We start from the raw sequence: 57671 nt of genomic DNA on the forward strand, positions 1-57671 counted from the left end.
CCACCTGCATGATGCCGATTTCCTGATGCGCATTGGCATCCACCGCCGCCAGCGTGATGAGAATGTCCACCGGATCGTTATCTTCATGATTGAACACCAGCGGTTTTTTCAGCGTCACCAGCGCAAAACCGGTTTTCAGCACACCTTCTTCCGGACGGCCATGCGGCATGGCAAGCCCGGGCGCGATCACGAAATACGGCCCGAAACGTTCGACGCCGTCCAGAATCGCCTGGTAATAACGCGGCTCTACCACTCCGGCTTCCACCAGCATATCGACGCCAATTTTCACTGCGCCCTGCCAGGTTTCTGCTTCTGCGTTGAGGCGAATCGAGTTGTTTTCAGCCAGCGAATCTCGCAGTTTCATACATCGCTCCTTACTTTTTCAGGTCTGCGGAAAAGTGCGCGTTAATCACTTCCATCACTTTCGGACCGAAGTCCGCCGCCGACAGCATGTTGCGCACGCCGACCACGTATTTGTTGCCGCTGACGGTGATTTCATCCGCCACGTGCGTGGAGGCGACAATAATGTCAGCCCCGCTCAGCTCGGATTTGTATTCCCCCACCGCGCAGCTATTCATGGTGTGATCCACGCCTTCCTGCGTCAGAAACTGGCCGATTTTCATCTTCATGATCATCGAACTGCCTTGCCCGCAACCGCATACCGCCAGAATTCGTACTGTCATGGGAACCTCTTTATTTTGTGAGAAGTTATTTGTGAGAAGTCATTAGTGAACAGTCATTAGTGAGAAACGGACTGATTAAGCGCCTGTTTTTCAGCATCTTCTTCGGCCCGCAATGCGCGACCCGCGAAGAACATGTAGAGCAGCACAATCACCCCAATGACGCCTATAAAGGCCATACCGATGCTGAAGAAGCCCTGCATCATTGGCGGTGCCAGAATCGACCAGTCTGCCATGCCCATCCAGGCGCTCAGGCCGGTGAGTTTGATGGCCCAGACGCAGCCGAAGATTTCGATCATCCCCATCACCAGACAGATTTTCAGCGCCGCGCGCCAGCCGCCGAAGTGATTGGCAAACACGCCGATGGTGGCGTTAGAGAAGAACATCGGGATAAAGCCGGGGATGATCATGATGGAAGAGCCCATGCCAAACAGAATGGCGACAGCAATCAGCTGGCCGATGGTGCCCCACATAAAGCCCCAGACCACGGCGTTCGGCGCAAAGCTGTAAATAGCCGCGCAGTCGATGGCCAGCACGGCACCGGGGATCAGGCGTTGGGAGATGCCGTTAAAGGCTTCGGTCAGTTCAGCAACGAACATACGCACGCCCTGAATAATGATGAAAATCGCCACTGCAAACATCAGACCGGTTTGCAGGATGTAAATCGTCCAGTGGGTTTTTCCGGCCATTTGCTGCAGGGTGTCGAGGCCGAAGGAACACAGAATGATGCCGAAGAACACGGTCATCACGATGGCGGTAGACACGATATTGTCATGGAAAATATTCAGCCAGCCCGGCAGTTTGAGATCTTCAACACTGTCTTCTTTCTTCCCGAGATACGGCGCGATTTTATAAGCGATCCACGAGGCAAATTGCTGCTGGTGACCAATCGAGAAGCCGCTGTTTTCGGTCACGGCCTGCGTCGGTTTGTACATCATGTTCGAGGTAATGCCCCAGTACAGCGACACCAGAATTGCGGTTGACCAGATGGTGGTCCACATCGGATAGCCCATGATGAAGAAGAACACCGCAATCAGCCCCGCCTGCTGGAACATGATGTGGCCGGTGAGCATGATGGTGCGAATGCCGGTAATGCGGCGGAATACCACCATCAGGATATTCAGCGCCAGGGCGATCAGCACCGCGTAACCGACCCAGCTATAGGCCTCGCCCATGCGCTCCACCGTGGCCATCATTGAGGCATAGGTATCTGATATTGCACCGTTAATGCCATACACTTCTGAAAGTTTTGCCACCACCGGTTTGAAGGTACCGGTCAGAATGCCGGACCCCGCCTGCAGTAACATAAAGCCGATAATGGTTTTGATGGTGCCCTTGATAATCACCGTCGCGCTCTTCCTGAGCAGGATGTAACCGAGCATGGTCACAATACCCAGCAGCAACGGCGCGTTAGTCATTACCTGATTAAAAAATACGGTGAAGATGGTGTAGAGGAATTCCATAAGACTCTCCGTCTGACCTTGTTTGATCTCTTCAACGCACTTGAACATAACCGCTGCGCTAAAAAGTGAGGGACAAACGCACTCTAATGCTCACATCGAATCAAATAAAGATTCGCAATGATTATTTGTGAGCAGTCTCGCAAGATATCGTCATCGGCAGAATGAGCTAACAAACTAAATCACTCTGTTTTTATGATAAATATCAGCCATATACTACAAAAAAAGGCATGTGAAAACCGCCTGAAATCCTCCCATCCTCCTTTGTCACCCCCTGCTTAATGCTAAAAATCGCTCGTTTATAATCATTGTCATTATGAATTTTCGATGATAAGTTCTCACAAATAAATCATATATAATCACTAAATGATTTATTGTGACTCTATTTCAAAGCCAACTCAGATGAGGGAATACTATGAGCAAAGTAGAAACGATCAGCCGCGAATCCTGGATCCTCAGCACTTTCCCGGAATGGGGCACCTGGTTAAACGAAGAGATCGAGCAGGAAAAGGTCGCGCCGGGCACTTTTGCCATGTGGTGGCTGGGCTGTACAGGGATCTGGCTGAAGTCTGAGGGCGGCGCGAATATTTGTGTCGATTTCTGGTGTGGCGTCGGCAAGCAAAATCACAGCAGCCCGCTGATGAAAACCGGCCACCAGATGCAGCGCATGGCCGGTGTAAAGAAGCTCCAGCCAAATCTGCGCACCACACCGTTTGTGCTCGATCCCTTTGCGATCAGGGAGATCGACGCGGTGTTATCCACCCACGATCATAACGATCATATCGATGTGAACGTGGCCGCCGCGGTCATGCAAAACTGTGCTGCTGACGTGCCCTTTATCGGCCCGCAAACCTGTGTGGATTTGTGGATGAGCTGGGGCGTGCCCGCCAGTCGTTGCATCGTGATGACGCCGGGCAAAGTGGTGAGGATCAAAGACGTGGAAATTCACGCACTGGATTCTTTCGACCGCACGGTGCTGATCACCCTGCCCGCAGACCAGAAAGCCGCAGGGGTATTGCCGGATATGATGGATCAGCGCGCGGTGAATTATTTGTTCAAAACGCCGGGCGGTAACCTGTATCACAGCGGCGATTCGCACTATTCCAACTACTACGCCAAACACGGTAACGAATATCAGATAGACGTGGCGCTCGGCTCTTATGGCGAAAACCCGCGTGGTGTGACCGACAAAATGACCAGCGTCGATATGCTGCGCATGGCGGAATCCCTCAACACCAAAGTCGTTATTCCGTTCCACCATGATATCTGGTCGAATTTCCAGGCCGATCCGCAGGAAATCCGCGTGCTGTGGGAGATGAAAAAAGATCGCCTGAAATACGGCTTCAAGCCGTTTATCTGGCAGGTCGGCGGTAAATTCACGTATCCGGATGATAAGGATAACTTCGAGTATCACTATCCGCGTGGCTTTGACGACTGCTTTACTACCGAGACTGATCTGCCATTCAAGTCTTTCTTATAAAGTATGTTATGAACAGGCGGAGGCAACAGACTCCGCTTTTTTATAAACCATGTAATTGCCATTACTGCTCGTTTATAATCACGCGGTAATCACCTATTTACCTGCGGAGCCACCATGACTGAGCCACAACGCCACAACGCTATTCTCGATCTGCTGCAACGTCAGGGGCAGATTTCAGTCGCTGATGTGATTGATCAGTTTGATATTTCACCCGCTACGGCGCGTCGTGACATCACCAAGCTCAACGAACTGGGCAAACTGCGGAAAGTGCGCAATGGCGCTGAAGCCGTGAATCAGCCACGCCAGAACTGGACACCGCTGAATATCCATCAGACGCACAATCTCAACGAGAAAATGCGCATCGCCAAAGCGGCATCCGAACTGTGCCAGCCGGGTGAAAGCGTGGTGATAAACTGCGGTTCGACGGCGTTTCTGCTCGGCCGTGAAATGTGCGGAAAAGACATTCAGGTCATTACCAATTATCTGCCGCTGGCCAATTATCTGATTGAACAGGAGCACGACAGCGTGGTGATCATGGGCGGTCAGTACAATAAAAGTCAGTCAATTACGCTGGCACCACAAGACGGCGATGCCAGCCTGTATGCCGGGCACTGGATGTTCACCAGCGGCGCGGGGCTGACCGCCGATGGCCTGTACAAAACCGATATGCTGACCGCGATGGCCGAGCAGAAGATGTTGAATTATGTTGGGAATTTGGCGGTACTGGTCGACAGCAGCAAAATCGGCCAGCGCGCGGGCATGCTGTTCAGCCGCACCGAACAAATCGATGTGCTGATCACCGGCAAAGAAGCGAATGATGAAATCATCGGGCAATTACGTCAGAAAGGCGTGCAGGTGATCCTGGTTTAGCCTTTATCCCTGTATTTCGTCTGGTCTTAGTTGTGCAATTATTGGGTAGAATGGCGGCATAACCTTTTATGAGGCAAGACCAGAATGGAACAATTTGAAGCAATCAGCGTTGAACAAGCACATTCCCGCCTGACCTCAGGCGAAGCCGTGATGGTCGATATTCGTGACCCGCAAAGCTTCGGCGCAGCACATGCACCTGGCGCTTATCACCTGAGCAACGACAGCCTGCCTGCGTTTATCCAGCAGGCCGATGCCAAAACACCGGTACTGGTGATGTGCTATCACGGCATCAGCAGCCGCGGTGCCGCGCAATTTCTGATTTCTCAGGGTTTCGAATCGGTCTACAGCGTTGACGGCGGTTTCGAAGCCTGGTCGCAAACCTTCCCGCAAGATATTGAAGCCTGACCCCTCTTTATTGACGCCGGCGCACGCTATAGTCTTTATAACCAGGCTAATGAGTTTGCGCCGAAAATGTTCTTAAGCTGAAAAAGCTACCTTTCTCCAGTGTTGATATAATTTCCGCCTACTATCGACAGGATTCCAAGATGAAAAAACTGAACACTTCACGTTCTTTAGGGATGCGTACGCTCGCCGTTCATGGCGGACAGCAGCCCGATGCCCTGACCGGCGCGATTGCGACACCTATCACCGCCGCATCGGCATTTTCATACCCGGATTTTGACAGCGGCGCACGCCGTTTCAGTGGTGAAGAACCGGGTTATATTTACAGCCGTTTCGCCAATCCGACGGTGGCCGTTTTTGAACAGAAACTGGCGGCGCTCGAAGGTGCAGAAACCGCCGTTGCCTGCGCGAGTGGCATGGCAGCGATCAGCGCCACGTTGTTTGCCCTGCTGGTTCCCGGCGATGAAATCATTCATATCGGCACGCTGTATGGCGGCACTGAAGGCGTGGTGCGTAACCTGCTGCCACGTTATGGCATCAAACCGGTTCACGTTACCCATGTGAGCGAACTGGAAGCGGCATTCACAAAAAACACCAAAGTGGTGCTGGTGGAAACCCCGGCTAACCCGGGACTGGATATCGCCGATCTGGCTGAAGTCGCCCGTCTGTCGAAAGCCGCCGGTGCAGTCAGTGTGGCGGATAATACTTTTGCCACACCGTACCTGACGCGCCCGCTGGAACTGGGCATTGATATCGTTCTGCATTCCGCGACCAAATACATCAGCGGCCACGGCGATGCGACCGGTGGCGTAGTGGCCGGTTCGGCGGCATTAATCACGCCAATCCGCACCCTGAGTCTGAAGCAGTTCGGTGGCAACCTGAGCCCGTTCGAAGCCAGTTTGCTGATCCGCGGCCTGAAAACTCTGCCGCTGCGCGTCGAAGCCAGTTCGCTGAGCGCACAGGCGGTGGCGGAATTCCTCGACGGCCACAGCGCGGTAGACACCGTGTTCTATCCGGGGCTGAAGCAGCATCCGGGACATGCCACCGCCTCAAAACAAATGAAACTGTTTGGCGGGATTATGGCCATTGAGCTGAAAGGCGGCCTCAACGCCGCACGGACGTTCCTCGATAAGCTGAGCATCATCACGCAGGCGGTATCGCTCGGCGACACCGATTCGCTGGCCTGCCATCCGGCATCGACAACGCACAGCGCCGTCGCGCCGGAAGTTCGCCGCCAGAGCGGTATCACCGACGGACTGGTGCGCATCAGCATCGGTATCGAAGATACCGAAGACCTGATTGCTGATCTGCAACAGGCGCTGGAAGGGCTTTAAAGGCTCGATTTTGCAACACCGTCATCCGGCGGTGTTGCAAAAGACTTCGATCCTCATCACATCACCATAATTTTCTATTCACAGATAACCGCACAGCATTCCTAAATTCCCCTCCTTTACCCGTCTGACGTTATAATCGACATCCCCCACGCTGGCAGATAAGGTATTGCCCTAAAATGACGGCAACAAATCAAACAATTAGGGAAACCGCTAAACGCTATGGTGCGCATTCTTAACCTGAACAACCCCCGCCTGGCTCAGGCTTTTGTCGATTACATGGCAACCCAGGGTTTTACGCTGACGATGAAACACGAAAGTCAGGAAGTGCAGCTCTGGCTGGAAGATGAATCCCGTCTGGAAGAGGCCGAGAAGCAGGTGGCGCTGTTTGTGCGCGATCCCCTGCATCCACGCTATCAGGAAGCAAGCTGGAAAACCGGCAAGGCACAGCCACATTTAAAGATGTCGCACACACCCTTCCTGAAAACCCTGCGCAGCCGCGCCGGGCCGCTGACGATAGGCATGATTGTGCTGAGTCTGGCGGTGTTTATCCTGCAACAGATGGTCGGCGACGAACTGGTGATGAGCTGGCTCGCCTGGCCGGACAGTTCGCGCGTTTTCCAGTTATGGCGATGGTTCACCCCGGCCCTGATGAATTTCTCCTTTATTGCCCTGCTGATTAATCTGGCATGGTGGTGGTATCTCGCCAGCCAGATTGAGATGCATCTGGGCAGCGGCAAACTGTTCACCGTAACCTTAATTTCTGCCCTGATCAGCGGCTGGGGCCAGTCGATGGTCAGCGGTTCGTGGTTCGGCGGATTATCCGGTGTGGTGTACGCGCTGATGGGTTACGCCTGGCTGACCGGCCAGTTGAAACCGGAAAGTCGTCTGTATGTGCCCGGCGGATTACTGGTCATTTCGCTGATTTTTATGTTCATTGGCTATGCAACGGGCGGCGCGGCCGTGTCGAATGCCGCGCATGCGTTTGGTCTGGGCCTCGGCCTGATCATGGCATTTGTTGACACGCGCACTCCGCGCAACAAAAAAAATAAGTAGGGGATTCGGGTGAAACAAACACAACGCCATGATGCGATTATCGATTTAGTCCGCCAGCAGGGGTATGTCAGCACCGAAGAGCTGGTGGAGCATTTTGCAGTCAGCCCGCAAACTATCCGCCGTGATCTGAATGATCTGGCGGAACAGAATAAAATTCACCGTCACCATGGCGGTGCAGCCTTGCCGTCCAGTTCGGTGAATGCGGCATACAACGACCGTAAAGTGATGTGGTCGGAAGCGAAAGCGCGTATCGCCGAACGAGTCGCCAGCCAGATCCCTGACGGTTCAACGCTGTTTATTGATATCGGCACCACGCCGGAAGCCGTGGCGCATGCGCTGCTTAACCATAAAAATCTGCGCATCGTGACCAACAACCTGAACGTCGCGACGCTGCTGACAGCCAAAGAGGATTTTCGTTTGTTCCTCGCAGGCGGTGAAGTGCGCGCCCGCGACGGCGGCATCATGGGCGAGGCAACGCTCGATTTCATCTCTCAGTTCCGCCTTGATTACGGCATTCTCGGCATCAGCGGCATCGATATGGACGGTTCGCTGCTCGAATTCGACTATCACGAAGCCCGTACCAAACGCGCGATTATCGAAAACTCCCGCTGCGTGATGCTGGTGACGGACCATTCCAAATTTGGCCGAAACGCGATGGTCAACCTCGGCAAAATGGATCTGATTCATTATCTGTTCACTGATAAACAGCCGCCGGACAGCGTGAAGCAAATCATCGACAAGTACGACGTGCATCTCGAACTGTGCTGATTTGCCTGCATTTAAGGAGCGCTGCGGCTGGCGCTCCTGCTTTTCCTCCCTCCGCCCTGCCCGGCAAAACGAACAATTTCGAAAAATTCCACGCGTAGCGGCGTTCGGTTTCGTCCCCGCCTTGCTATTTTGCTCGAAACCGACACAAAAATGTTACCTTCATCACGCATAATTGTTTTTATTTGGTTAACGCTTGGCTTGTTTGTCGATTCTCGATTACAATCGTGAGCGAAAACGAACATAAAAGAGCTATTGCGAACATCTGGAGGAAGATGACGTGGAAACCAAAGACTTGATCGTAATTGGTGGCGGTATTAATGGTACCGGCATCGCAGTCGACGCAGCTGGCCGCGGGCTGTCTGTTCTGCTGCTTGAAGCGCAAGACTTGGCCTGCGCGACCTCTTCGGCCAGTTCTAAACTGATCCACGGTGGCCTGCGCTATCTGGAACATTACGAATTCCGTCTGGTCAGCGAAGCGCTGGCTGAACGTGAAGTGCTGTTGAAAATGGCACCGCATATTGCTTTCCCGATGCGTTTCCGTTTACCGCATCAGCCGCATTTGCGCCCGGCCTGGATGATCCGCGCCGGTTTGTTCCTGTACGACCATCTGGGCAAACGCACCAGCCTGCCGGCCAGTAAAGGTCTGAAATTCGGCAGCGAGTCCGTGCTGAAACCAGAACTGACCAAAGGTTTTGAATACTCGGATTGCTGGGTCGACGATGCGCGTTTAGTGGTCGTCAATGCACAGGAAGTGGAAGAACGTGGCGGCGAAGTTCGTACCCGCACCCGCGTGACCCGCGCATGGCGTGAGGACGGCATGTGGATGGTTGAAGCCGAAGATATCGACACCGGCAAAACCTTCACCTGGCGCGCCAAAGGTCTGGTGAACGCTACCGGTCCGTGGGTAAAACATTTCTTCGACGACGGCCTGAAGCTGAAATCGCCATACGGCATCCGTCTGATCAAAGGCAGCCATATTGTGGTGCCCCGTGCACACAATCAGCCGCAGGCCTACATTCTGCAAAACGAAGATCATCGCATTGTTTTCGTGATCCCGTGGATGGATGAATTCTCCATCATCGGCACCACCGACGTGGAATATCACGGCGATCCGAAAGACGTGAAAATCGACGATAAAGAAATCGGTTATCTGCTGAAAGTGTATAACGACCACTTTAAGAAACAGCTGACCACCGAAGACATCGTCTGGACTTATTCCGGCGTGCGCCCGCTGTGCGATGACGAATCAGATTCACCACAGGCGGTGACCCGCGATTACACGCTCGACGTTCACGATCAGGATGGCAAAGCGCCGCTGCTTTCTGTATTCGGCGGCAAGCTGACCACCTACCGTAAACTGGCAGAACACGCGCTGGAAAAACTGGTGAAGTACTATCCGAAAGCCGGCCCGGCGTGGACCAAAACGGCCGTGCTGCCTGGCGGGAAACTGAACGGAGACCGTGATACCTACAGCGCCAATCTGCGTTCCCGCTTCAAATGGTTACCGGAATCACTGGCACGCCGTTATGCGCGTACGTACGGCAGCCAGACAGAGTTATTCCTGAATGACGCGACCAGCCTTGAATCGCTGGGCGAAGATTTCGGTCACGGATTCTACGAAGCTGAACTGCGTTATCTGGTGGAAAAAGAGTGGGTTTCACAGCTTGATGATGCCATCTGGCGTCGTACCAAACTCGGTATGTGGCTGGATAAAACCCAGCAACAACGCGTCGCCGAGTGGCTGGAAACGCACAAACAGCAGAAGAAACATCTGTCGCTGGCGTCTTGATTTAGTTAGCTCCTCCCCCTGCGAAGGGGGAGGCCGGGAGGGGGTTTAACAGACAAAACAAGTGCTTATGCACACTTAACATCTTGTTTTTGACCTTAATACCCCACCCCAACCCTCCCCTTCGCAGGGGAGGGAGCGACTCCTCTACAACTTCACCGGCTTAATGTTCCAGATCTCATCGGCGTATTCCTGAATGGTACGGTCCGAGGAGAAATAGCCCATGTTGGCGATGTTATGCAGCGTGCGGCGCGTCCATTCTTCCGGCAGTTTATACAGCTCATCGACTTTATCCTGCGTATCGACATAACTGCGGTAATCCGCCAGCACCTGATAGTGATCGCCGAGATTGACCAGCGTATCGAACAGGTTGGTGTAGCGCTTCGGCTCGCCTGGGCTGAAGCCCCCGGTGGCGATTTGCGTCAGCACCTGATGCAGCTCAGCGTCCTGCTCGAAGTAAGTATGCGGGTTGTAGCCTTTGCGGCGTAATTCCTCGACCTGCGGCGTGGTATTGCCAAAGATAAAGATATTCTCCTCGCCCACGTGTTCAAGCATTTCAACGTTGGCACCGTCAAGCGTACCGATAGTCAGCGCGCCATTGAGAGCAAATTTCATGTTACTGGTGCCGGAGGCTTCGGTACCGGCCAGAGAGATTTGCTCGGAAAGATCTGCCGCCGGAATGATCAGTTGCGCCAGGCTGACACTGTAGTTCGGAATGAAAACGATCTTCAGCTTGTTGCCAATACGCGGATCGTTGTTGATCACCGCCGCCACATCGTTGATCAGCCGGATGATCTGCTTCGCCGCATAATACGCCGAGGCCGCTTTGCCGGCGAAAATCACTGTGCGTGGCACCCATTCGGCGTCTGGCTCTTCGAGAATGCGGTTATAACGGGTGATGACGTGCAGCACATTCATTAGCTGACGTTTATATTCGTGGATACGCTTAATCTGCACGTCGAACAGGCTTTTCGGATCCACCACAATATTCAGCTTCTGGGCGATATACAGCGCCAGCCGCTTTTTGTTGTCCAGCTTGGCCTTGCGGATTGCCTGCAGGAAGCTCAGGTAATCCAGATTCTGTTTCAGTTCCGCCAGCTGGCTGAGATCAGAACGCCAGGTCTGGCCGATGGCATCGTCAATTACCGCTGACAGCGGTTTGTTGGCCAGTGCCAGCCAGCGGCGCGGCGTCACGCCGTTGGTTTTATTACAGAAACGGTCCGGATAAATACGGGCGAAATCAGCAAACAACGACTGCACCATCAGCTCGGAATGCAGCTCAGACACACCGTTAACTTTGTGGCTGGCGATGACCGCAAGCCATGCCATCCGCACTTTGCGGCCATTGCCTTCATCGATAATCGAAACGCGTGACAGCAGGCCGTTATCGTTGGGTATTTTCTCCGCCACTTCTTTGAGGAAGTGATCGTTAATCTGGAAAATAATCTCCAGATGACGCGGCAGGATTTTGCCGATCATGTCTACCGGCCAGGTTTCCAGCGCTTCGCTCATCAGCGTGTGGTTGGTGTAAGAGAACACGCTGCATACGGTTTGCCACGCGGCTTGCCACTCGAATTTATGCTCGTCGATTAACAGGCGCATCAGCTCAGGGATCGACAATACCGGGTGCGTGTCGTTGAGGTGGATGGCGATTTTATCGGCCAGATTGTCGTAAGTATGGTGCGTGGTGTAATGCCGGTTGAGAATATCCTGCACGGTCGCCGACACCAGAAAATATTCCTGACGCAACCGCAGCTCGCGGCCAGAATAAGTTGAGTCATCGGGATACAACACGCGGGACACGTTCTCAGAATGGTTTTTATCTTCCACCGCCGCGAAGTAATCGCCCTGATTAAATTTCCCCAGATTGATTTCGTTACTGGCCTGCGCGCCCCACAAGCGCAGCGTGTTGGTCGCGTCGGTGTCGTAGCCGGGAATGACCTGATCATAGGCGCAGGCGATGACCTCCTCGGTTTCCAGCCAGCGGGTTTTGATGCCTTCATGCTGCACCCGTCCGCCGAAACGCACTTTATAACGGGTATTGTAACGCTGGAATTCCCACGGGTTACCGTATTCCAGCCAGTAATCCGGCGCTTCTTTTTGCTCACCGTTGATGATGCTTTGCGCAAACATACCGTATTCATACCGGATGCCGTAACCGCGCCCCGGCAGCGCCAGCGTCGCCAGCGAATCAAGGAAACAGGCCGCCAGTCGTCCGAGTCCGCCGTTGCCTAAACCAGGGTCATTTTCTTCACCGATCAGTTCTTCGAGATCAAAGCCCATTTCATCAAGCGCGCTTTTCAGGTCGTCGTAAATACCCATCGCCAGCAACGCATTGGAAAGCGTCCGTCCAATCAGAAACTCCATCGACAGGTAATAAACCTGCCGGACGTCCTGTGAGGTTTGCGCCCGGTTAGAACGCAACCAGCGTTCCACCATGCGATCGCGCACCGCAAACAATGTGGCGTTCAGCCAGTCGTGTTGTGTCGCAATAGACGGATCTTTGCCGATGATAAACATCAGTTTATAGGCAATAGAATGCTTAAGCGCTTCGACACTGACTGTCGGTGAGTTGTAATTAAACGGTGAAGTCATAGCGTTACATTCCCGATCAAGTTAGCTACGTTCAGGGTCAGGACAGCAGGCGGTTATACAGGGTGATATATTCCTGCGCAGCCACCTTCCAGCCAAAATCAATACCCATGGCGTGTTGTTGGACGTGTCGCCAGTGTTTCGGTCGGCTCCACAAAACAAATGCCCGGCGGATCGCATTTCCCAGCGATTTCCCCGTTGCTTCTTCAAAGACAAAACCACTGGCTGTTCCGTCGGCCAGATTTTCCAGTGCACAATCGACCACCGTGTCGGCCAGCCCGCCGGTGCGGCGCACCAGCGGCAACGTACCGTATTTGAGGCCATATAATTGGGTTAATCCGCAAGGCTCAAAACGGCTCGGCACCATAATGACATCCGCCCCGCCGATAATGCGATGGGAAAACGCTTCGTGATAGCCGAGCTGCACGCCGACCTGGCCAGGGTTGTCCGCCGCGGCTGCCAGAAATGCCTGTTGCAGCACCGCGTCACCCGCGCCCAGCAGCGCCAGCTGACCGCCGCGTTCGAGTAAATCCGGCAAGGCTTCCAGCACCAGATCCAGCCCTTTCTGGCTGGTCAGGCGACTGACGACAGCAAATACCAGCCGCGAATCATCCACATCCAGCCCCATCGCCCGTTGCAGATAGGCTTTATTGACCGCTTTCGAGCGTAAATCCTCCGCGTCGTAACGCGCTGACAGCAGCACGTCATCACGCGGCTGCCAGATAGCATCATCGACGCCGTTAAGGATCCCCGTCAGCCGCCCTTGCATTTCACGTTCCAGCAGCAGCGATTCCATGCCATAGCCAAATTCCGGACGGGTGATTTCTTTCGCGTACGTTGGGCTGACGGTGGTCACGTGGTCGGAATAGAACAGACCGGCTTTCAGGAAAGATATCTGGCCGTAGAATTCCAGCCCGTGCATCTGAAAGAACTCGCGCGGGATATACAGCTCATCGAGATGATGCGCGCCAAACAATCCCTGAAACGCCAGATTATGTACGGTGAAAACCGTCCGCACCGGCGCATTACGGGCGCGGATATACGCGGAACATAGACCGGCGTGCCAGTCATGAGAGTGGACGATATCGGGTTGCCAGTGTGGATCGAAATTCAGTGCCAGTTCGCAGGCCATCCAGCTCAGCAACGCAAAGCGCAGATGGTTATCCGGATAGGCAAACGACGATTGATCGTGATACGGGCTGCCGGGACGGTCATACAATCCCGGCACATCAATCAGATAAATACCCACGCCATCAAAGTAACCCAGTGAAAGGGTGACATGCCCGGCAAAAGTTGCCAGCGTGCCAATCACCTGTGTTTCCCCCAGTCCTTTTTTGACGTCAGGGAAAGCCGGAATGAGCACGCGGACATCCGCGCCTTCCGCAATCTGAGCGGCGGGTAATGCACCGGCGACATCCGCAAGGCCGCCCGTTTTTAACAGCGGAAACAGCTCAGAACAAACATGTAAAACCTGCATTCGCGCTCCTGATTATCCCGGTCATCCCGGCGTTCACCGGGATGACGAAAAGTCGTACTTCTATCGTCTGTTTATAGTTTCGCCAGCATTGCGCGGGTCACCAGCACCACGCCACCTTCCGAACGGTAGAAACGGCGGCTGTCTTCATCGGCATTCTCACCAATCACCATGCCTTCAGGGATCTGACAAGCGCGGTCAATGACGCATTTGCGCAGACGGCATGAACGCCCCACATTCACATCCGGCAGGATGATGGCCGAATCGATATTGCAGAAAGAGTTGACGCGTACCCGCGGGAACAGCACGGAATGCACCACCACCGAACCGGAAACAATCACGCCACCGGCCACCAGCGAATTCATGGTCATGCCGTGGCTGCCTGAGCGATCCTGTACAAATTTGGCGGGCGGAAGCGGCTCCATGTGGGTACGGATCGGCCAGTCGCGGTCGTACATATCCAGTTCCGGCGTGACAGAAGCCAGATCCAGATTAGCGCGCCAGTAGGCATCGAGCGTGCCGACATCACGCCAGTACGGCGGCGCTTCATCGTTTTGCGTGACGCAGGAAAGACCAAACGGATGCGCGCGGGCGACGCCCTGACGGGTCAGTTTCGGGATCAGGTCTTTGCCGAAATCGTGGCTCGACTCTTCACTCGCCATGTCTTCTTCGAGCATGCGAAACAGATAGTCTGCATTAAAAATGTAGATGCCCATGCTCGCCAGCGCCATATCGGGATTGCCGGGCATCGGCGGCGGGTCTTTGGGTTTTTCGACGAAACTGGTGATGTGATAATCCTCAGTGACGCCGATAACACCGAATTCACTGGCCTCGGTGCGCGGCACTTCCAGGCAGGCGACGGTACATTCACCGCCCTTCTGCACGTGGTCGATCAGCATCCGCGAGTAGTCCATCTTGTAGATATGATCACCCGCCAGGATCACCACAAACTCGGCGTTATAGCGGCGGATGATATCCAGATTCTGATAAACCGCATCGGCGGTACCTTTGTACCAGTGCTCGGTGCTGTGGCGTTGCTGCGCCGGAAGTAAATCCACGAATTCGTTCATTTCTTCGTTAAGGAAAGACCAGCCGCGCTGGATATGCTGAACCAGCGTGTGTGACTGATATTGTGTAATCACGCCGATGCGACGAATGCCGGAGTTCAGGCAATTTGACAGGGCGAAATCAATGATGCGGAATTTTCCGCCAAAGTGAACGGCGGGTTTTGCCCGGGTTGCGGTTAAATCTTTCAGTCTTGAACCACGGCCCCCGGCAAGGATTAATGCCACGGATTTCAGCGGCAACTGCCTTGCCAGCATGACCGGGTCCCGGTTATCTAATGTCGCCATATCTGACTCCTTTGTTTTTATAATGACCGGCTCTGTGAAGTGAAATCTTGTAGGACACAGAGGGTTTTTGCTGCTGCCCGCCATTGCGAGCCTTCCATGACACGCCGGGGTTCCTCATCAAAAAGCACGCTGTTGAACGGTGCCACTGGCTGCCAGTTTCCCGGCGGCAGGTGCAAATCCACCTCGTGCAGCGAGGCATTAACGATAACCAACCAGCGCTGTGACAGGCAGATTTGCAGCCACTGCTGCGGCCCCTGCTCCCAGTCGCCGGGGCTCATCGGTTGCCCCTGTTGATTCAGCCATTGCACGTCATCGCTGCCTTCCTGCCACCAGCGGTTTTGCGTCAGTGCCGGAATTTTCCGGCGCAACGCAATCAGCGCGCAGGTATAGGCTGTCAGGCTTTCATCGGCGTTCTCCCAGTCAAGCCAGGTCAGCGGATTGTCCTGACAGTAGGCATTGTTGTTGCCCGACTGGCTGTTGCCGAGTTCATCACCGGCCAGCAACATCGGCGTGCCCTGTGACAAACAGAGCGTCGCCAGCAAGGCACGCTGGCTGAGACGGCGCTGCTGTAATACGCCTTCAGACGCCGCAAGCCCTTCTTCACCGTGGTTTTGGCTGAAATTTTCGTTATGGCCGTCGCGATTTTCTTCACCGTTGGCCTGGTTATGTTTCTGGTTAAAACTGACGAGATCGCGCAACGTGAAGCCGTCGTGCGCCGTCAGCATGTTGATGCAGGCGTAAGGCTCACGCTGCGCGGGGTTGAACTTGTCGGCGGAGGCGGCAAAACGCCCGGCAAACTGCCCCAGAGAAAGATCGCCATGCAGCCAGAACTGGCGCATATCGTCGCGCCACACATCACTCCATTCGGCAAAGGGTGCGGGGAAATTTCCGAGCTGATAGCCCCCGGCCCCGATATCCCACGGCTCGGCAATCAGTTTGATTTTCGAGAGGATGTCATCGTGTTTAATGGCCAGGAACAACGGCGATTGTGCGGTGAATTCCGGCGTTCTGCCGAGAACTGTCGCTAAATCAAAACGGAAGCCGTCAACATGACATTCACGTACCCAGTAATGCAGGCAATCGAGGGTCCAGGCGATCATGTCCTCGTCCATCAGCCGTATCGTGTTGCCGCAGCCGGTCATGTTGTTGTCGGAACCGTCGTCGTTAAGCCAGTACCCGCTGGCGTTATCAATGCCACGAAACGAAATAAACGGCCCGTCGATATCCAGCTCAGCGCTGTGGTTGAACACCACATCGAGGATCACTTCAATACCCGCCTGATGCAGTGCTTTAACCGCCGATTTAAATTCATTCAGCGCCGATACACCGCCCAGCCCGCTGGCGTAACGCGGTTCAACCGCGCACGGTGCCAGCACGTTGTAGCCCCAGTAATTACTCAGTCCAAGGTGTTGCAGGCGTGGTTCGTCGGCATGATGCTGCACCGGCAAAAGTTCTATCGCGGTGACGCCCAGATGCTGCAAATATTCAAGCATCACCGGATGCGCCAGCCCGGCATAGGTGCCGCGAAGGGCTGCCGGAATATGGGGATGCTGGCGAGTGAGGCCGCGCACATGCGCCTCGTAAATCACCGTTTCACCCCAGGGTTTCGCGGGCGGTTGATCATCACCCCAGTCGAAATTTCCGGCGACCACCACGGATTTCGGCGCAACCACGGCGCTGTCTTTATCGTCGGGCGCATCGGTGCCGCCGGTGAACCGTGCGTTGTCGAGCAGTACGCCGTCAATCGCACGTGCGCTCGGGTCGATCAGCACTTTCTTCGGGTTAAACCGGTGACCCTTTTTCGGGTCGAACGGTCCGTAAACCCGGTAGCCGTAGCGTTGTCCGGCTTTCAGCCCCGGCACAAATCCATGCCAGAGATGGCCGGTGCGCCCGGTCAAAGGCAAATGTTGCTCGCTGCCGGTCTCATCAAAAAGACAGAGTTCCACTTTTTCCGCATGTGCAGAGTACAGGCAAAAATTGACGCCACTATCTCTGAGATGCGCACCAAAAGGTGCGGGCAGACCGGGACCGAGCTGTTTCATTACGCCTCCCTTCGCAAATAAACCGTCGCCAGCGGCGGAATAGTCACGCTGATCGAATGGTCACGCTGATGATGGCCAATATTTTCACTGTAAATATCGCAGCCGTTGCCGACATTACTGCCACGGTAGAAATGCGAATCGGTATTGAGGATTTCGTGATAACGCCCAGGCTGACTGATGCCTATGCGATAATGCTCACGCGGAACCGGCGTAAAGTTACTGATGACGATCACTTCACCGCCATTTTCGTCACGGCGGGCAAAGGCGAAAATCGAGTTTTCGTGATCGTCGACCACCAGCCATTCGAAACCGCGCGGGTTGTAATCGAGCTCATACAACGGCGCATTGGCCTGATAGGTCTGGTTCAGGTCGCGTACCAGATGTTGTACGCCGCTGTGCCAGCCGCTTGGATCGTCAAGCAGATGCCAGTCGAGGCTGGCGTCAAAATTCCACTCACGCCCCTGCGCAAATTCATTGCCCATAAACAGCAGTTTCTTGCCCGGATGTGCCCACATAAAGCCGTAGTAAGCGCGCAGGTTGGCGAACTTCTGCCACACATCGCCGGGCATTTTATCCAGCAAGGATTTTTTACCGTGTACCACTTCGTCGTGGGACAGCGGCAATATGAAGTTCTCGCTGTAAGCGTAAAGCACGCCGAATGTCATGAGGTTGTGATGATATTTGCGGTGAACCGGATCAAGCTGCATATAGGTCAGGGAATCGTGCATCCAGCCCATATTCCACTTGTAATGGAAACCCAGCCCGTTAGCATCCGGCGGCATGGTGACGCCGGGATAATCGGTCGATTCTTCCGCCAGCGTCACCGCACCGCCGAGTTCACGACCAATGGTCTGGTTGGTGTATTTCAGGAAGGAAATGGCTTCGAGGTTTTCGCGGCCACCGTAATAATTCGGGATCCACTCCCCGGCTTTACGGCTGTAATCGCGGTAAATCATGGAAGCCACCGCATCGACACGCAGGCCGTCAATGCCAAACCGTTCAATCCAGTAAAAACCATTGCCTGCCAGATAGTTACGCACTTCATGGCGGCCATAGTTATAAATCAGCGTGTTCCAGTCCTGATGATAACCTTCACGGGGATCGGCATATTCGTACAGCGCGGTGCCGTCAAACTGCGCTAAACCATAGGTGTCGCTCGGAAAATGTCCCGGCACCCAGTCGAGAATGACGTTCAGCCCGGCGTTATGCGCGGCCTCGACAAAGGCTTTGAATTCCATCGGCGTGCCGAAACGACGGGTCGGCGCATACATGCCAAGCGGCTGATAACCCCAGCTCCCGTCGAACGGATGTTCGTTGACCGGCATCAGTTCGATGTGCGTAAAACCCATCCATTTGGCATATGAGACTAATTGCTCGGCCAGTTCACCATAGCTGAGCCAGAAATTATCATCGGTATGACGACGCCAGGAACCCAGGTGCACTTCATACACGGAAACCGGCTGATTCAGCGCATTGGCTTTCTTTCGGCTTTCTGAATGCGGCACAACATCCGGTAATTTACGCACGCACGAGGCAGTATCCGGACGCATCTGCGCCTCAAAAGCATAAGGGTCGGCGCGCAGGCTGACATGCCCGCGGCAGTCGATAATTTCGAATTTATACAGTTGACCTTCGCGGACGGCGGGAATGAAGAGTTCCCAGATACCATTTTCACGGCGCTGGCGCATCGGGTGTCGGCGGCCGTCCCAGAAGTTGAATTCACCCACGACGGAAACCCGCGTGGCGTTCGGTGCCCAGACGGCAAAACTGACACCCTCGACGTCATCCAGCGTTTGCAGATGTGCGCCGAGTTTTTCGTATGGCCGCAGGTGCGTGCCTTCTGCCAGCAACCAGATATCCAGTTCCTGCAACAATGTGCCGAACCGGTACGGATCGTCAATCACATGCAGATTCTCGCCCCAGCGGACTTCCAGCTTGTAACGAAAGGCATTTTTACGCCGCGGGATCAGGCCGACAAAGAAACCGCGATCATCGTAACGACGCAGTTCCGCCACCTGTTTACCTTTTTCTACATCAATAACCCAGACCTGATCCGCATCCGGCAACAGGGCACGCACTTCCAGCCCGGCGGCCACAGAATGCATACCCAAAAGAGAAAAAGGATCAGCGTAGTGGCCAGATATAATTTGGTTAATGACGTGCTGATCGGGAAGTACAGACATGTATTTCGTCCTATGATTAATTAAATCAATAAATCCAATAAAATCATTCAGGTATTCAATACGAAACGTGATCCCAGTGTGCTCCCCTTTTTATCGCCGCTTTGTGATCCGGCTGTGTTTCGGTTTTGCCAAAAAGTGCGCGATGACGCTTACGCTCACAATTTCCAAATAAGTGCTTATTTCAGCTTCTCAAAGAGGCATAGCTCTTCTACTAAGCATAGACAAAGGTTCGAAAAATCAGCGGGAAGAAACCGATGAATTTTTCGCAAAATGAAATACAGAGAGTTGCGCTGGAAAAAGGCAGATAAACGGTGAAGTGATTGATGACAGAATCAAAAACGGGACACCGTGCTGGTGTCCCGCAGGGAAATCTTTACAAAGAAAACAGGGCAGTTTTCAATATTGCATCGCGTTAGAGAAGAATACGCAGCATGCGGCGTAAAGGCTCTGCCGCGCCCCACAGCAGCTGATCACCCACGGTGAATGCAGACAGATATTGCGGGCCCATATTCAGTTTACGCAGACGGCCGACCGGTGTGTTCATGGTGCCGGTGACAGCCGCTGGCGTCAGTTCACGCATCGACAGTTCGCGGTCATTTGGGATCACGCGAACCCAGTCATTATGCGAAGCCAGCATCTGTTCGATTTCCGGAATTGACACGTCTTGTTTCAATTTCAGCGTGAAAGCCTGGCTGTGACAACGCAGCGCGCCGATACGAACACACAGGCCATCCACCGGAATAATGCTGGAAGTGCCGAGAATTTTGTTGGTTTCCGCCTGACCTTTCCATTCTTCTTTGGTCTGGCCGTTATCGAGCTGTTTGTCGATCCACGGGATCAGACCGCCCGCCAGCGGAACACCGAAATTATCGGTTGGCAACGTACCGCTGCGGGTCAGCGCGGTCACTTTACGTTCGATGTCCAGAATGGCGGAAGCCGGGTTTTCCAGCTCTTTCGCCACGCTGCTATGCAGCATACCCATCTGGGTCAGCAGTTCACGCATGTGACGCGCTCCGCCGCCGGAAGCTGCCTGGTACGTGGCAACAGACGCCCACTCGATCAGGTCATTCGCAAACAGGCCGCCGAGCGACATCAGCATCAGGCTGACGGTGCAGTTACCGCCCACAAAGGTTTTAATGCCTTTGTCGATGCCCTGATGGATCACTGCGCTGTTCACCGGGTCAAGGATGATTATCGCGTCATCTTCCATTCTCAGAGAGGATGCTGCGTCAATCCAGTAGCCAGACCAACCGATTTCACGCAGCTTAGGATAGATTTCATTGGTATAATCGCCGCCCTGACAGGTGATGATAATGTCCAGCGCGCTCAGAGCGTCCAGATCATAGGCATCCTGCAAGGTTCCGGACTGACCCGTGAAAGAAGGCGCGGCCTGACCGTGCTGAGAGGTGGAGAAGAATACCGGACGGATAGCGTCGAAATCGCGTTCTTCAATCATGCGTTGCATGAGTACAGAACCGACCATCCCGCGCCAGCCAACGAAACCTACATTTTTCATAATATCTGTCCTGCCCTGAGGGTGATAACTGCTTAAAACGGCTTGAACGCGCGTTTGCACTAAGTTAGTGCCTGTTTTGATGCACTGTGCCCCGTTAACGCGCTGGTCTACCACCTTACAAAATGTAGTAGAAGTGGCAAGTGAATTTAATCAATAGTGCAGCTTTTAATAGCAGCGCAACTTATAACAGGCATTTTTTCTGAGGTAGTCATGACCGAAATGATTTCAGCAACCATTTTGCTGTTTTTAATTATGGATCCGCTGGGCAACTTACCGATTTTTATGTCGGTTTTAAAACATCTCGACCCGAAACGTCGCCGGGTCGTGTTAATCCGCGAAATGCTGATCGCACTGATCCTGATGCTGATTTTCCTGTTCGCCGGGGAAAAAATCCTGTCGTTCCTGAATTTACGTACCGAAACCGTGTCGATTTCCGGCGGTATTATTCTGTTCCTGATTGCTATCAAAATGATTTTCCCGTCAGAAGAGAAAAGCAGCAGCGGCCTGCCAGCCGGTGAGGAACCCTTCCTCGTACCGATGGCCATCCCGCTGGTTGCTGGCCCGTCGATTCTCGCGACGCTGATGCTGCTTTCGCACCAGTATCCGAATCAGATGAGTCATCTCACGCTGGCGCTGTTTATCGCCTGGGGCATGTCGATGGCGATCCTTCTGCTGTCGAACTTGTTCCTGCGCCTGCTCGGCGACAAAGGCGTCAGCGCCCTCGAACGCCTGATGGGCCTGATTCTGGTGATGCTCTCAACACAGATGTTCCTTGATGGGATCAGGGCGTATCTGAAGATTTAGCAGCAGAAAAAACGAAAAAGGCGAGCCACGCGTCTCGCCTTTTTTACATCTGTTTTAAATCGTTTTAAGCGTCTGGATAATTTGCGGATTCAGTTCGAGCATTTTCAATAATTTCAGCGCAGCGCCATTCGGCAAACGCTTTTGTTGTTCCCACGCCTGCACCAGCGAAGGAGATACACCGAGCAGTCGGGCAAATTCATCCTGCTTAATTCCCGCCTTTGTACGGATTTGTTTTACTTCGGGCATGGCAACACGCGTGATATGCGCAGGTGTCATTTCGCCTTTATGGATAGCGACCATCTCTTCAGCGGATTGTCGCAATTCTTCAAAGAATTCTTTCGTCATGGTCTATCTCCTGTGTCACGACAGACTTCGTACAATGTTTTTCAAAATCAATTTTTCGCTTTCCGTCAGTGAGTCTTTCTCACTCTTCGGATAAACCAGCAGCATGAAAATCTGACCGTCAGCGCACAGGTAATAATAAATCGCCCGCACACCCGCACTTTTTCCACGCCTTTGATGACCCCAGCGGATTTTTCTGCATCCACCTGTGCCGACAATCAAAGCCCCTGCGTCGGGATAATGGGTGAGGTATTCCTGAAACTGGCGATATTCCTCCTCAGTCAGCAGCTCTTTGCATTTGCGRCTAAAGGTCGGGGTTTCGATAAACTCCAGATATTCCATATGACTCATTCCATGACTCAAGATGGCTGAATAATACTCTCACAGGGTAAGAGTTCAACGCGAGGTTTTTCTCGTCAGAAACGAAAAAGGCGAGCCACGCGGCTCGCCTTTTATATGCTAACAATTTGTCGTCAGACGACCATCGACAACAGCAGACATCCCGCCAGACCGCACAGGGAAATGATGGTTTCCAGCACAGACCAGGATTTGAAGGTTTCGACAATGCTCAGGTTGAAATATTCCTTGAACAACCAGAAGCCCGGATCGTTGACGTGCGAGAAAATCACGCTGCCGGAACCGACGGCGATCACCATCAGTTCAGGGCTGACGCCCGTGGTGGCGATCAGTGGCGCGGCAATACCGCCCGCAGTAATCGCTGCCACGGTAGCAGACCCCAATGCGATACGCAGAACCGCCGCAATGGACCAGGCCAGCAGGATTGGCGAGAGCGTGCTGCCGTCCATCAGAGCTGCAATGTATTTTTCAATACCGCTGTCCACCAGCACCTGTTTAAACGCACCGCCGCCGCCGATGATTAACAACATCATCGCGATGATTTTGATGGAATCGGTCACAGTTGCCATCACATCTTCCATCTTACGGCCACGGTTCAGACCGAAAGTGAAGATAGCGATCAGCACCGCAATCAGCGTTGCCATCACCGGGTCGCCGAAGAATTCAGCATACGCCAGCACCGGATGCCCTTTCGGCAGGATCATTTCGCAAAGTGCGCGGAATGCCATCAGAATAACCGGCACCAGTGAAGTCGCGACGCTGACGCCAAAGCCCGGCATCTCTTCTTCCGTGAAGGTTTTCGGGTTAAACAGACCTTCAGGCACCGGTTTGTCGATACCTTTCAGGAAGCGCGCATACACCGGCCCTGCCAGAATCACCGTCGGCACCGCCAGCAGTGAACCAAACAGCAGTGTTTTACCCATATCCGCATGGAAAATCGTCGCAATCGCCGTCGGACCAGGGTGCGGAGGCAGGAACCCGTGTGTAACGGATAACGCAGCCGCCATCGGAACCCCGACATACAGCAATGGTAAACGCGCCGCCGCGGCCACAGTGAAGACCAGTGGCAACATCAGCACGAAACCGACTTCATAGAACAGGGCAAACCCGACGATGAAACCTGTCAGCACGATCGCCCACTGAATGTGCTCACGGCCAAACTTTTCGATAAGGGTGGTCGCGATACGTTGTGCGCCACCGCAATCCGCCAGCATTTTACCGAGCATGGCACCGAAGCCCATGATCAGCGCAAGACTGCCAAGCGTCCCGCCTACCCCGTTTTTGATCGAGGTGATAACCTTATCGACCGGCATTCCCTGCATAATCCCCACCGCCAGCGCGACAAGAATCAGTGCAATGAAGCCATTAAGCTTAAATCGGATCATAAGTAACAACAGCAGTGCGACACCCACCGCTACAATAACTAATGGCATATTCTTCCCCTCACGCTGTCACCCGGGTATGACTAAAAACCGGGTGAAGCATTGTTTTTAATTTTCAAGATGTTGTAGGAATTAACAGTGCTACGGGTACAGACCGCGACCGCTAAAACAGCAGTGCATTCCTTTGTGATATTAGTCACATCTCCATTTGTTACCGGTATCATGATACCGGTAACATGGTAATATTAGGACTCACTACGCAGTCAAAATGTTCATTTTGGGATAGAGATCATACTTATGGCAGGACAAAGCATCATTCTGATGGGCGTGTCAGGCAGCGGTAAATCCACCGTCGGCGCGGCACTGGCCCGTGAAATTAACGCGAAATTTATCGACGGCGATGATCTTCATCCCCGCGCCAATATTCAAAAGATGGCCAGCGGCACGCCACTGAACGACGATGACCGCGCGCCGTGGTTATTACGCCTCAACGACGCGGCTTACAGCCTGCGCCATAAAAATGAAACCGGCATCATTGTCTGTTCTGCACTGAAGCGTCGCTACCGTGACGCCCTGCGTAAAGACAACGAAGGCATGGTGTTCATCTACATGAAAGGCAGTTTTGAAGTGATCGCCGAGCGCCTTAAAGCGCGTGCCGGACATTTCATGCCGACCGATTTACTGCGCAGCCAGTTCGATGCGCTCGAAGAACCGGGCGAAGACGAACCGGATGTGTTGCGCGTGAATATCGATCACAAGTTTGAAGGTGTGGTAGATCGCTGTATCGCGGCTTTGAAGACGGTACAGAAGTAAGACTTTAAAAAGCCACAGGTGAGCCGTCGGTGGCGCAGCCAATTTGGATTCGGATGGAGCACAGGCCCCGGAGCGTACACGTAGTACGTGAGGAGGACGAGCACCACCCGGATTCAAAGTGGCAAGTAAACCAGGCTCAACAAATCAAATACTTCCACCCGCAGAAATCGTAAACCCTACATCCACCATTCTCGGCACCACTTCTTCGCCGCGAAGTCTCGCCAGCAGACGTTCGGCGGAGATTTGCCCCATTCTTTCGCGCGGTGTCAGCACGCTGGCGAGTGGTGGCTCCATCGCCTGCCCCATGTTGTGCCCATGAAAACCGGCAATCGCCATTTGTGAAGGGATTTTCAGCCCCTGGCGCTGACATTCAAAAAATGCGCCCGCCGCGAGGTCATCGTTGGTACAGAAAATACTGTCGATTTGTGGCCAGTCTTTTTGCGCCTGACGCAGTAATTCCGCGCCGCCACTGTAACTGGAAGAACGGCTGGTCATCACACTGTAAGGCTCCAGACCGGATTCACGCATCGCCTGTTCGTAACCCTGCTGTTTGATAATGGTTCGCTCATCCTGACGAGCGCCGAAATACACCACATGACGATGGCCGCGCGCGATAATTTGTTGCGTCATCTGCCGCGCGGCTTCGAAGTTGTTGAAGCCGACCGCCAGATCCACACACGGCGACACACAGTCCATCATCTCCACCACCGGAATACCGGCCACTTCAATCATCTTCAGCGTACGCGCGGTGTGATGGCGTTCGGACAAAATCAGTCCGTCGATATTGTAGGAAAGCAGTGAAGTCAGACGCTGTTCTTCGCGCTCCTGGCTGTAGCCGTAGTGCGCCAGCATGGTCTGATAACCGTGGATATCAGTCACGCTTTCGATGCCGCGCAGCACTTCCGCAAACACCTGGTTGGTCAGCGACGGCAGCAGCACACCGATGGCGCGGCTTTTAGCGTTAGAAAGAATGTCCGGTGCGCGGTTGGGGATGTAGCCCAGCTCGTCGAGCGCCGCAGAGATTTTTTCCTGCAACGCGCCGGAAACCTGTTCAGGGTTACGCAAATAACGGCTGACCGTCATTTTGGTGACGCCCACCTTGTCGGCAACATCCTGGAGTACGGGTCTTTTTTTCTTCATATTCATCAAAGAGATGGGCCGCTGAAAAGGTTAAGGGATCAGAGAGTGATGTTAGCAAACAATCGCGCAGGCGGATATCCGTTGCTGCGCGACATGAGAGGTTTATCAGGAAGGTAACGAAAGCTGGCCGCGAACCGGTGCGCTGGGATTGGCGGAGAACTGGCCGGTCAGCAGCGCCATCGCGCGTTGTGCCAGGGTTTCCAGCGGATAGGCAATCGCCGGAACAGCAGAAACGCCCGGTGGCAGCGTACTGTCGAGACTGAACACCATCACATTTTCAGGCACAGCGCGCCCGTGCAGGGCGAGCTGACGGAGTGCATCCTGCGCGGTGGCATCGTCCGGCACCAGCAACGCATTGAACGGCACGTTCTGTGCCAGCAGTTTCGTCAGCGCATCTGCGCCGCTGTGCTCCAGCCGCCGGTCGTAAGGCAGCAGGAATTTCTCCAGTGCCAGATGATATCCCTGCAAGATTTGTCCGGCGGTTTCGCTGTTTTCCGCGTTGATCAGGGCAATCTGCCGGCGCCCTTGTTTGAGCACATACTGACAGGCAGTTTCGGCGGCAAAGCTGCGGTCAAAGTGAATGCTGCGTGCTGAATCCGCATCCAGACAATCAATGGTGATCACGTTTTCCGGCAATGCCGGCAGCGGAAAGCGCGCACCGATCACAATCATCGCGTCGCACAGACCGCGGCCAATTTCAGCTACGGAATGCGTCAGGCTCGCTGCGTCGGTGGCAAAGCGCAGCAGCAGATACTTCTGATTCAGCCGCAACTCTTTTTCCAGCGCGTGGAGATAACCGGTGGACTGATTGATGTTTTCGGTCGCACAAATCACGCCGATACAACCGGTAGACTGCGTGGACAGCGACTGCGCAATCACGCTCGGTTTATATTGCAGTGTTTCCACCGCCTGCATCACAGCCAGGCGGCTTTCTTCTTTGACACCGCGGCTGCCACTCAGGACACGGGACACCGTCGCTTTCGACACCTTCGCCAGCCGCGAAACGTCGTTAATGTTTGCCATGTCTTTCCTTGTGTTAATCGAAACCGTTATTTTTAGACACCGCCGCGAACCATTCGCCGCTTTTCTTCACCGTACGCTTCTGCGTTTCCAGATCCAGCTGGATGAAACCATACCGGTTTTTATAGGCATTCATCCATGACCAGCAATCAATAAATGTCCACATGTGATAACCCAGACAACCACTGCCTTCCTGCAAGGCGCGGTGCAACCATTTCAGGTGCCCGCTGACAAACTCGATGCGGTAATCATCATCAATCCGCCCCGCCTGTTCAAAGCGCAGTTCATTTTCCACACCCATGCCGTTTTCGGAAATGAAACAGCGCGGATTACCGTAGTTTTCACGCAGATTGGTCAGAATATCGTAAATGCCCTGCTCGTAGATTTCCCAGCCACGGTGCGGGTTCATTTTACGTCCCGGCATGACATAGTTATCGAAGAACCATTCCGGCATAAACGGACTTTCCGGATTAACCATACTGTCGCGGCACTGAATACGGCGCGGCTGGTAATAGTTGATGCCGAGTAAATCCACCACACCCTGTTGCAGCAGTGCTTTATCGCCCTGCTGGCAGGCCGGAAGCTGATCGTATTTGTTCAGCAATTCCACCAGTTCCTGCGGATATTCACCGCGCAGCGCCGGATCGAGGAAGCTGCGGTTAAACATCAGGTCCGCAATGTTAGCGGCTTTCAGGTCAGCCGGATTCTGTGACCGCGGATAAGACGGCGTAAGGTTAAGAATAATGCCGATTTCACCGCCAGAATTGCGGGCGCGATAGGCCTTCACCGCCAGCGAATGGGCCAGCATAGTGTGATACGCCACGGTGGCAGCCCGTTTGAAATCCACCACGTTCGGGTAATGGAAATCATACAAATAGCCGCCTTCCACCGGCACCACCGGTTCGTTGAACGTAAACCAATGCTTCACGCGGTCACCGAACAGCTCGAAACAGGTATCGGCGTATTTTGCGTAAGCCTGCACGACGTCGCGGTTTTCCCAGCCGCCGATTTCCTGCATCGCCATCGGCATATCAAAGTGGAACAGATTGATAAACGGCTGTACGCCCTGCGCCAGCATTTCGTCGATCACCTGGTTATAAAACGTGACCGCTTCCTGATTCACTTCACCACGCCCGTTGGGGATCAAACGCGCCCAGGAAATCGAGGTGCGGAAGGTGTTGTGATTGAGCTGTTTCAGCAGCGCGATATCTTCGCGCCAGTTTTTGTAAAACGTCGAGGTATCCTGCGGACCGACGTCATTGTGAAAACGCGTCGGCTGTTGTGAATACCAGTGATCCCACACCGTCGCGCTTTTTCCGTGGCTCAGGGTTTCACCTTCCGTCTGCGGCGCTGAACTGGCACTGCCCCACCAGAATTCTTTTGGAAATGCGTATTTCATCGTCATCCTCGCTGTCCGTTAGCTTTACGTTTTTAACTGATGTTTAACTGTTTGCCGGCACGGCATTGCCCGCCGTCTGTGCCAGGGCTTTTTCCGCTTCCTGTTTCAGCAACGTACGTTCATAGGCTTTCAGGAACGGATAGTACATAACGGCTGATAACACCATACAGAACAGGCACATAATTACCGGGCTGAATGCCCAGTTTGCGGCCCATGACGCACCGATTGGCGCAGGCGTTGTCCAGGGTGTGAGCGAGACCACCTGCGCGACCCAGCCGAGTTTGGTGGCGGTGTAAGCAAAAATAGCGTTCAGCATCGGCACCAGCGTAAACGGCAGGAAGAATACCGGATTCATGATAATTGGCGTGCCAAACAGGATCGGTTCATTGATGTTAAAGAAGCTCGGCACCACCCCCATCCGGCCAATGGTGCGCAGGTGCACGGCCTTGCTGCACAGCAATAAAATCGCCAGCGGTAAGGTCGACCCCACGCCGCCAATTAACAGATAGTGATCCCAGAATCCTTGCAGATAAATGTGTGGCAATGGCGCACCGGCCTGCAACGCCGTCTGGTTGAGTGCCAGATTGGTCATCCAGAACGGGTTCATGATGCCGGTGACAATCAGCGCGCCATGAATCCCCGCAAACCACAGTACCTGACAGATAAACACTGAAATCAAAATCGCTGGCAGGGAATCCGACGCAGAAACCAGCGGTGCCAGCAAATGCATGATGGCTTCCGGAATAATCATGCCGGTGGTGGACTGAATAAACAGGTTCAGCGGGTGCAGCGTGGCGACAATCGCCACCACCGGGATCAGAATTTCAAACGAGCGCGCCACGCCGGTCGGCACTTCTTTCGGCAGGCGGATGGTGATATTGCGGCGCTTGAGCAGCGCATACACTTCGGCGGCATAAATCGCCGTCAGGATCGCGGTGAAAATGCCTTCGCCGGAGAAATACTGCGTCGAGATTTGTTTGTCATGATACGGCGCAGCCACCAGCAGAAACGCCATAAACGCCAGTAAACCGGTCATGATCGGATCAAGCTTGTAGTGTTTGCCGAGGCTTGCGCCAATGCCTACCGAAATAAAAAACGTCATCACGCCCATGCTCAGATACCACGGCAACATCAGCTGCTCGCGGTATTTCAGCGACAGATCCAGCCACCCGCGCGCAAATCCCATGGTGGTATCCGGCGAGAATGGCGGGAAAATAAAGACCAGCATGAACGAGCCGATAATCATAAAAGGCAGCGCAGCGATAAAGCCGTCGCGGATGGCGATCACATGCCGCTGCTGGCCAACGCTGCCCGCCAGGGGCGTGATGTGTTTTTCGATGACGTTAACCATCGCCTGATAAAGGCCACTCATACGCGGCTTCCTTCCTGTGCGATCAGGCCATAAGCGAAGTCGAGCACGTTGTCACCGCGCTGCATGCCGTAATCCATCATGTTGATGGTTTCGACCGGAATGTTGAATTCTGCCGCTCTGGCAGATAAATCAGCCTGCATGTAACGCACCTGAGGTCCGAGCAGTACCACCTGATAATCACGGAATTTTTCATCAAACTCGCTGGCACCGAATGCATCAATCTGCACCTCTTCTCCGCGTTCCGCCGCCACTTCTTTCATCTTGCGCACCAACAAACTGGTCGACATCCCCGCCGAACAACAAAGCATGATTCTTTTCATTTTGCTTCACTCCGAGATGATTAATGTTCTGCCCTTTTTAGCCTGTTGAGGGTATTTGAGGCTTTATGGAAACCGGTTTCCATGGCTTCAGGGAAAATGTGCGAACCTGTTCATAAAATTTCACGGTGATTGTCCGGCAATGTGAAACGTTTCACATTTTGCGCATTTTTCATTCGCGCAGTAAGAAACTCACGCTACAGGAAAAACCAGATAACAATTATCATGGAGGGATTAAATTACTCATCAGCAGGATATTTAAAACCGTCAAAAATCAAAATAAAACCTGATTAATATCACGCACTATGTGATGTTAAAAATTGATATGGAATGATTTTGTCGGTGGGAAATTAATCAATACATTGTCCGGCATTCACCGCTTATTATCTTTAAGGAATGCCTGATGCCGGCGTTTAACACCTGTAAAATTACACGATGTATTCTGCTGGCGTGTTGCCTGCCCAATATTGCCGTCATGAGCGCCAGTGCGGCAAATTACACCCTGCCACTGCTGCTGACGAACAATCAAAAGCTGACCTTATCCACCAAGGATAACGAAAATATTGTCGCCGATAACCCGTTGATAAAATATGGCATTATGGTCAATAACGGCGCAGAACTGACGTTCCTGGCTAACACGTTCAACGCTTCCGGCAGCCAGCTTGGCTCCTCGCTTGTCGCGCAAAATGGCGGTGTCATTAATATCGGGAAAGATTCCGTGATTAATCACAACAGTCAATCCGGGGAAATTTCCCATGCGGTGACGATACAAGATGCAGGCAGTGTTTTAAATATCAACGACGCGACCCTTAATTCTAACAGTGCGGCAGTGGTGATTAATAATAACGCCACCGCGAATATGATTAATACCACAATTAACGCCAATAATGCGGATAATGCCGTTGAGGTGAATAATGGCGCCACGCTGAATGCCACCGGGCTGGCTGTTAATCATCTTTCGGGAATGTCCAGCAGTTCGGCAATAGCCATCAACAATGCCGATGCCACATTACTGAATACGTCAATTTTATCTCAGGTTCGCCAGGGGATAAGTATCGACGGGTCCGCTGACCGCTTCTCAAATGTCACTTATGATCGCGGAACCATCATCACAGAGAAAGATCAGAGCAATGCCGTGATATTGTCATTCGGTAATTTACAAATGAAGAATGTCGACATCCACACCTCCGGGCAATATGGCAACGGCGTGATGCTGGAAAACGACAGCAATGTACGGATCAACGGCGGATCCATTACCACGAAGGCGACGTCCACTAACGGCATAACATTCCTCGGCGCTAACAACCTGATTCTGGAAAATGAACTGCTTATTTCCACACCGGGCAATGCCTCCGTCGGCCTGTCACTGAGCGGCGCCCCCATGACAGACGATCAGTGGCAAAACGTTCGCATTGATAACGCGACCATAAACAGCGGCAATATCGGCATCAGCAAGATTTACAACGGTAATGCGCAAGTGATCATCGAAAACGCCGCCCGCATTGTCGGTATTAACGCGGCCATGACCTTTGCCGATAACGGCACCAGTACGGTGAATGTCAGCGGTAAAAGCCAGATTATCGGCAATATTATCAATGCGACGACGGCGAAAACCGATGTCACACTGGATGCCTCCGTGCTGACCGGCTCGGTACAAAACCTCAATTCACTGGCGCTGAATAATCAGTCGGTGTGGAATCTGACTGGCGATTCCGTGCTCGGGGATTTATCGCTCGATAACAGCCTGATGAACTTCACCCAACCGCAGCAGGGGGCATTCCACACACTTACCGCCAGCACGCTTTCCGGCAACGGTGCCCTGAATTTCAACACGCAACTGGGCAGCGATAATTCCCCCACCGATTTACTGCATGTTCAGGGTAACGCCAGCGGCAATTTTGGGGTGCTGGTGCGCAATGCCGGGGGCAATGGTGCGCTGACGACAGGCGACGGGATCCGTCTGGTGCAGGTGGATGGGGATGACACATCGTCGCTGAAATTGCTGAGAAAAGTCAGTGCGGGGGCATACGATTATTATCTCTATAAAGGCGGCAGTACGTCGCCAAAAGACTGGTATCTGCGCACCTGGCTCGAACCGGTGCCGCCGCCGGAACCAGTGCCTGATCCTGACCCGACACCGGAGCCCACACCGCAACCTGCACCCACACCTAAACCGGTGATCGCCTACCGGACGGATGTCGTGGGTTACATTGCCGCGCCCTTCCTTAACCGGCAGTACGGCTTTAGCTCAATGGGGTCTTATCACGAACGTACCGGCGATAGCGTCAAACGTGCTCAGGATGGCACATGGGCACGCGTCGGCGGATCGCATGATAATTATGATGTAGGTCGCTTCAGTTTTGACAGCGACATTCGTTATATCCAGATCGGCAAGGATTTGTATCAGGATGAGACACCGCGCGGGAATAATGTGCATGCCGGGGTGATGATTTCGCTGGGGGATCAGAAAACCAGCAGCTCGGACAGCGCCCGCGGGCTGGTCGGTGAATCCACCGATACCGGAGATGTGTCTACCGATGCTTACGGCATTGGCGGCTATTACACCGTGAAGACCGACAGCGGCGCGTATCTGGATTTCGTCGGGCAAGTCACCGATTACCACACCGAATTCCAGAGTGAAACGGAAGCTAAACAGGACGGCTACGGCGTGGCGCTTTCAGCGGAAAGCGGCATTCCCTTTGCAATAACCCAAAGCTGGAGGCTCGAACCCCAGGCGCAGGTGATTTATCAGTATCTGCATATGAGAGGGTTCAATGACGGTATTGCCGCGGTAGCGAAAACCGCCGACAACAGCGTACAGGCACGCGGCGGTTTGCGGCTTTCTCATCAGCCTCAGGTAGATCAGCCCAACATTACGCCATACCTGAATATCGACGCGATATCGACGCTCAGCGATGCGCCCGCCGTCACCATCGGCAGCACTGAGATTTCGCCTGATTTCTCGCAAAGCGCCTGGAAAGCAGGTGGCGGGATCACGGCGCCATTGAGTAAAAATGCATCGTTTTACACCAGCGTGAATTATCAGCGTGGCTTTGACGGAAAACAGGAAGGTTACCGGGGCAATATCGGTATTAATGTCAGCTTCAAATGACGAATGAATGATGCAAAAAAAGGCGATGCCGGAGCACCGCCTTTTGCTTTTGACTTCACCATGATCAGACTGGCGGCAGGTCAAACAGCAGAATTTCGCTGTCTTCCTCTGCGTGAACGGACAATGCCGTTTCATCCCAGATCGCCAGCGCATCACTCTGCCCGGCTTTCTTACCGTTGATGGACACGGTGCCTTTTACCACCTGGATCCACACGCGGCGGTCAGCCTGAATCTGATAAACCGACTGTTCATCTTTTTTCAGCGCCCAGCGGGACAACTCCATATCCTGGAACACTTTCAGCGAACCGTCGCGGGCATCCGGTGAAAGCACTAACTGACGACCCTGCGGCGCATCGAACATACGCTGTTCGTAACGCGGTTCCAGCCCTTTTTGATTCGGGATAATCCAGATCTGATAAAGGTGCAGTTTACGGTCGCTGTTACCGTTGTATTCAGAGTGTGTCACCCCGGTCCCGGCGCTCATAATCTGGAATTCCCCCGCCTGGATCTGTTCTTTATTGCCCATGCTGTCCTGATGTTCCACGGTGCCTTCCAGCACATAGGTCAGAATTTCCATGTCTTTATGCGGATGCTTACCAAAACCCTGTCCTTCATCGATAAAGTCTTCATTGATCACCCGCAGTGCGGAGAATCCCATGAATTGTGCATCGTAATAATCGGCGAAAGAGAAGGTGTGCCAGCTTTCCAGCCAGCCGTGACTGGCGTGACCGCGTTCTTGTGCCTGACGTAAATAGATCATGTTCAACTCTCCTCAATGTTTTCTCTAGTCTAGTCAACGCCTGAGAATAAGAAAGCGTAAAAACTTCACCCCTCTGTTCAAAAAATATGAACAAATGCAGGTGACTCAATCCAAAGGATTTGAGGAAGGTTGAGGTAAATTGTTCTTGTACAGGTTGCTTAATTACCCATCGGTACAATACTCAAAGAAGAAACTCCTTAAGGTAAATTAATGTGACATCTGTTTCCGGAAATTATCATGATTAACCGCCGCGAGTTGATCGCGGGAATAACCGGTGGTGTAGTGTCGGCGGGATTATTTAAAGCCGTTGAAATTAATCCGGATAAAATGATTAGCGCGAGCAACATTATGGCGTTAAGAAACCTCCCTGCGCCTGCTGACCGGACCTGCGCGATGGTTTTGGGATATTACTTTGCCGGAGATGGTGCGCCAAAACTGGTTTACTGGGATGCGAACAGTGAGAAAGAGGCCAATCAGGGCACCGTTATTTCCTCGTTAAAATCCGCTAAAGGCCGCTGGTTGCAATTACATAACGGCGTCATGGATTTTCGTCAGTTTGGTATAGTTAACCGACAAAATGCTGCAGATGCGGCACTGAAGGCGATGATCAGTGATCCGCTTATTCACCGGATTGAAGCACATACCTCGCTGAATTTCATGTCGCGCCATCGCTTTAACCGTTCGAATATCACCCTCGATTTTAATGGCCAGACAGTGACCGCGACAGGACTGGAAACCCTGGCAGATGCCAAAAATAATTACCTCTCCGCTATTTTCTTTTTCAGGGGAATAGCAGAAGAAAAAACATCAATATCCCTTCTCAGGGATCCTTTGCCTTTATTGTCAGAAATCTATCCGGTAGATGACAGCAGCTTATATCCTGTCGGCCAGTGGTATTGCCTGGAATCGGACAAAGTCTCCGGCCACTGGGAACGCAAAATACAACGACTGGTGCAGGTGACAGAACAGATTGATGAAACGCATATCCGGCTCAATTACAGAAGCGGCTGGGCGCTGGACGCCCAAAGCCAACTGCACTGGCGCAAAGTCACGCCGGTTGAAAATGTCTGTATTCAAAACATGCATTATTTCGCAGAGGGGCAGCTGGCTAATAGCAGTTCCCAGCCGGTCGCCTTCGAATATGCCATTTATTGCGATGTTCTGAATGTTCATGCTCAGGGGACATTCTGGTCAGTCATTTTCCGTCGCTGGAATACCTTCTTTCGCACCGAACAATGCTCGCTGACTAATCCACCTTCGGTTTCCTGGGGCGGCGCAGGCTATCTGACTCAGCAAATTTACTGTCAGTATGGCGTGATTACGGACTGTACGGCATCCAATGCCCGGCATCTTAACGATTTCACCGCCAGCTCTTCCTGCGTGGTAAAGCACTGTCACAGCAACGGTGACAGTTCCGGTGCTTTCGTCACGCACGGTCAGTATGAACATGATCTGCATTTTACGGCCAACTCCGGCATCCTGACACTGGCCAATTCCGGCAAACCCTGGGGACAGTCGGCGGCACGTATTGTCATCAACCAGCACCATTGTTCTATGCTGACAGCCGACACGCACGTTACTGATCTGACCTTAACGGATGTGCACATTTACCGGAGTGTGGAACAGGATAATCTCGGCATATTGCGCCTGAATTGCGACGGACTGACGGTGCAAAACTGCAGCCTCAGCGGAGAACTGACATTACTGCAAAACAGTCAGCGCAGTATCAAAATGAACGTATTCGAAAACTGCGGGTTCGTACTGGATCCTCGCCATGATTCCACTATCAGTAACCTCGCGCCGGATGACCCGTTTATTGTTTCTCATCCTGCTGCCGAAGCCCGGAATTCCATTAATGGCCATTCGCTGCTGTATTTTTCCCATTGCCAGTTTAAAGGAACGGACAAAGATGTTTCGCTGTTAATTAAAAATAAAGAAGTTAACTTTAACGCCTGCCGTCTTGAAAATGTGTCCCTTATTTTAACGGCTGATGAACCTCAGAAAATCGTTATTAATGGTGATTCCACACTGTCCAGTGATCAGGCCTCCCGGCCTTTACTTTCACGGACCGGCGAACATCCTGTGACCTGGCGATTAGGCCCAATGCAAACTGAAGTGACCGGTGACGATCAGCTTCATATTCACATTACCGCCGGTATTAATCATTATCAGGCGCATCACGTGACATTCACGCACGGTAAGCGGTTATTCACAGATAAGGCATTTTCCCGTCCGTCTTATTTTATTGAACAGAACAATATCATGATAAATACCCGATCCGTTGTGCCAGCCAGTACAGGGCCGCATATTGTGGTTGAAAATACGGAGATATAACAAAATAAAGTGGCTCACCTCTGAGCCTTAAAAGGATTCACCATGAAAACGTTCAATTCTGTATCCGCGCTGAAGAATCATAAAATACGTATGGATCATAATGTCTTCGTTAATGGTTATTTTCAGGCCGGTGACGGCGGCGGCGGTCATTATCACTGGGACAAAAACTGCGTTCTGCCCGCCAATAACGGCACAGTCATCCCTTCTGACCACTCGGACACCGGACGCTGGCTGCTTATCCATCAGGGCGTGGGCGATTTCCGCACTTTCGGTATTCTCAATGCTGATCAACCCGCCGACGATGCGCTTGATGCATTAGTCAATGACCCGGCCATCAGCCAGATCTTCGCTTTTTCAGATTTGCTTTTTCAGCGCCGCCATCGCTTCTCACGCTCAGACATCACCCTGGATTTCCAGAACAACCGGGTTTTCACCACCGGCATTGCCAGCGCACCGGTCAATGACCCGTTTGCCGCCGTACTGTTCTTCCGGGGCACGGTGACCGGCACCCCCGTCTCCTTCACGCTGACTGAAACGTTGCAGGAGCAAACGGATATTTTCCCGGTCGCGGATTCGTCACTGTTCAGCGTGGGCGACTGGTATGCAGTGCAGGTTGCACCGGTGAAAGGCGCGGCGGAACGCGAGCTGCAAAAGCTGGTGGAAATCATCGCGATTCCTGACAGCACGCATATTCAGATTGGCTATTACAACGGCTGGGAACTGCTGGCCGGCAGGGTGATCAGCTGGCAGAAAGTCGAACCGGTCGCATTCGTCACCATCAAAAATATGCAGTTCTTCGGGGCGGGGGCTGATCAGATCACCGGTAGCCATCCGGTGGCGTTTGAATACGGTGTTTACACCAATGTCGAAGGGATCCATTCGACAGGTTCTTTCTGGCCGGTGGTGATGCGCCGCTGGAATACCCATTATCTGACGCAGCAGTGCTCTCTTATTAATCCGCCGAATACCGCCTTTGGCGGTGCCGGATATCTGACACAGCAAATCTATTGTCTGTATGGTCATGTCAGTGATTGCAGCGTGGCGAACGCGCGGCATTTAAATGATTTCACGGCGTCGGCATATTGCCTGGTCGAGAATTGTCACGCCAGCGGACAGAGCGCGGAAAAAGGCCCGTTCGTGACTCACGGTCAGTACGAACATGATCTCACCTATACCGGCAATTCCGGCCTGATGACCTTTGCCAATTCCGGTGCCACCTGGGGAGGCAGCGCCAAACGTATCAATGTACGTAAGCACGTCTGTCCGTGGTTTGTCGCCCGCTCCGGCGTGAGTGAACTGACGCTGGAAGATCTGGTGGTGATCACCAACGAGACTATCCCGCAGTCCGGGATGTTGTGGGTGAATGCCGACGGTTTGCAGATGACCGGCTGTACCGCTGACCGCACCCTGATTATCAGCCAGGCATCGCAACGCGCTGCGCGCCCGAACGTTATTCGTCAGTGTCAGTTTTCCCTGCAGGAGGACGGCGCGCCGGTAGTACAAAGCAACGTCACTGCCGCCATCACCTTTACCGATACGGTATTTAATGACATCAACGGGCATTCATTTGACAGCACGGCGCCGGTGAATTTTGTCCGCTGTACGTTTAATGCCACCACCGAATTTGCACCGCTCACGCTGAAATCTTCCACACTGTCGGTTCAGGCATCGCAGTTTAATCAGGTCGGCTTCACGCTTTCCGGCACTGCGCCAAAGCAAATCGATATTCTTTCCTCAACCCTGACGCAGGCAACGTTCGACTTCACCGACGTCGCCGCACAACCCGCCAGTTCACTGATGTTCCTTAATAACCGTTTATCCGGCAGCACCGTCATCGCCCAACCACCCGCCGGAGATCGGGTGATATGGCAGCAGAATATGATTCTTGCCTGACGCGGGATTCTTCTAATTAACGTGTTTTTAGAAATAGTTTGAGTTGTGGAGAAGATATAAAGGAGTTTTTCGAAATAGTTTGAGTTGTGGGCAGGCGGCCAGCAAGCGAATCCCCGGGAGCATACACAAGTATGTGACCGGGGTGAGCGAGCGCAGCCAACGCATCCACAGCTCAAAATATGAAGAAAAAAAAGCCAGCACCCGGCTGGCTAAGTAATACTGGAAGCAATGTGAGCAATGTCGTGCATTCATGGGGACCCGTTTGACCTTGGTGTGAGGCCATCCCCGGAACGCATGGCAATAATAATCATTATCATTCGCACTTGTAAAGCGTTTTTTTCACCAAACATTCGATTGACAGTTTTCCTATTCCTGATAAATGTAGAGGATATTCAAACAGTAACCACAAAAAGAGGAGTGTCGCCATGAGCGAAATAGTCATTCGTCACGCTGAAGCCGCAGATGCAGAGGCGCTTCAACACCTATACGCTCAGGTTCCTGTTTACAGCGACACCCTGCAACTCCCTTATCCACCCGCCACGCTATGGGAAGACCGCCTTGCCAATGCCGCACCCGGCCGGTTCGCGCTGGTTGCGTGTATCGACGGCAAACTGGTGGGCAATCTCACCCTGATGGTTGAGCAGCCGTGGCGACGCCGTCATGTGGCGACTTTCGGCATTGGTGTGGATACGCAATTTCAGGGAAGAGGCGTCGGCAGTAAGCTGATCGCTGCTGCCCTTGAGTTATGTGACAAATGGTTGCACGTGATCCGCGTCGAGCTGACGGTTTATGCCGATAATGATGCCGCAATCGGGCTGTACAAAAAGTTCGGTTTCAGCGTTGAAGGCCTCAGCCCGAGCTACGCAATGCGCGACGGCGAACTGGTGGATACGCTGCATATGGGGCGCATCCGTGGCGTACGGCAACCGGTTTAATCAGCACTGACGGAGGCGCTGGTTTCAGCCGGAGGCTGACGTAACAGCAACCGGACGACCAGCGCCAGCGCCATCAGCACCAGCAGCGCCGAGCCAAGATAAATCGCATCAATGCCAGCCTGCGCCATCAGCACACCGGCCAGCGGGCCGGTAATCCCCAGAGATAAATCAAGAAATGCCGAATAGGTCGCCAGCGCGCTGCCCTGATTTTCCTGCGGCAACTTTTTGACTGCCACCACGCCCAGCGCCGGATAGACCAGCGAGAAACCCACACCGGTAATGAAAGCACCGGCCATTGCTGCCCACGCCGTCGGGGCGAAAAACACCATAATCAGCCCGGCAATCTCCACCACAAAACAGGCCAGCGCCACACGCAATCCGCCAAAACGGTTGATGCTGTTGGGCAATAACAGCCGCATGCCGACAAAGGCCACACTGAAGAATGTCAGGGAAAATGCCGCGCCCGGCCAGCCCTTCGCGGCATAAAACAGGGTGATGAAGGTGGCAATCACCCCAAAGCCGGTGGACGCCAGCGCCAGCATCATGCCGTAAGGCAATATTTTCCCCAGCACCTGGCGGAACGGGATTTGCGCCGGGGCTTTTGTGACCACCGGCGGCTTGCGCCACGCGGTGATGAGCGCCGTCAGCGCCACCAAAATGATGCACACCGACAACAGCGTCAGGCCGCCGAAACTGAAAATCAGCACACCGAGTGGCGCACCGATCGCCATCGCACCGTAAGTGACCACCCCGCTCCATGAAATCACTTTGCCGATATGCAGGGAGCCGACCACGCTGATGCCCCACAGCGTCGAACCGGTTCCGGCAAAACTTTGCCCGGCACCAAGCATCACGCGCCCGAGACATAACAACGCCAGACTGACCGCCGGTGTGGCGTCAAATCCCAGTGCCAGCAGATAGAACACACCGCTGAGCAGGCAGCCGCTCAGCCCGAATATCACCACCCTTTTTGGCCCGACTTTATCCGCATAACGCCCGGCATAAGGGCGGCTCAGCAGCGTCGCGAAATATTGCAGGCTGATGACCAGTCCCGCCCAGAAAGCACTGTAGCCGAGATGCTCATGTACATAACCCGGCAGGATCGCCAGTGGCAGGCCGATGGTCAGATAGTTGGCAAAATTGAACACCAGAATCGAGAGAATTCGCAGCGTGGTCTTTGACGGACTGGTGGCAGTCAGGTCGGGCGAAGCAGCGTCAGGCATGGAAAGTCGCGTCTCACAAAAAAGGGTTCTGGCATGTTACGAAGCCGTAAATGAGTGTTTGACTTTATTAGCAATAGCTTGCTTTCGCAACAAATTGAACCGTTGTTTTACTCAGGCTTCCCCGTACTGCCATCAAAGTGACACATCACTGTCATGCGCGCTGATTATGGTCGGGAGACTTCAACCGGAGGACATCCTATGTTCAGCATGGATACCCTGTTTCAGGATCTCGACCCGCAGCAGAAAACCCCTTCCTGGCAACGCAAACTGTTAAAAATCCTGTTCCGCGAAAAAGAGTTTCACCGTTTCGCCGATCAGTATCCGCACCTGAAAGGCATTGATATGGCCGAGCAGGTACTTGAACATTTTAATATCCGCTGTGAACTGACCGAGCGCGACCGGGAGCAGATCCCGAGCTACGGCCCGGTAGTTATCGTAGCGAATCATCCGATTGGCACGCTGGACGGACTGGCGATATTACATGCGGTGGCGTCGGTACGTCCGGATGTCAAAGTGGTGGCGAATCAGTTGCTGTCGCTGGTGTCTTCGCTCGGCAGCCTGATGATCCCGGTGGATAATATGGGCAACCGCACGCGGCGCAATCAGGTCACACAGATGCAGGAACATCTGGAGAATCAGGGCGTGCTGATTGTGTTCCCCGCAGGTGAAGTATCCCGCATGAGTTCGAAAGGCGTGCGCGACGGAAAATGGCACACCGGATTTATCCGCCTCGCCGCCAAAGCCCGTGCACCGGTGGTGCCGGTGCATATCAGTGGCAGCAACAGCGCGCTGTTTTATCTCAGTTCTATGATTTACCGCCCGCTCAGTACGCTTTTACTGGTACATGAAATGTTCGGCCAGCGCGGCAACAGCCTGACGCTTAAAATCGGTGCGCGCATTCCGTATACCAGCTGGCACGATGGACAAATGCAGGCGGGCGATCTGGCAGCGCGTTTTCGTAAACACCTTTACCGCCTCGGCGCTGGCAAGCCGGGTTTGTTCCACACCGAAACGTCGATTGCCCGTGCGGAAAACCGTGCGGTACTAAAACACGCGCTGGAAGCCAGCGAAGTGCTGGGCAACACGCCGGACGGCAAAATGATTTACCTCTATCGTCGTCACGGTGAAGACACTGTGCCGATTTTGCGCGAGCTGGGGCGTTTGCGCGAAATCGCGTTCCGCGCCGTGGGCGAAGGCAGTGGTCGCCGCCGTGATCTCGACGGCTATGATGATGATTATTATCACCTGGTTTTATGGGATCCGCAGGCGCTGGAAATTGTCGGTGCTTACCGGTTCATCCCGACCGCAGAACAAGTCGCCAGCAAAGGGCTGAACGGGATCTACAGCCAGAGCCTGTTCCACTATGGCCATCAGATGGACCCGATTCTGGCGCAGGGTGTCGAACTCGGGCGCAGCTTTATTCAGCCCGCCTACTGGGGAAAGCGCGGGCTGGATTATCTGTGGCTCGGCATCGGCGCGTATCTGGCGAAATATCCGCAGACCCGTTATCTGTTTGGTCCGGTGTCGATTTCCGACGGAATGCCGCTGCCCGCCCGTGATTTACTGGTGGCGTTTTACCGCCTGTATTTCTCCCCGGCATTACCGCTGGCGACATCACGACGTCCGTATCCGGCTTCGCTGCCCGATGTGTTAGCACAGTTTTGCGGCGATGATTATCAGGAAGACTTGCAGCGCCTGAAACGCCTGCTGGCGAATCTCGGGTGCAGCATTCCGCCGTTGTATAAACAATATTCCGAGCTTTGCGAAACCGGTGGTGTGCAGTTTATTGATTTCGGCAGCGACCCTGAATTCAACAACTGCATCGACGGGTTAGTGCTGGTGGATCTCAGCCAGTTAAAACCGGCGAAGTTTGAGCGGTATATTGCAGTGCATCAGGCAGAATAGATCACCGGGCTTCTCCCTCTTTAACGGGGGAGGAGAAAAACGTCTCTTTCCCGCAGGTTGCCTTATAGTCATCCGCCATTGCCATTTTCAGCAGTAAATCATGACCAATGTAATTGCTCCAGTTGAAGGTATTCTGTAAAACCACTACCGCATTTTTATGCTTCTTATCAAAACCAATATAACTGGAATAGCCGCCGATATAACCGACCTGGTAAGTAATAATCTGGCCATCTTTATAATCCGTGACCCAGGCAATATTGGCCGCTTCTATTTTTCGCTGGAAATAGACTTTTTCCGTCACCTGAATGGCGTCACTGAGATCGCCTGGTTGTGAATCATCAATATGCGCCCGCAGATATTTCAGCAAGTCATCAGCATTACTGTAAAGGCTGGCCGCCGCTACCATATTATTCGAGAAATGCCAGTCGGGAACGACCTCGCCACGGCGGATAAGTTTAGGCTGATCTCCCGCATGTCCAATCGCACGATACGGATAGGCTTTTAACTGGCTGGCATAAAAACTGGTGTTATCCATTTTTAAGGCATTAAAAATAAAGGCATAAGATAATTGCTGGATATCTTCACCGGTTTTCAATTTCAGAATATAACCGAGCAGTGCATACCCTAAATTAGAATATTGCGGCACAAGCAATAATGGCTTTTTAAATGACGACAGATTATCCACAACGGCGTCGCTGTCCAGTTCATGATAGAAGTTGTCGCCGGTATATAAATACCTGAGAAAACTTTCCAACATATCTTTGGTCATTTTCTGACGGGGCAATCCCGAAGTATGCGTCGCCAGTTGCAGCAGAGTGATATTTTTAGCGTCTTCGCTCAGCGGAATATTTTTTGGCAGTAAATCTGCCAGTTTGTCATCCCACTTTAGCTGCCCTTTGTCGACCAGCCCCGCCACCACTTCTCCCGTCACGCCTTTACTGACCGAACCAAGCGCAAATAGCGTTTCGCCATCAATTTTGTAGCCGTTCACCGCGTTGGTATAGCCATAACCCCAGGTTCTGGCCGCGCCGTTATTTCTGATGATCCCGACCGCCATGCCGCTGGATTTTTCTCTGTGCAGATATCGCTGCGCGACGGTATCCACCATGTCGTCAAGATTTTGGCTACAGGCAAGCTGCTTCACTTCATGAGGATTTTCCTCCACCTGCATTTCAGAAAGTGTACCGCATGACGTCAGAAGCAGAGGAAGCATGATGCTTAAACCGGTAAATCGTCCCGTCATTCTTTTCATTTCATTGATTTATACAGCGCAATAGCACGGTAACAATTATGGGTAAACATCAGATGACCTTGTGACAGAGAAAGAGACATGCCGGATGGCGCAGTGCAGGCCGCAGACTGGGTTATTTCTTCGCGCTTTTCAATGAGAAATTGCTGTGTTCCTGATGTTCTTTTCAACAAACCTTCCTGCCCCTTCGGGAATAATTCAAAAACCGACTCAATGAGAATGAAAAATTTCTTTAAATGCATAAAAAATCACTTTAAACATTCACGCCACGAACATTGAATTAACGTAAATTGTTGAATTAGATCAGTTTAATTAATGTTGATGCAACATTTGCCGATAACCTTGATTCACATCCTGCCGCTTTCCTGAAGGCGGGACTTTTAAAATCAGGGGAAAATATGAACATCACACAGCGTCTTTTACTGACGTTCTCGCTGCTTTCTGCGGCCCTTATCACAATGGGCATCGTCGCGATCATGTTGATTTCGGGTTTCCAGAACCGGTTTGAATATGTTCAGGTCAATACGATCCCTTCAATTAAGGATCTCAATAATCTTATTGATCAAAGCAATAAGCTTTCTCTCACCCTCTATAAACATCAGAGCCAGACTGATAACAGCAAAATGTCTGAAGTAGAAACCCGCATTCAGCAACAGATTACCGGGTTAAAAACGCTGACAGATTATTATCTGCAGCACGACATCTCAGATGCTGAAGATGAAAGGCTGACGCACGTGGCTTTCGACAATATTCGTAAAGTGGAGGAGGCGCTTCCCGCCTTTCTGACCTCTTCACGGGCACATCAGGACGAGGTCACTCTGGCAATGATTGAGGGCGATGACAGCATCGGCGGGGCTATCCGTCAGCTCATCTCCGATTACCGAAAGCAGCTTACCTTAAATATCAACATTGGTGAGGAGCTGCGGGCCACCAACCACAGCATTTTCAGCACCACACTGTGGGGAATGGGCGGCAGCGTAACGATCATTATCCTGCTGTTGGGATCCCTTGCACTGGCCACCATCCGTCGGGTACGAAAAAGCCTGCTGGACATCGGGGGGATTATGGCCGTTGCCAGCGAGCGGCTTGATCTGACAGTGAGCGCCGATGACAGCCGTCATGATGAAGTGGGCAACATGGCCCGCGCGTTCAACAACCTGATGCAACGCGTATCCGGAGCGCTGCTGTCTGTGAGCGCGGCTTCCCAGTCCGTCAGCAGCGCCTCGGCACAAATCGCGGCCGGTAACGAAGATCTCTCCTCGCGCACCGAGCAGCAAGCGGCCTCTCTGGAACAAACGGCCGCCAGCATGACCGAGCTCAGTGAGACGGTTCGCCAGACGGCTGACAACACGCGTCAGGCCAGCCAGCTGGCGGGTAACATGAATGCGCTGTCGGAGAAAAGTGCATCATCACTTGAGACGATGCTGGGTACGATGGGTGATATCCGCAGCAGTTCGCGCAAAGTCACTGAGATCATCACGCTTATCGAAGGCATCGCCTTCCAGACCAATATTCTGGCGTTAAATGCTGCCGTAGAAGCGGCACGAGCCGGTGAGCACGGTAAAGGCTTTGCTGTTGTTGCCGGTGAAGTCAGAAATCTTTCACAACGTTCGACCACTGCCGCGCGTGAGATAAAAGAACTGATCGACCTTTCCTACAGCCTGATCGAAGCCGGTGCCCATCAGGCGGGCGATGTCGGCGAGAACATGAACTCCATGGGTAATGCCATCCGTCAGGTGACTGATTTGGTCAACGAGATTGCCGCAGCGGCAACAGAACAGAGTCAGGGAATTTCTCAGGTGCATCAGGCGGTCAATCAGATGGATGACGTGACCCAGCAGAACGCCGCGCTGGTTGAAGAAGCCTCTTCAGCCTCGCGCTCGTTGCAGGATCAGGCGGATGGCCTGGCGAGACTGGTCGGCGAATTCCACCTCAGCAACGCCACGGCTCAGCATCAGTCCCTGGCAAAACCGGCGCAGGCACTTGCCGCCCTTCCACGCAAGGAAAAGCCGGGGGCACTCTCAGCCAATGAGGCCGACTGGCAAAGCTTCTGATCAGGCTTTTACCGTCGTCTTATTACCGGGAGAACGTCATTATGGAAAATCTTCAGGAGCATACCGGCCATCTGGAAAAACACAGGGCGCTGGTAGAGAGCTTCGAACAGATGGCGGCGCTGGTAAATCAGCTTGCTACGGGAGAATACCGGTCGCTGGATTTGTACATTAATAACTGCCGCCATTTTCGCGATCGCAGTCTGGAAGTTCAGGCGGTGCTGGCAGATAAGCGTTTTGAAACATACCTGATGCGCAATGATATTACGCTGTATTACAGCATTCACAGCGTAAATATGGCCTTCGGCATGATGACCAACATGCTGGAAAATTTGAAAGGTTTTTTGTCCTGAGAATGTGTTACCGGGGATACGGTAACGCGGCACGGGGTATTTTTTAATCTTTCCCCTGAAGGATCACTTGCTCCTTCAGGGGGATTTTTAATTCACCGCGCAGACAGCACCTCATGATGACGATATGGAATAAATAGTTTTAACTGCCACGAACAGCCACTGTCTTGGAACAATAAACTTTGTACACAAATTGTGTTCAGAGACCACAGTGGGGATAGACATCTTGCCCTATAAAGTGGAGTGCGCCTGCTTATGCAACCCAGCGGTTATTCCACGAATCTTTAAATATAATATTGCCCTCGCAACACTTCCACGTAATAACTTCATAGCGCATTTGGATTGTTTCAAAATGCGTTCCCGTCTGACCGCCTTGATATAGGTTCGGCGTAATAGAAGTTATTTTTACATTTTCCAGGATTATATTAAAATACTCGGATTCGATGCCTGCATCTAAAATCTGGTACATCTTAAATGTTGCGGATTTCATGGTAAGCCCCTGGCTCAGTCCTTTGTATAAAAGCGGTGTAACCTTATCAAATTACTTTTGAAATGATAAAGGTGAATGTACCCGTGTTCCCGTTAGTCGTCCCGTATTTGAGTCGGTTGGGATCTGTACATTATGAGTCAACGACTTTAATTCTATGGCTCCTACTCGACCAGAAACTAAAGATCCACCTATAACGGGTGATCCATTTTCATCAGTTAACCATAAATATGCTGGATTTGACATTTTACATCCTTATAATTTAAGCGACTGTATTAATCACATGGAAATTTTTTGTCTAAAAATTTTGCCACAAGATAAATACAAGCATTGAGAGTAAAAATAGAAATCAACCTCATTGTCCATGTGTCAAAATGGAAAATGAAATAGAAAGACAGCCAAACAGCTATCGAACCGGCAAACGCGCCTAGTGAGCCTTTAATTAACCCCATGAGATCATTCAACACGTTCCAGTATGTTATCAAACGCTAGCATTCCCTGTTGTCGTCTTACGATCAGAGCATCCACAAAGGGCTTGAGTGCCGGTTCAAACATAAAGTAGAGTAAGTCATAATCTTTTTTTCGCAACTCGCCATATATTTCAGGTTCGTCTATGCTGAGAGCTTCTGATGTTCTGATACAGCGTTCTTTCATTCCACCTATCAGCAATAAATTACCAACAAGACCACCCCGCACTGTGACTGCCAATCCAGCACGCTGAGCAATCGCCGTGGCTATTTTTGCTGAAATTACAGAGTTAGTTGCAGTGCGACCTATTATTGAAAATAAAGACCGGCTGTATATTTTGTTTTGTTTGCTTTCTGAAACGTATTTATCAAACTTTTCGAAAACCGTCTTTATCGCGTCTAGAATCCGATCATAATTGAGGATTCCATTTTTGATTGCATGGATGATTCTAATGGTTTGTGTTTCGTGGGCGTAATGTGAATCAGTGTCAAATACACCATAAGCCATATATCCAAGATCGACGGGTACGGAGAGCGCACCGTGAACAAACCCTAATACTGAGTCAGGTGAAATAATGATATCGGCAATGCGTGTGGCGATTTCCTCATAATTGCTCATGCTAATTCCTTTTATTAGCCAGTTCCCAGCGTGTGAGTATACTCCCCCTTCGGCAGTGGATATATTAAAAGAGGCTTCGTCTTTATACATGCCGGCCCTCCCCGCTTCATGATGCACTGTGATTTCCCCAGCGGCCTTGCTCGCCGGTGAGATTCGGGTTTACGGGCAGGCTGCGTAATAGAGTTTTTCCGAATTGGGCTTTATACCCAGACTGCCCAACTTCCTCATGCCACCAGCGTGAACCGTTCGCTAAACACTACATATGCTATGCCGCCCATCTGCGACTGCTACCATATGTAGTGTTTTTCTGCTTTTGAGGGGGGAGATTGTCCTGTTTGACATCAAAATTAGATTTTTTGTAGAGGTGCTCTAGATCACGAACTTTAATGTCTCAAATTCAGGTTAGATCACAAACTATTTATTCAGATCACCGTCTGTATTATTCCAGAACAGCCACCAGATCCTGCGCACATGCCCACGCCGAGCTCCATGCCCACTGGAAATTGTATCCGCCCAGCCAGCCGGTCACATCCACCACTTCGCCGATGAAATACAGGCCGGGGACTTTCGCTGCCGCCATCGTTTTTGAAGATAATTCTTTGGTATCGACGCCGCCGAGTGTGACTTCTGCCGTGCGGTAACCTTCGGTGCCGTTCGGCTGTACCTGCCAGTTTTGCAGTTGCTCAACCAGTTCGGCCTGCTGCGGCACGTTCAGCTGTTTCAGTGTCACGTCCGGCAACTGCCCCAGCGTTTGCAGGCATTCGACCAGACGCTTCGGCAGTTGCATCGCCAGCGTGTTTTTCAGACTCTGATTTGGGTGTTCCTGACGCTGTGCATTCAGAAACGCCGCCAGATCGACATCAGGAAGTAAGTTAACGCTCACAAACTCGCCAGGCTGCCAGTAACTGGAAAGCTGTAAAACGGCCGGGCCGGACATGCCACGATGGGTAAAAAGAATGCTTTCACGGAAGACAGTGCCGTCTTCAGCAGTAAGCACCGCCGGGACTGACACCCCGGAAAGCGTCTGCAAGTGATCGAGCAGCGGCTTGTGCAGGGTAAATGGCACCAGACCGGCGCGGGTCGGCAGTACTTTCAGGCCAAACTGTTCCGCCAGACGGTAACCGAAGGGTGTCGCGCCCAGCCCTGGCATGGAAAGCCCGCCGCTGGCAATAACAAGTGAGTGAGTGCTTACAGTTGAGCCATTCACTTTGATAACAAAGCCATTTTCGGTTTTCTGCACGTCGGAAATCTCGCTGCGCAAGCGCACATCGACATTGCCCTGCTCGCATTCTTTATCGAGCATGGTGACGATTTGCTGCGCCGAGTCGTCGCAGAATAGCTGCCCGAGCGTTTTCTCGTGCCAGGCGATGCCGTAACGGTTGACCATATCGATGAAATCCCACTGGGTGTAACGCGCCAGCGCGGATTTACAGAAATGCGGGTTTTCGGAAAGATAGGCAGCGGGTTCGGCATAAAGGTTGGTGAAATTGCAGCGTCCGCCGCCTGACATCAGAATTTTTCGCCCGGTTTTTTTGCCGTTATCCAGCAGCAGAACACGGCAGCCACCCTGTCCGGCCTGTGCTGCGCAGAACATGCCTGCCGCACCTGCACCAATGACTACCACATCAACCTGTTCCACTTTTGGCCTCTCTTTTCCGGAAATTCAACTACGTTTTAGATAAGGTTTGCCCTGTTAACCAGGGCTTTGAGTCGCGGATTGTAAGGGACGGAGGGCTGTTAAACCAGCCAGACAGACTGCTTGCCGGACGTCGTAAGTAAATGTTTCTGCGTTCAAAGGAGGAATAACATATTGATAGATAAATACTTAATTGAAATAAAGCCAAACATTGAACTGTTTTTAGTCAAAAAAATGTCATATTTTCCTTTTCCCGTCCCCCTGTTCTCGCAGATAATGCGCGGCGTTCATGACCACTAACTGGCGTAACAATTATGCTGCATCTATTTGCCGGATTGGATATTCATACCGGTTCGTTATTGATTCTCGCGTTACTGTTTGTTCTGTTCTATGAAGCCATTAACGGTTTTCATGATACGGCCAACGCAGTGGCAACCGTCATCTATACCCGGGCAATGCGTTCGCAATTAGCGGTCGTGATGGCAGGGGTATTTAACTTCTTTGGCGTCCTGCTCGGTGGTTTGAGTGTGGCCTATGCCATCGTTCATTTACTGCCAACCGATTTGCTGCTCAATGTGGGTTCTGCTCATGGCCTTGCCATGGTGTTCTCTATGTTACTGGCCGCGATCATCTGGAACCTCGGTACCTGGTATTTCGGCCTGCCGGCGTCCAGCTCCCACACCCTTATCGGCGCCATCATTGGCGTAGGGCTGACCAATGCATTAATGACTCACACTTCCGTGGTCGATGCGTTAAACATCCCTAAAATGATTGGTATTTTTGCTTCGCTGATTATCTCTCCGCTGGTCGGGATGATTATCGCCGGTACCATGATTTTCCTGCTGCGCCGTTACTGGAGTGGCAATAAGAAACATGCCCGTATCCACCTGACACCGGCGGAACGTGAGAAGAAAGACGGCAAGAAAAAACCGCCATTCTGGACACGTACAGGTCTGATTCTGTCGGCTATCGGCGTGAGTTTCTCTCACGGCGCTAACGATGGTCAGAAGGGTATCGGTCTGATCATGCTGGTGCTGATTGGCGTGGCGCCAGCCGGTTTTGTGGTGAATATGAACGCGACCGGTTACGACATTACCCGTACCCGCGACGCCGTGACACACCTCGGCCAGTATTATCAGCAACATGTTGATGCCGTGCCGCACGTGGTTGCACAGACGCCAATAGTGCCGGCACCGGACGTCAATATCGCACCGACCGATGAGCCTAAAGTGTTCCACTGCGACAGCAGCCACGCACTTGACGCTATCGGCCGCGCGCAAACCCTGCTGACCAATCTTCAGTCTTACAGCGACCTGGCACCGGAAGAACGCAGCCATATGCGTCGCCTGCTGATGTGTGTTTCTGATACTGCGGATAAAGTGGCCAAGCTGCCGGAAACCTCTCCTGCAGACAAACGCTTCCTCGGCGAGCTGAAAACAGACATTCTGCAAACCGTTGAATACGCGCCTATCTGGATCATTATCGCTGTGGCACTGGCACTGGCGCTGGGTACGATGATTGGCTGGAAACGTGTCGCAACCACTATCGGTGAGAAGATTGGTAAGAAAGGCATGACTTACGCACAGGGTCTGTCTGCACAGCTCACGGCGGCGGTCTCCATCGGCGTAGCCAGCTATACCGGCATGCCGGTATCCACCACGCACGTGCTGTCTTCTGCGGTCGCAGGAACCATGATTGTCGATGGTGGCGGTGTGCAGTCGAAAACCGTGAAAAACATCGCGATGGCGTGGGTCTTAACCCTGCCTGTGTCGATTGTGCTCTCCGGTGTCCTGTACTGGATTGCACTGAAGCTGATCTGATGATTGTCTGACCGACATGAAATAAAAAGGCGACCTTGCTCAGCAGGTCGCCTTTTTTGTTTCCTTTTTCACGCATCCTCCCTCGCGTTTCTTTCCGTTTCTAATACCAAATCAGCATGGCTAACATACTGATTAATATTAAACCGACCAATGCTGTTGTCAGGATAAACTGACCGCGAACCCGTTCACAACGGCGGATAAACTCAGGATCGTGATGTTCAACGTAGCGCTGAGCATAAATATAGCGTACCAACCTTATTTGCTTGCTGGGCTGACCGTGAGACGTAAAAAATCCTCCTCCATCAACGTACTGATACAGCAGCGGATCACACCCTCGCAGAACCACCAGCAATGCGCGCAAAGAAGAGTAATAGCGCAGCATATTCACTACACACACAAAACATAAAGCCCAAAACAGCGCAACGGGACTGATCATGATTCCCCCTCAAGGCGAACTGACACCGCGCAATGCGCCCGTCGTGCTGGCACACACCCGGCGTTTCGCCCTGCCTTTCCGCAATTTCACACCCCCGGGCTACGTTCGCCCGCCCTCTTGCCCTATCACAGAAGATTGCCAAAACAGGAGACGCCTGCATTATTCAGTGTAGGAAACGAATCCGTAACTGTTCATATTATTTATATCTATACATAGCCGGAAACGGAAATGGGATCTGTATGCTTGATTTATTTAACCCTTTTGGCGCTATACTGAAGTCATGAGTTTTGCATGATGCTGATATTGCTATTAACCGACTTATGGAAGGAGTTTTCTTATGGCTTACAAACACATACTTATTGCTGTGGACTTGTCACCGGAGAGCAAAGTTCTGGTCGAGAAAGCCGTTTCCATGGCGCGTCCGTATAACGCCAAAGTGTCCCTGATCCACGTTGATGTAAACTATTCCGACCTGTATACCGGTCTGATCGACGTTAATCTGGGTGACATGCAGAAACGTATTTCCGAAGAAACGCATCACGCGTTGAACGAACTGTCGCAAAATGCCGGCTATCCGATTTCAGAAACCCTGAGCGGCAGCGGTGATTTAGCGCAGGTGCTGGTGGATGCCATCAACAAATATGGCATGGACTTAGTACTGTGCGGCCATCACCAGGATTTCTGGAGCAAACTGATGTCCTCCGCACGCCAGCTAATCAACACCGTTCATATCGACATGCTGATCGTGCCGTTGCGCGATGAGGAAGAAGAAGAATAAGAGGCGTTGTTGTTAATTTAAAAAAGCCCGCAGGTTTTCACCTGCGGGCTTTTTTTTATGACAGTAGTGGAAAGACGTTACAGCAGCGGCTTTCTATAACGGCGTATAGATATCAAACCGGTGGCTCTTGGTCACCACGGCGGCCTGTGCGGGGATGTCGGCCATCGGCGGCGCATAGTCCGGGCGTTTCACCACAATACGTTTGGTCGCTAAACGGCGTGCCGGTTCCAGCAAGCCATCGGCATCTTCGTCCGGGCCGACCAGTCCCTGAAACACGCGCATCTCTTTCTTCACCAGCGCACTTTTCTGTTTGTGCGGATACATCGGGTCGAGATACACCACTTCCGGCTTTGGCGAAAGCTCAGCAAGCGCCGTCAGGCTTGAGGCGTGCAGCAGCGTCATACGCTCGCGCAGCCACGGGCCAATTTCTGCATCGCGATAACCCCGCGCCAGCCCGTCATCAAGCAGTGCCGCCACCACCGGATTACGTTCCAGCATCCGCACTTTGCAACCCAGAGAAGCCAGCACAAACGCATCGCGGCCCAGCCCGGCGGTCGCGTCGACGACATCCGGCAGATAGCGCCCCTTGATGCCGACAGCTTTGGCCACCGCTTCACCGCGCCCGCCGCCAAATTTGCGACGATGCGCCATCGTGCCGCCGACAAAATCGACATAAATCGCGCCGAGTTTTGGCTCATCACGTTTACGTAATTCCAGACGTTCAGGCGTCAGCACCAGTGCCATCACAGCATCCGGGTCAGACGTCAGATTCCAGCGCTGCGCCAGAACAGATAAGGCGCCTTCATCGGCGCCTTCTTCACACAGTAAACACACACTCACAGGCAGAGGTTATCCTTTGATTCCGTAGTGGCGCAGCATAGCATCCAGCTGCGGCTCACGCCCGCGGAAGCGTTTGAACAGCTCCATAGGCTCTTCGGAACCGCCGCGCGACAGAATGTTATCCAGGAACGACTGACCGGTTTCGCGGTTGAAAATCCCTTCTTCTTCAAAGCGGGAATAGGCATCTGCAGACAGCACTTCCGCCCACAGATAGCTGTAGTAACCGGCCGCATAACCGCCTGCAAAGATGTGGCTGAAGGCATGCGGGAACCGGCCCCATGAAGGTGACGGCACCACGGCAACCTGTTTCTTGATTTCAGCCAGCGTTTGCAGGATTTGCGCGCCTTTAGCCGGATCATATTCCGCATGCATACGGAAATCGAACAGGCCGAATTCCAGCTGACGCAGGATAAACAACGCCGCCTGATAGTTTTTCGCCGCCAGCATTTTATCCAGCATCTCTTTCGGCAACGGTTCGCCGGTTTCGAAATGACCGGAGATGAACGCCAGTGCGTCCGGCTCCCAGCACCAGTTTTCCATAAACTGGCTTGGCAGCTCGACGGCATCCCACGGCACACCGGCAATACCGGCGACTCCCGGCGTGTCGATGCGGGTCAGCATATGATGCAGGCCGTGACCGAATTCATGGAACAGCGTCGTGACTTCGTTATGGGTAAACAGCGCCGGTTTGTTGCCGACCGGACCGTTAAAGTTACAGGTCAGGTACGCGACCGGTTTTTGCAGTTCGCCGTCGGCTTTACGCATGCTGCCAACGCAGTCGTTCATCCATGCGCCACCGCGTTTGTGTTCGCGGGCATACAGGTCGAGATAGAAGCTGCCGCGCAGGTCGCCGGTTTCATCGAACAGGTCGAAGAAACGCACGTCTTTATGCCAGGTTTCTACGTCTTTACGTTCTTTGGCGGTGATGCCGTAAATGCGTTTCACCACTTCAAACAGCCCTTCCAGCGCACGCTGCTCAGGGAAGTAAGGACGTAACTGTTCGTCGTTGATGGAGAACAGATGCTGTTTCTGTTTTTCGCCGTAGAACGGCAAATCCCAGGCTTCCATTTCGTCCACACCGAAATGTTCTTTGGCGAAAGCACGCAGTTGGGCCAGTTCCTGCTCGCCCTGCGGACGCGCACGGGTTGCCAGACCGCTCAGGAAGTCGATCACCTGTTTCGGGCTTTCGGCCATTTTGGTGGCGAGAGACATATCCGCGAAAGAATCAAAACCTAACAACTGAGCCAGTTCGTGACGCAGCGCCAGTTCTTCGGCCATGACTTCACTGTTGTCCCACTTACCGGCATTCGGACCCTGATCGGAGGCGCGGGTAGCAAATGCGCGGTACATCTCTTCACGCAGTTCACGGTTTTCGCCATAGGTGATCACCGGCAGATAGCTCGGGATATCCAGCGTCAACAGCCAGCCTTCCTGCTCTTTCGATTCTGCCAGCGCTTTCGCGGCGGCCAGCGCACTTTCCGGCAGACCTTTCAGGTCATTCTCATCAGTGATGAGTTTGCTCCAGCCCATCGTGGCGTCGAGCACGTTGTTGCTGTAGGTCGAACCCAGCTCAGACAGACGCGCGGAAATTTCGCCATAGCGCTTTTGTTTTTCCATCGGCAAACCAATGCCGGACAGCTCAAAATCACGCAGCGCGTTATCAATGGCTTTTTTCTGTGCCACGGACAGCGTGCTGAAATGTTCGCTGTCTTTTAAATCGCGGTAGGCCTGATACAAACCGGCGTGCTGTCCGGTCCAGGTGCTGAATTCAGACAGAATCGGCAGGCACTGCTCGTAAGCTTCACGCAGTTCCGGGCTGTTTTTTACGGCATTAAGATGCCCCACTGGCGACCAGATGCGGCTCAGGCGGTCATCACTTTCGGCCAGCGGTTGACACAGATTTTCCCAGGTATAAGGCGCGCCCTGCGCGACAACACGTTCGATCGTCTGACGGCTTTCTTCGATAGCGGATTTCATCGCAGGGACAATATGTTCAGGCTTGATCGCAGAGAAAGGAGGCAGGGAGAACGGTTTTAAGAGCGGATTCGACGCGTTTTGCTGTTCAGTCATAGGGCCAGTCCTTCGTAATAGCGTTTGGGGCTGATGCGCCTGTGGCGCACCACGCCGTGAATTCGGGTCGTCTTAAAGATGACGTAACTTCTAACATGCGGTCAAGTTACGGGGAAATCAATGGGTGGCGGCGGGATAGTCTTTAATGGATAATGCCGCGAAGCCGCAGGAGAAGCCGCACATGTTGAGTTACCGCCACAGTTTTCACGCCGGCAACCATGCCGATGTACTGAAACACACCGTTCAGAGCCTGATCATTGAATCTCTGAAAGAAAAAGAAAAGCCCTTCCTTTATCTCGACACCCACGCGGGTGCCGGGCGTTATCAGCTGAGCGGCGAACATGCCGAACGTACTGGCGAATATCTGGAAGGCATCGCGCGCATCTGGCAGCGGGACGATATTCCTGAAGAACTGGCGGCGTATATGTCAGTCGTCAATCACTTCAACCGCAACGAGAACCTGCGTTATTACCCGGGTTCACCGCTGATTGCCCGTCAGCTGTTGCGCGAAGACGACAAACTGCATCTGACCGAACTGCACCCGAGCGATTTCCCGCTGCTGCGCAGTGAATTCCAGAAAGATGACCGTACCCGCGTTGCGCGTGCCGACGGTTATCAGCAGTTGAAAGCCCAGTTGCCACCGCCTTCACGTCGCGGGCTGATCCTGATGGACCCGCCGTACGAAATGAAAACCGATTATCAGGACGTGGTAAAAGGCATTCAGGAAGGCTACAAACGTTTTGCCACCGGCACTTACGCGTTGTGGTATCCGGTGGTGATGCGCCAGCAAATTAAGAAAATGCTGCGTGATCTCGAAGCAACCGGCATCCGCCGTATTCTGCAAATCGAACTGGGCGTGCGACCGGACAGCGATCAGCGCGGCATGACCGCTTCCGGCATGATCGTGATTAACCCGCCATGGAAGCTCGAGCAGCAGATGAACAACGTACTGCCGTGGCTGCTCAAAGTGCTGGTGCCTTCCGGTACCGGTCACACCACGGTGAACTGGGTAGTGCCTGAGTAAGTAAAGAATTTCCCTTCGCTGAGGCCTTTTTCTAAGGTCTCAGCTATCAAACCTATTGCAGCCATCGATCCAAACTTTGCGACAAAACGCATTCACGCGCTAAACTCACAAGCAATTTTTAAGATTAGCGACGCCGGTATGGCGTTCTTCATTTTTGACAACTCATGGAAAATCCGATGACCAAACATTATGACTATCTGGCAATTGGCGGCGGCAGCGGCGGTATCGCATCAATCAACCGTGCAGCCATGTATGGGAAAAAATGTGCGCTGATCGAAGCTAAAGAGCTGGGCGGCACGTGCGTCAACGTGGGTTGTGTCCCGAAAAAAGTGATGTGGCATGCCGCGCAAATCGCTGAAGCGATCCGCAACTACGGCCCGGATTACGGCTTTGATACCACCGTGAACAGCTTCAACTGGAAAACGCTGGTCGCCAACCGTACCGCCTACATCGACCGTATCCATACCTCGTACGATAACGTGCTGGGCAAAAATAACGTTGATGTGATCAAAGGCTTCGCCCGTTTCGTTGACGATCATACTGTGGAAGTGAACGGTGAGAAGATCACGGCAGATCACATCCTGATCGCTACCGGCGGACGCCCGAGCCATCCGGATATTCCGGGTGCAGAATACGGCATTGATTCAGACGGTTTCTTCGATCTGACCGAAATGCCAAAACGCGTTGCGGTGGTTGGCGCAGGTTATATCGCGGTAGAAATCGCCGGTGTGATGAACGCGCTGGGTGCTGAAACTCACCTGTTCGTGCGTAAACACGCGCCGCTGCGGACTTTCGATCCGCTGATCGTTGAAACGCTGGTGGAAGTGATGGAAACCGAAGGCCCGGCGCTGCATAAAGAATCCATTCCGAAAGAAGTGGTGAAAAATGCCGACGGCAGCCTGACGCTTAAGCTGGAAAACGGTCAGGAATTTGAAGTCGACAGCCTGGTCTGGGCGATTGGCCGCGAACCGGAAACCGATAACTTCAATCTGAAAGCGACGGGCGTGAAAACCAACGAAAAAGGTTACATCGTCGTCGATAAGTTCCAGAACACCAGCGTAAACGGGATTTACGCCGTTGGCGATAATACCGGTGCCGTTGAACTGACTCCGGTTGCCGTTGCTGCGGGTCGTCGTCTGTCTGAGCGTCTGTTTAACAACAAACCTGACGAACATCTGGATTACAGCAACATTGCGACCGTGGTGTTCAGTCACCCGCCAATCGGTACGGTCGGTCTGACTGAACCGCAGGCGAAAGAGCAGTTCGGCGAAGAAAACGTGAAAGTCTACAAATCTGCTTTCACCGCCATGTACACTGCCGTCACTCAACACCGCCAGCCGTGCCGCATGAAACTGGTGTGCGTCGGTGCTGAAGAGAAAATCGTCGGTATCCACGGTATCGGCTACGGTATGGATGAAATGTTGCAGGGCTTTGCGGTCGCACTGAAAATGGGCGCGACCAAGAAAGACTTCGACAACACCGTCGCCATCCACCCGACCGGTGCGGAAGAGTTTGTGACTATGCGTTAATTCGCGGGGCTTGCGCTGAGTCGCAATGCACTGAAAGGCTGCCGATCGGCTAATGCCGATCGTTTAAGGATCAGTTGACCGATCCGGTGGCTCGTGTAAAAAGGGTTCATGCTCATCATGGACCCTTTTTAAATGGAACTTTCACAAGCTCTCGGTATTATCAATCTCACTGCCCCCGATGAAGTTCAAAGCCTCGCTGACCTCCTGTCTCCTGA

The 57671-nt window shown here is 52.8% G+C and carries 46 protein-coding genes and 2 pseudogenes (2 of these 48 cut by a window edge); 21 read left to right on the top strand and 27 right to left on the bottom strand.

All coding sequences use genetic code 11. From position 1 onward, the window contains the following. The 3 genes in view from ulaC to ulaA are tightly spaced (at most 56 nt apart) and all read right to left on the bottom strand, a layout consistent with a single transcriptional unit that may run on beyond the window. A protein-coding gene (gene ulaC / locus AC1DUO_RS04655) for a PTS ascorbate transporter subunit IIA (protein ID WP_112151939.1) crosses the window boundary here: on the bottom strand, positions 1-364 show its 5' portion. 107 nt of this gene lie to the left of the window's left edge; 364 of the gene's 471 nt are visible here — the first part of the coding sequence; the start codon lies at positions 362-364; the stop codon falls past the left edge of the window. Between the two features lie 10 nt (positions 365-374). After that, positions 375-683: a PTS ascorbate transporter subunit IIB gene (gene ulaB / locus AC1DUO_RS04660; protein ID WP_013573565.1), complete on the bottom strand. Its 309-nt coding sequence runs from the start codon at positions 681-683 to the stop codon at positions 375-377. A 56-nt stretch (positions 684-739) separates the two neighbouring features. Further along, complete coding sequence (ulaA, locus tag AC1DUO_RS04665) at positions 740-2143, bottom strand: PTS ascorbate transporter subunit IIC (RefSeq protein ID WP_112151940.1); 1404 nt, start codon at positions 2141-2143, stop codon at positions 740-742. Between the two features lie 412 nt (positions 2144-2555). Between ulaA and ulaG the strand changes: the two genes are divergently transcribed. The 7 genes from ulaG to glpD all read left to right on the top strand — a co-directional run bounded on the left by ulaG (position 2556) and on the right by glpD (position 9836). Beyond that, positions 2556-3620, top strand: a complete 1065-nt coding sequence (gene ulaG, locus AC1DUO_RS04670; RefSeq protein WP_013573563.1) for an L-ascorbate 6-phosphate lactonase — start codon at positions 2556-2558, stop codon at positions 3618-3620. 114 nt (positions 3621-3734) lie between these two features. Beyond that, positions 3735-4490 (top strand): HTH-type transcriptional regulator UlaR, encoded by a 756-nt coding sequence (ulaR, locus tag AC1DUO_RS04675; RefSeq protein WP_013573562.1) that lies wholly within the window; start codon positions 3735-3737, stop codon positions 4488-4490. 84 nt (positions 4491-4574) lie between these two features. Then, a complete protein-coding gene (gene glpE, locus AC1DUO_RS04680; RefSeq protein ID WP_037033715.1) occupies positions 4575-4895 on the top strand; it encodes a thiosulfate sulfurtransferase GlpE in 321 nt (106 codons plus the stop codon). 140 nt (positions 4896-5035) lie between these two features. Continuing rightward, positions 5036-6226 carry a trans-sulfuration enzyme family protein gene (locus AC1DUO_RS04685; protein ID WP_013573560.1) on the top strand — a complete coding sequence of 397 codons (1191 nt, stop codon included), beginning with the start codon at positions 5036-5038 and terminating at the stop codon, positions 6224-6226. Between the two features lie 219 nt (positions 6227-6445). Then, positions 6446-7279 carry a rhomboid family intramembrane serine protease GlpG gene (gene glpG, locus AC1DUO_RS04690; RefSeq protein WP_013573557.1) on the top strand — a complete coding sequence of 278 codons (834 nt, stop codon included), beginning with the start codon at positions 6446-6448 and terminating at the stop codon, positions 7277-7279. Positions 7280-7288: 9 nt separating this feature from the next. Next, entirely contained in the window at positions 7289-8047 is a 759-nt protein-coding gene (locus tag AC1DUO_RS04695; protein WP_013573556.1) for a DeoR/GlpR family transcriptional regulator, read from the top strand. 277 nt (positions 8048-8324) lie between these two features. Continuing rightward, positions 8325-9836, top strand: a complete 1512-nt coding sequence (gene glpD, locus AC1DUO_RS04700) for a glycerol-3-phosphate dehydrogenase (protein WP_013573555.1) — start codon at positions 8325-8327, stop codon at positions 9834-9836. Positions 9837-9980: 144 nt separating this feature from the next. Here the strand turns inward: glpD and glgP are convergent, their stop codons facing one another. The 6 genes from glgP to asd all read right to left on the bottom strand — a co-directional run bounded on the left by glgP (position 9981) and on the right by asd (position 20992). Further along, positions 9981-12428 carry a glycogen phosphorylase gene (gene glgP / locus AC1DUO_RS04705; protein WP_013573554.1) on the bottom strand — a complete coding sequence of 816 codons (2448 nt, stop codon included), beginning with the start codon at positions 12426-12428 and terminating at the stop codon, positions 9981-9983. Positions 12429-12465: 37 nt separating this feature from the next. Further along, positions 12466-13902 carry a glycogen synthase GlgA gene (gene glgA / locus AC1DUO_RS04710; RefSeq protein ID WP_013573553.1) on the bottom strand — a complete coding sequence of 479 codons (1437 nt, stop codon included), beginning with the start codon at positions 13900-13902 and terminating at the stop codon, positions 12466-12468. 71 nt (positions 13903-13973) lie between these two features. Further along, entirely contained in the window at positions 13974-15251 is a 1278-nt protein-coding gene (gene glgC / locus AC1DUO_RS04715; protein WP_013573552.1) for a glucose-1-phosphate adenylyltransferase, read from the bottom strand. Positions 15252-15268: 17 nt separating this feature from the next. After that, complete coding sequence (gene glgX, locus AC1DUO_RS04720) at positions 15269-17293, bottom strand: glycogen debranching protein GlgX (protein WP_112151943.1); 2025 nt, start codon at positions 17291-17293, stop codon at positions 15269-15271. Continuing rightward, positions 17293-19476, bottom strand: coding sequence for a 1,4-alpha-glucan branching protein GlgB (gene glgB / locus AC1DUO_RS04725; RefSeq protein WP_119261102.1), 2184 nt, complete (start codon positions 19474-19476; stop codon positions 17293-17295). The genes glgX and glgB overlap by 1 nt, the downstream gene beginning before the upstream one ends. Positions 19477-19888: 412 nt before the next feature. Continuing rightward, entirely contained in the window at positions 19889-20992 is a 1104-nt protein-coding gene (asd, locus tag AC1DUO_RS04730) for an aspartate-semialdehyde dehydrogenase (RefSeq protein ID WP_013573549.1), read from the bottom strand. A 210-nt stretch (positions 20993-21202) separates the two neighbouring features. Here asd and AC1DUO_RS04735 point away from each other — a divergent pair, with 210 nt between their 5' ends. Then, positions 21203-21796 (top strand): YhgN family NAAT transporter, encoded by a 594-nt coding sequence (locus tag AC1DUO_RS04735; protein WP_013573548.1) that lies wholly within the window; start codon positions 21203-21205, stop codon positions 21794-21796. A 54-nt stretch (positions 21797-21850) separates the two neighbouring features. Here AC1DUO_RS04735 and nadS read toward each other — a convergent pair whose 3' ends face one another. The 3 genes from nadS to gntT form a co-directional block, all read right to left on the bottom strand. Further along, positions 21851-22141 (bottom strand): NadS family protein, encoded by a 291-nt coding sequence (gene nadS / locus AC1DUO_RS04740; protein ID WP_013573547.1) that lies wholly within the window; start codon positions 22139-22141, stop codon positions 21851-21853. A gap of 15 nt (positions 22142-22156) precedes the next feature. Further along, a complete protein-coding gene (locus AC1DUO_RS04745; RefSeq protein ID WP_014411485.1) occupies positions 22157-22480 on the bottom strand; it encodes a type II toxin-antitoxin system RelE/ParE family toxin in 324 nt (107 codons plus the stop codon). A gap of 131 nt (positions 22481-22611) precedes the next feature. Then, positions 22612-23928 (bottom strand): gluconate transporter, encoded by a 1317-nt coding sequence (gene gntT / locus AC1DUO_RS04750; protein WP_013573545.1) that lies wholly within the window; start codon positions 23926-23928, stop codon positions 22612-22614. 246 nt (positions 23929-24174) lie between these two features. On the opposite strand from gntT, the gene AC1DUO_RS04755 reads away from it, so the two are divergent. After that, positions 24175-24690 carry a gluconokinase gene (locus AC1DUO_RS04755; RefSeq protein WP_013573544.1) on the top strand — a complete coding sequence of 172 codons (516 nt, stop codon included), beginning with the start codon at positions 24175-24177 and terminating at the stop codon, positions 24688-24690. Between the two features lie 144 nt (positions 24691-24834). Here AC1DUO_RS04755 and gntR read toward each other — a convergent pair whose 3' ends face one another. From gntR to AC1DUO_RS04780, 5 genes are all read right to left on the bottom strand, one after another. Next, positions 24835-25830, bottom strand: a complete 996-nt coding sequence (gene gntR, locus AC1DUO_RS04760; protein WP_014411484.1) for a gluconate operon transcriptional repressor GntR — start codon at positions 25828-25830, stop codon at positions 24835-24837. A 105-nt stretch (positions 25831-25935) separates the two neighbouring features. Then, positions 25936-26853, bottom strand: coding sequence for a LacI family DNA-binding transcriptional regulator (locus AC1DUO_RS04765; protein ID WP_119261101.1), 918 nt, complete (start codon positions 26851-26853; stop codon positions 25936-25938). Positions 26854-26866: 13 nt separating this feature from the next. After that, positions 26867-28249 (bottom strand): glycoside hydrolase family 1 protein, encoded by a 1383-nt coding sequence (locus AC1DUO_RS04770; RefSeq protein ID WP_112197405.1) that lies wholly within the window; start codon positions 28247-28249, stop codon positions 26867-26869. A gap of 43 nt (positions 28250-28292) precedes the next feature. Continuing rightward, positions 28293-29621 (bottom strand): PTS cellobiose transporter subunit IIC, encoded by a 1329-nt coding sequence (locus AC1DUO_RS04775; protein WP_013573540.1) that lies wholly within the window; start codon positions 29619-29621, stop codon positions 28293-28295. After that, positions 29618-29941 carry a PTS sugar transporter subunit IIB gene (locus AC1DUO_RS04780; RefSeq protein ID WP_013573539.1) on the bottom strand — a complete coding sequence of 108 codons (324 nt, stop codon included), beginning with the start codon at positions 29939-29941 and terminating at the stop codon, positions 29618-29620. Before AC1DUO_RS04780 ends, AC1DUO_RS04775 begins: the two co-directional genes overlap by 4 nt. A gap of 400 nt (positions 29942-30341) precedes the next feature. Between AC1DUO_RS04780 and AC1DUO_RS04785 the strand changes: the two genes are divergently transcribed. Continuing rightward, positions 30342-33050: an autotransporter family protein gene (locus tag AC1DUO_RS04785; RefSeq protein WP_119261100.1), complete on the top strand. Its 2709-nt coding sequence runs from the start codon at positions 30342-30344 to the stop codon at positions 33048-33050. 64 nt (positions 33051-33114) lie between these two features. Here AC1DUO_RS04785 and AC1DUO_RS04790 read toward each other — a convergent pair whose 3' ends face one another. Further along, positions 33115-33810, bottom strand: a complete 696-nt coding sequence (locus AC1DUO_RS04790) for a pirin family protein (protein ID WP_013573537.1) — start codon at positions 33808-33810, stop codon at positions 33115-33117. Positions 33811-34047: 237 nt separating this feature from the next. Here AC1DUO_RS04790 and AC1DUO_RS04795 point away from each other — a divergent pair, with 237 nt between their 5' ends. The 3 genes from AC1DUO_RS04795 (at position 34048) to AC1DUO_RS04805 (ending at position 38972) form a co-directional block, all read left to right on the top strand. Continuing rightward, positions 34048-36144 (top strand): hypothetical protein, encoded by a 2097-nt coding sequence (locus AC1DUO_RS04795; protein WP_119261099.1) that lies wholly within the window; start codon positions 34048-34050, stop codon positions 36142-36144. Between the two features lie 42 nt (positions 36145-36186). After that, complete coding sequence (locus AC1DUO_RS04800) at positions 36187-38037, top strand: hypothetical protein (protein ID WP_119261098.1); 1851 nt, start codon at positions 36187-36189, stop codon at positions 38035-38037. A 425-nt stretch (positions 38038-38462) separates the two neighbouring features. Continuing rightward, the gene (locus AC1DUO_RS04805) at positions 38463-38972 is read left to right on the top strand and encodes a GNAT family N-acetyltransferase (protein WP_119261097.1); all 510 of its coding nucleotides are present in this window, start codon (positions 38463-38465) and stop codon (positions 38970-38972) included. Here the strand turns inward: AC1DUO_RS04805 and AC1DUO_RS04810 are convergent. After that, a complete protein-coding gene (locus tag AC1DUO_RS04810; protein ID WP_013573533.1) occupies positions 38969-40195 on the bottom strand; it encodes an MFS transporter in 1227 nt (408 codons plus the stop codon). The two genes, AC1DUO_RS04805 and AC1DUO_RS04810, sit on opposite strands and share 4 nt — an antisense overlap. A 198-nt stretch (positions 40196-40393) precedes the next feature. On the opposite strand from AC1DUO_RS04810, the gene olsF reads away from it, so the two are divergent. Then, positions 40394-42100: a bifunctional ornithine lipid synthase OlsF gene (gene olsF, locus AC1DUO_RS04815; RefSeq protein ID WP_119261096.1), complete on the top strand. Its 1707-nt coding sequence runs from the start codon at positions 40394-40396 to the stop codon at positions 42098-42100. 1 nt (position 42101) lies between these two features. On the opposite strand, the gene AC1DUO_RS04820 is transcribed toward olsF, so the two are convergent. Then, positions 42102-43313 (bottom strand): serine hydrolase domain-containing protein, encoded by a 1212-nt coding sequence (locus AC1DUO_RS04820; RefSeq protein WP_112152015.1) that lies wholly within the window; start codon positions 43311-43313, stop codon positions 42102-42104. A 35-nt stretch (positions 43314-43348) separates the two neighbouring features. Next, a complete protein-coding gene (locus AC1DUO_RS04825; protein WP_013573530.1) occupies positions 43349-43591 on the bottom strand; it encodes a hypothetical protein in 243 nt (80 codons plus the stop codon). A 156-nt stretch (positions 43592-43747) separates the two neighbouring features. Here AC1DUO_RS04825 and AC1DUO_RS04830 point away from each other — a divergent pair, with 156 nt between their 5' ends. Continuing rightward, complete coding sequence (locus AC1DUO_RS04830; RefSeq protein WP_037033735.1) at positions 43748-45403, top strand: methyl-accepting chemotaxis protein; 1656 nt, start codon at positions 43748-43750, stop codon at positions 45401-45403. Between the two features lie 41 nt (positions 45404-45444). After that, on the top strand, positions 45445-45753 hold the full coding sequence (locus AC1DUO_RS04835; RefSeq protein ID WP_013573528.1) for a hypothetical protein: 309 nt from the start codon (positions 45445-45447) through the stop codon (positions 45751-45753). A gap of 250 nt (positions 45754-46003) precedes the next feature. Here the strand turns inward: AC1DUO_RS04835 and AC1DUO_RS04840 are convergent. The 3 genes and pseudogenes from AC1DUO_RS04840 to AC1DUO_RS04850 all read right to left on the bottom strand — a co-directional run bounded on the left by AC1DUO_RS04840 (position 46004) and on the right by AC1DUO_RS04850 (position 48962). Continuing rightward, positions 46004-46483: pseudogene (locus AC1DUO_RS04840) on the bottom strand (Hcp family type VI secretion system effector). A 210-nt stretch (positions 46484-46693) separates the two neighbouring features. Continuing rightward, positions 46694-47323, bottom strand: coding sequence for a hypothetical protein (locus AC1DUO_RS04845; RefSeq protein ID WP_119261095.1), 630 nt, complete (start codon positions 47321-47323; stop codon positions 46694-46696). A 439-nt stretch (positions 47324-47762) separates the two neighbouring features. Beyond that, positions 47763-48962, bottom strand: a complete 1200-nt coding sequence (locus tag AC1DUO_RS04850; protein ID WP_119261094.1) for a BaiN/RdsA family NAD(P)/FAD-dependent oxidoreductase — start codon at positions 48960-48962, stop codon at positions 47763-47765. 311 nt (positions 48963-49273) lie between these two features. Between AC1DUO_RS04850 and pitA the strand changes: the two genes are divergently transcribed. Further along, the gene (pitA, locus tag AC1DUO_RS04855; protein ID WP_013573526.1) at positions 49274-50779 is read left to right on the top strand and encodes an inorganic phosphate transporter PitA; all 1506 of its coding nucleotides are present in this window, start codon (positions 49274-49276) and stop codon (positions 50777-50779) included. Between the two features lie 100 nt (positions 50780-50879). Here pitA and uspB read toward each other — a convergent pair whose 3' ends face one another. Next, entirely contained in the window at positions 50880-51215 is a 336-nt protein-coding gene (uspB, locus tag AC1DUO_RS04860; RefSeq protein ID WP_013573525.1) for a universal stress protein UspB, read from the bottom strand. 337 nt (positions 51216-51552) lie between these two features. On the opposite strand from uspB, the gene uspA reads away from it, so the two are divergent. Continuing rightward, positions 51553-51993: a universal stress protein UspA gene (gene uspA / locus AC1DUO_RS04865; protein WP_013573524.1), complete on the top strand. Its 441-nt coding sequence runs from the start codon at positions 51553-51555 to the stop codon at positions 51991-51993. A 93-nt stretch (positions 51994-52086) separates the two neighbouring features. Here the strand turns inward: uspA and rsmJ are convergent, their stop codons facing one another. Together rsmJ and prlC are read right to left on the bottom strand one after the other, a co-directional pair. Continuing rightward, positions 52087-52833 (bottom strand): 16S rRNA (guanine(1516)-N(2))-methyltransferase RsmJ, encoded by a 747-nt coding sequence (gene rsmJ / locus AC1DUO_RS04870; protein ID WP_013573523.1) that lies wholly within the window; start codon positions 52831-52833, stop codon positions 52087-52089. Positions 52834-52842: 9 nt separating this feature from the next. Next, complete coding sequence (prlC, locus tag AC1DUO_RS04875) at positions 52843-54903, bottom strand: oligopeptidase A (RefSeq protein WP_112151950.1); 2061 nt, start codon at positions 54901-54903, stop codon at positions 52843-52845. Positions 54904-55084: 181 nt separating this feature from the next. Between prlC and AC1DUO_RS04880 the strand changes: the two genes are divergently transcribed. From AC1DUO_RS04880 to AC1DUO_RS04890, 3 genes and pseudogenes are all read left to right on the top strand, one after another. After that, positions 55085-55927, top strand: a complete 843-nt coding sequence (locus AC1DUO_RS04880) for a 23S rRNA (adenine(2030)-N(6))-methyltransferase RlmJ (RefSeq protein ID WP_013573521.1) — start codon at positions 55085-55087, stop codon at positions 55925-55927. A gap of 176 nt (positions 55928-56103) precedes the next feature. Continuing rightward, positions 56104-57456: a glutathione-disulfide reductase gene (gene gorA / locus AC1DUO_RS04885; protein WP_112151951.1), complete on the top strand. Its 1353-nt coding sequence runs from the start codon at positions 56104-56106 to the stop codon at positions 57454-57456. A 132-nt stretch (positions 57457-57588) separates the two neighbouring features. Beyond that, positions 57589-57671 (top strand): annotated as a pseudogene (locus AC1DUO_RS04890) (IS4 family transposase) (its annotated part continues 58 nt past the right edge of the window); the annotation flags it as partial.

This window comes from Rahnella sp. P4_A8 (genome assembly GCF_056402435.1).

Excerpts from the sequence above, each read along its gene's own strand:
- AC1DUO_RS04765 (WP_119261101.1), bottom strand. The coding sequence starts at position 26,853 with ATGGCAAACATTAACGACGTTTCGCGGCTGGCGAAGGTGTCGAAAGCG.
- glpE (WP_037033715.1), top strand. The coding sequence starts at position 4,575 with ATGGAACAATTTGAAGCAATCAGCGTTGAACAAGCACATTCCCGCCTG.
- gntR (WP_014411484.1), bottom strand. The coding sequence starts at position 25,830 with ATGAAGAAAAAAAGACCCGTACTCCAGGATGTTGCCGACAAGGTGGGC.
- olsF (WP_119261096.1), top strand. The coding sequence starts at position 40,394 with ATGTTCAGCATGGATACCCTGTTTCAGGATCTCGACCCGCAGCAGAAA.
- glgP (WP_013573554.1), bottom strand. The coding sequence starts at position 12,428 with ATGACTTCACCGTTTAATTACAACTCACCGACAGTCAGTGTCGAAGCG.
- ulaA (WP_112151940.1), bottom strand. The coding sequence starts at position 2,143 with ATGGAATTCCTCTACACCATCTTCACCGTATTTTTTAATCAGGTAATG.
- glpG (WP_013573557.1), top strand. The coding sequence starts at position 6,446 with ATGGTGCGCATTCTTAACCTGAACAACCCCCGCCTGGCTCAGGCTTTT.
- ulaR (WP_013573562.1), top strand. The coding sequence starts at position 3,735 with ATGACTGAGCCACAACGCCACAACGCTATTCTCGATCTGCTGCAACGT.
- pitA (WP_013573526.1), top strand. The coding sequence starts at position 49,274 with ATGCTGCATCTATTTGCCGGATTGGATATTCATACCGGTTCGTTATTG.
- AC1DUO_RS04790 (WP_013573537.1), bottom strand. The coding sequence starts at position 33,810 with ATGATCTATTTACGTCAGGCACAAGAACGCGGTCACGCCAGTCACGGC.
- uspA (WP_013573524.1), top strand. The coding sequence starts at position 51,553 with ATGGCTTACAAACACATACTTATTGCTGTGGACTTGTCACCGGAGAGC.
- AC1DUO_RS04735 (WP_013573548.1), top strand. The coding sequence starts at position 21,203 with ATGACCGAAATGATTTCAGCAACCATTTTGCTGTTTTTAATTATGGAT.
- glgB (WP_119261102.1), bottom strand. The coding sequence starts at position 19,476 with ATGTCTGTACTTCCCGATCAGCACGTCATTAACCAAATTATATCTGGC.
- AC1DUO_RS04845 (WP_119261095.1), bottom strand. The coding sequence starts at position 47,323 with ATGAGCAATTATGAGGAAATCGCCACACGCATTGCCGATATCATTATT.
- ulaB (WP_013573565.1), bottom strand. The coding sequence starts at position 683 with ATGACAGTACGAATTCTGGCGGTATGCGGTTGCGGGCAAGGCAGTTCG.
- uspB (WP_013573525.1), bottom strand. The coding sequence starts at position 51,215 with ATGATCAGTCCCGTTGCGCTGTTTTGGGCTTTATGTTTTGTGTGTGTA.
- asd (WP_013573549.1), bottom strand. The coding sequence starts at position 20,992 with ATGAAAAATGTAGGTTTCGTTGGCTGGCGCGGGATGGTCGGTTCTGTA.
- prlC (WP_112151950.1), bottom strand. The coding sequence starts at position 54,903 with ATGACTGAACAGCAAAACGCGTCGAATCCGCTCTTAAAACCGTTCTCC.
- glgA (WP_013573553.1), bottom strand. The coding sequence starts at position 13,902 with ATGCAGGTTTTACATGTTTGTTCTGAGCTGTTTCCGCTGTTAAAAACG.
- AC1DUO_RS04785 (WP_119261100.1), top strand. The coding sequence starts at position 30,342 with ATGCCGGCGTTTAACACCTGTAAAATTACACGATGTATTCTGCTGGCG.
- nadS (WP_013573547.1), bottom strand. The coding sequence starts at position 22,141 with ATGACGAAAGAATTCTTTGAAGAATTGCGACAATCCGCTGAAGAGATG.
- AC1DUO_RS04770 (WP_112197405.1), bottom strand. The coding sequence starts at position 28,249 with ATGAAATACGCATTTCCAAAAGAATTCTGGTGGGGCAGTGCCAGTTCA.
- AC1DUO_RS04825 (WP_013573530.1), bottom strand. The coding sequence starts at position 43,591 with ATGCATTTAAAGAAATTTTTCATTCTCATTGAGTCGGTTTTTGAATTA.
- glgX (WP_112151943.1), bottom strand. The coding sequence starts at position 17,293 with ATGAAACAGCTCGGTCCCGGTCTGCCCGCACCTTTTGGTGCGCATCTC.
- AC1DUO_RS04775 (WP_013573540.1), bottom strand. The coding sequence starts at position 29,621 with ATGAGTGGCCTTTATCAGGCGATGGTTAACGTCATCGAAAAACACATC.
- AC1DUO_RS04780 (WP_013573539.1), bottom strand. The coding sequence starts at position 29,941 with ATGAAAAGAATCATGCTTTGTTGTTCGGCGGGGATGTCGACCAGTTTG.
- AC1DUO_RS04810 (WP_013573533.1), bottom strand. The coding sequence starts at position 40,195 with ATGCCTGACGCTGCTTCGCCCGACCTGACTGCCACCAGTCCGTCAAAG.
- glgC (WP_013573552.1), bottom strand. The coding sequence starts at position 15,251 with ATGGCGACATTAGATAACCGGGACCCGGTCATGCTGGCAAGGCAGTTG.
- ulaG (WP_013573563.1), top strand. The coding sequence starts at position 2,556 with ATGAGCAAAGTAGAAACGATCAGCCGCGAATCCTGGATCCTCAGCACT.
- AC1DUO_RS04835 (WP_013573528.1), top strand. The coding sequence starts at position 45,445 with ATGGAAAATCTTCAGGAGCATACCGGCCATCTGGAAAAACACAGGGCG.
- AC1DUO_RS04685 (WP_013573560.1), top strand. The coding sequence starts at position 5,036 with ATGAAAAAACTGAACACTTCACGTTCTTTAGGGATGCGTACGCTCGCC.
- AC1DUO_RS04805 (WP_119261097.1), top strand. The coding sequence starts at position 38,463 with ATGAGCGAAATAGTCATTCGTCACGCTGAAGCCGCAGATGCAGAGGCG.
- gntT (WP_013573545.1), bottom strand. The coding sequence starts at position 23,928 with ATGCCATTAGTTATTGTAGCGGTGGGTGTCGCACTGCTGTTGTTACTT.
- AC1DUO_RS04755 (WP_013573544.1), top strand. The coding sequence starts at position 24,175 with ATGGCAGGACAAAGCATCATTCTGATGGGCGTGTCAGGCAGCGGTAAA.
- AC1DUO_RS04820 (WP_112152015.1), bottom strand. The coding sequence starts at position 43,313 with ATGCTTCCTCTGCTTCTGACGTCATGCGGTACACTTTCTGAAATGCAG.
- gorA (WP_112151951.1), top strand. The coding sequence starts at position 56,104 with ATGACCAAACATTATGACTATCTGGCAATTGGCGGCGGCAGCGGCGGT.
- AC1DUO_RS04800 (WP_119261098.1), top strand. The coding sequence starts at position 36,187 with ATGAAAACGTTCAATTCTGTATCCGCGCTGAAGAATCATAAAATACGT.
- AC1DUO_RS04880 (WP_013573521.1), top strand. The coding sequence starts at position 55,085 with ATGTTGAGTTACCGCCACAGTTTTCACGCCGGCAACCATGCCGATGTA.
- AC1DUO_RS04830 (WP_037033735.1), top strand. The coding sequence starts at position 43,748 with ATGAACATCACACAGCGTCTTTTACTGACGTTCTCGCTGCTTTCTGCG.
- AC1DUO_RS04795 (WP_119261099.1), top strand. The coding sequence starts at position 34,048 with ATGATTAACCGCCGCGAGTTGATCGCGGGAATAACCGGTGGTGTAGTG.